The sequence below is a fragment of the Variovorax sp. CCNWLW235 genome, from assembly GCF_037204085.1.
Lineage (GTDB): Bacteria > Pseudomonadota > Gammaproteobacteria > Burkholderiales > Burkholderiaceae_C > Variovorax.
The window spans coordinates 1-56,845 of the sequence record NZ_JBBCBW010000023.1 but is presented as its reverse complement, the minus strand read 5'-3'; the positions used below and the strand labels follow the sequence as shown (position 1 = coordinate 56,845).

Genomic DNA, 56,845 nt, shown 5'->3' with positions numbered 1-56,845 from the left:
GGGAGAAACCATCCTCAACGCCGCCGGCCTGAAGATGACGCACGTGCCCTACAAGGGCAGCGCCCCGGCCATGACCGACCTGATGGGAGGCCAGGTTCCGTTCAGCATCGACACCGTGAGCGCCGCCATTCCCCAGCTCAAGAGCGGCAAGATCAAGGCGATTGCGGTGACCACCGCCAAGCGCTCCACCCTGTTGCCCGATGTGCCCACCATGGCCGAGAGCGGCTACCCCGACATCAACATGGACACGTGGCTGGTCGTATCTGCCCCCAAGGGCCTGCCCGCCGACGTGAAGGCCAAGCTCGAAAAGGCGCTTGCCGCCACCGTGGCCGACGCCGACACCCGCACCAAGCTGACCGCGCAGGGCCTGGAGCCGGCCTTCAGCAACGGCGCTGCCGTGAGCGAATTGATCAACAAGGAACTGCCGCTGATGCGCGCCGTCGCGGCCCGCGCCAATATCACCGCCGACTGATGGACACCCAATTGATCGAACAATCCGCCGTCGAACTGCGACGGCTCATCGGCAGCAAGGCGGTATCGCCGGTCGAGCTTATGGAAGCTTGCATTGCACAGATCGAGCGGGTGAACCCGTTCGTCAATGCCGTGACCGCCACCAGCTTCGACCGCGCGCGGTCCGAGGCCAGGGTTGCTGAAGCCGCCGTGATGCGCGGCGATGCGCTCGGCCTGCTGCATGGACTGCCGCTGGGCGTGAAAGACCTGGAGCCCACCGAAGGCCTGCTCACCACCTGGGGCTCCGCCATCTTCCGCGACCACGTGCCCGAGGAAGACATCGAGCTGGTGGCCCGCCTTCGAAGGGCCGGCGCCATCGTGGCCGGCAAGACCAACGTTCCGGAGATGGGCGCCGGCGCCAACTCGCGCAACGAGGTGTGGGGCGCCACCGGCAATCCGTTCAACCCCAACCTGAATGCCGGAGGCTCCTCCGGCGGCTCGGCGGCGGCTCTGGCGTGCGACATGCTGCCCGTGTGCACCGGCTCCGACACCGGCGGCTCGCTGCGCATTCCGGCCGCCAAGTGCGGCGTGGTGGGCTTCAGGCCTTCGCCCGGCATCGTGCCGAGCGTGCGAAAGCTGCTGGGCTGGACGCCGATTTCCGTCGTCGGGCCGATGGGCCGCACGGTGGCGGATGCCTGCCTGCAGATGGCCGCCTCCGCCGGCATGCACGCGGGCGACCCGTTGAGCTACCCGCTCGATCCGCTGTCTTTTCAGAAGCCGATGGACGTCGACCTGAGCAGGCTGCGCGTGGCGTGGACCGAGGACTTCGGCGTTTGCGCGGTGGACGACAACATTCGCGCCACCATGCGCCGGAAGATCGGCGCCATGCGGCACCTGTTCAAGTCTTGCGACGAAGTGACGCTCGACCTGGGCGAGGCGCACCGCTGCTTCGACGTGCTGCGCGCCGAAGCCTTCGTGGCCGGCATGCACGCGGCCTACCAGCGCGACCCTTCCAGCCTGGGACCCAACTCCCGCGCCAACTACGAGATGGGCGCGCAGATGAGCCTGCTCGACAGCGCCTGGGCGCAGGCCGAGCAGACGCGGCTCATCAAGCGCTTCCAGGCGACCTTTGCCGACTACGACCTGATCCTCTCGCCCACCACGCCGGTGTCGCCTTTCCCGTGGACGCAGTTGTATGCGGACACCATCAACGGCGAGAAGCAGGCCAACTACTACCGCTGGCTGGCGCTGACATACGTCGTCACGCTGACGACGCATCCCGCGCTTTCGCTGCCCTGCGGCCTCGATCACGCGGGCATGCCGTTCGGGCTGCAGATCGTGGGCGGCTTTCGCGCCGACCACCAGGTGCTGGGCGCCGCGCATGCCATGGAAATGGCATTCGCTGCCGATGCGGAACTGCGCCGTCCGCGTCCCGATCTTCCGGCTTTGCGCATGGCCGAACCTGCGCTCACATCGATCGTCACCGCACCGCCGGGCGCGCATGGGGGCGCCGCTACGGCTGCGGGCCACTCAGCGGTTTCCGCCGTCTGAGAAGACCTCGTCACAACTGAAAAAGCCCCCGGCTCTGCAAGGAACCGGGGGCTTTTTTTTTGGCTTGGCGTTCAGCGGCTGGCAGGGGCTGTGCGATTGGCCGTCAGCGACACCGACGGGAAACGGATCAGCGGACGCCCGTTGAGCTCCTGCAGCTTCCGGTTGTTGTGGGCATAGCGCGCGCGGAACTGCGCAATTTGCGCCGGAGACAGCGACACCGGCGCCTGCAGCACATACCACTCGACGTTTTCAGTCAGCGGCGGCGTGGTCAGCGAGCCCAGGTAGTGGTAGTAAGCCTTGTCCTTGGGCAGGAGAACGGAAATGTCGGCCTTGGACAGCTCGCCATGGCCTTCCTTCTCGAGCGCCGCCAGCACCTTGGCCGCCAGCGGATTGGCCTGGCCTTCGCGGTACATGACACCCACCACGGCCAGGCGGCCGTCCGCGGCGCGGAAGACGAAGTGCCCTTCGAGCGGGAAGTGCTTGCCGTCGACCGTGTGTTCGCTCTCGGCATGGAAGTGGAACTGCAGCAGCTTGAAATGCCGGCCGCGAATCATGGCGTCCGGGCCCTTCGCCTCGACCTCCACCGCATGGCCGTTGTCGACGACGTCGAGCGCCGCGCGGGCGTTGCTCAGGCGAATGTCTTGCGGCTCGAGCGCATCGCCGGCCTTGGCTTCGCCGGTGGGAATGTCGATCGGCGACTGGGCGCTGTCGTGAACCGCCTTCCAGTTTTCCTGATGGTCGTAGTCCAGCGCCTGGGCGTGGACCGTGGAAGCCGCGAGCAGCGCAACGCTCAGTAGACAGCGAGAAACTGGGGACATGGACAAGGATTCCAGAAGAAAAAAGTTTTAAGAGAGACGCAGCCGCTCCAGCGAAAGGCACGCAGAACAGGCTTGACCTTGCCACGATGTCAACCCTGAAACTGAACTCCGCTTGTTCAACAACCAAGGAGTTGCCATGCAAGAGTTCGCGATTCAGCCGATGACCTGCGGCCACTGCGCAAGCAGGCTATCCGCCGAAGCCGCCGGAGGCCGGCGCGATTGTCTGGACGCCTGCCTGACCGGAGGCTGACCCTCAAACCTCGCCTGCCTGCACCCCTCCGCGGCACAGGCGGCCCCATGGTTCCCGCTGGAGAATTCGAATGAACGACACGCGTTCCAACCCAGGACACGACCACCATCACCATCATCAGCACCATGATCACAGCGGCCACCCTGCGCCGGTGAATGCGGTCGAGCCCGGCGCGGCTGGCGGATCGCCCACGATCTACACCTGCCCCATGCATCCGGAAATACGGCAGGACCATCCAGGCAACTGCCCCAAGTGCGGCATGACGCTTGAGCCCGAAATGCCGAGCCTCGACGCGGACGAGAAGGAAGATCCCGAGCTGCGCGACTTCAAGCGGCGGTTTTTCTGGACGCTGCCGCTCACTGTCGCGGTCACCGTGCTGGCCATGGCGGGCCACAGGCTGCAGTGGTTCGAGATGGCCACGCAAAGCTGGATCGAATTGGTGCTTTCCGTGCCGATCGTGCTGTGGGCGGGATGGCCCTTCTTCGAGCGCGCGGTGCAGTCGGTTGCCAACCGCAGCCCGAACATGTGGACGCTCATCGGCCTGGGCACCGCTGCCGCCTTCGTCTACAGCGTGGTGGCCACCGTGGCGCCCCGCGCCTTTCCCGATTCGTTCATGTCGATGGGCCGCGTGGCGGTGTACTTCGAGGCTGCGGCGGTGATCATTTCACTCACCCTGCTGGGCCAGATTCTCGAACTCAAGGCGCGCTCGCAAACTTCCGCGGCCATCAAGTCGCTGCTGGGCCTTGCGCCCAAGACGGCTCGGCGCATCGGCGCCGACGGCACTGAAGAAGATGTTCCCATTGCGCATGTGCATGTCGGCGACAAGCTGCGCGTGCGGCCCGGAGAGAAGGTGCCGGTCGACGGCGTGGTGGTCGAAGGCGCAAGCGCGGTCGACGAGTCCATGCTCACGGGTGAGCCGCTGCCGGTGACCAAGCGCGTCGGCGACAAGCTCATCGGCGCCACGCTCAACACCAACGGAGCGCTGGTGATGCAGTCGGAAAAAGTCGGCTCGCAAACCGTGCTCGCAAGCATCGTGCAGATGGTGGCGCAGGCCCAGCGCTCCAGGGCGCCGATGCAGCGCATGGCCGACCAGGTGGCGGGCTACTTCGTCATGGTGGTCATCGGCATTGCGCTGCTGACCTTTCTTGCGTGGGGATTCTTCGGCCCGGCGCCAAGCTGGACCCACGGCCTCATCAACGCGGTGGCGGTGCTCATCATTGCCTGCCCTTGTGCGCTCGGCCTGGCCACGCCCATGTCGATCATGGTGGCCACCGGCAAGGCCGCCACGCAAGGCGTGCTGTTCCGCGACGCGGCGGCCATCGAGAACTTCCGCAAGGTCGACGCGCTCATCGTCGACAAGACCGGCACGCTGACCGAAGGCAAGCCGCGCTTCGAACGCGCGGCGGCCCTGCCGGGCTTCACGGAAGACGACGTGCTGCGCCTTGCCGCCAGTCTCGACCAGGGGAGCGAGCATCCGCTGGCACACGCCATCGTCGAGGCGGCCCGCGAGCGCGGCTTGGCGTTGGCCGCGGCAGACGAGTTCGAATCCAGCAGCGGCATCGGCGTGAGCGGCATCGTCGGCGGCCGCAAGCTGGCGCTTGGCAACACCGCACTGATGGACCAATTGCGCGTGCCGGTCGACGCACTCAAGCCGCAGGCCGAAGCCCTGCGCGCCGAAGGGGCCAGCGTCATGTTCCTTGCCGCCGACGGCCAGCCGATGGGTCTGCTCGCGGTGTCCGACCCCGTCAAGGCCACGACCATGGAGGCGCTGGCAGCGCTCAAGGCATCGGGCATGCGCGTGATCATGGCCACCGGAGACGGACTGACCACCGCGCGCGCCGTTGCAGCCAGGCTGGGCATCGACGAGGTGCACGGGGAAGTCAAGCCCGCCGACAAGCTGGCGCTGGTCGACAAACTGCAGCGCGAAGGCCGCATCGTCGCCATGGCCGGAGACGGCATCAACGATGCGCCCGCGCTCGCCAAGGCCGACGTGGGCGTGGCGATGGGCACCGGCACCGACGTTGCGATGAACAGCGCTCAGGTCACGCTGGTGAAGGGCGACCTGCGCGGCATTGCAGAGGCGCGCATCGTCTCTGAGAAGACCATTGCCAACATGAAGCAGAACCTGGGCTTCGCCTTCATCTACAACGCGCTGGGCGTGCCCCTGGCGGCCGGCGTGCTGTTTCCGTTCACCGGCTGGCTGCTGTCGCCGATGATCGCGGCGCTGGCGATGAGCCTGAGCTCGGCGTCGGTCATTAGCAATGCGCTGAGGCTTCGGGCGGCGAGCGACGGCAGGAAGTCCGCCTGAAGAGTTCAAATCGAAGGAGCATCCAAATCGGATGCAGGGCCCGCAGCATTCGAATTCGGCCTACAGACATTCGCCCCCGGTTTGTGCAAGTTGAAGCAATGACACAACCCATCGAACTCATCATCGAGGAGCCGGCCCTCGGCTCCTATGTCTGGCGCCTGCTTGAAACCGATACGGACGGAGCGAACCCCAAGGTGCTCCGCGACGCCTTCGATCCGGCGGACACCTACGAAGCCGCGCTGGCGGCGGGTCAGCGCGCATTGCAGAGCGAGATTCGCCGACGGGCCGCACCGGCCCACGCGCAGCACCACTAGCGTGTAGCAGGCCTCACGGCGCAGTGAGGCCTACCGCGCGCATCAGCCAGCGAAAAACCAGCGCCACCGCAAAGAGGGCGCCGACGCTGGCCAGCCAGATGGCGAGCAGCCATCCGAAACGGCGCAACCATTTGCTGCGGCCATCGGGGCCGGGGTCAGTGGTACCCATCGCCATGCCGCACCTTGCCGCGGAACACCCAGTAGCTCCATGCGGTGTACATCAGGATGACGGGAATGATCAGCAAGGCGCCGACCAGCGCAAAGCCCAGGCTCTGTGGCGGCCCTGCAGCCTGCCAGATGCTGATGTCCGGCGGAATGACGTTGGGCCACAGGCTGATGCCAAGCCCGGTGTAGCCCAGGAACAGCAGCACCAGCGTGAGCACGAAGGGCGACGCGTGCCGGTCGCCGCCCAGGTCGCGCAGCAGGCGCCATGTGACCAGGGCCACCAGCGTAGGCACCGGCGCAAACCACAGCAGATTGGGAAAGCTGAACCAGCGCCTGGCAATGGCCTCGTGCGCGAGCGGCGTCCAGATGCTGATGGCGATGATCACGGCCAGCATGAGCCAGGCCAGCGGCCTTGCCAGGCTGCGCATGCGCATCTGCAGGCGGCCTTCGGTCTTCATCACGAGCCACGTGGCGCCGAGCAGCGCATAGGCCGCCACCAGCGCCACGCCGGTGAAAAGCGAGAACGGCGAGATCCAGTCGAACGGCCCGCCGGCGTAGTTGCCATCGGCCACCGGCATGCCGTTGAGAAAGGCGCCGAGCGTCACACCCTGGAAGAAGGCCGCGGTGACAGACCCGCCGATGAAGGCATGGTCCCACCAGCGGCGCTTGCCCGCACGCGCCTTGAAGCGGAACTCGAAGGCAACGCCGCGGAACACCAGCCCCACGAGCATCAGGATCAGCGGCAAGTAGAACGCGCTGAGGATCACCGCATACGCCAACGGAAACGCCGCCAGCAGCCCGGCGCCGCCCAGCACCAGCCAAGTCTCGTTGCCGTCCCACACGGGTGCCACGGTGTTCATCAGCACATCGCGGTCTTCCTTGGCGGGCACGAACGGAAACAGGATGCCGATGCCCAGGTCGAAGCCGTCCATCACCACGTACATCATGATGCCGAACAGGATGATGACGGCCCAGATGAGGGGAAGATCAATGCCCATCGCGGTCGCCCTCCTTGGATCTTTCGGCACGGCTGCCGGCGTCATCGACCTGGTCGTCTTCGGGCGCGGCGGAGAGCGGGCGCATCGGCGTTCGCGTTTCACCCGGCCCGCCCCACGCGGGACGTTCGGCTTCGTCTCCCGCCGGCCCCTTGGCGATCAGGCGCAGCCCGTAGGCCGTGCCCGCGCCGAACACGACCAGGTACACGACGACGAACAGCGCCAGCGTGAAGCCCACTTGCGAAGTCGAATGCTGCGGCGACACCGCATCGGCCGTGCGCATGAGGCCATAGACGATCCACGGCTGGCGGCCGATCTCGGTGGTGTACCAGCCGGCCAGGATGGCCACCAGCCCCGCCGGAGACATTGCCACCGCAAAGCGCAGAAAGTTCTTCCGGGCGTAGAGGCGCCCTCCCCGGCGCAGCCACAAGCCCCAGAAGGCCAGCGCGATCATCAGCACGCCCAGGCCGACCATGGCGCGGAAGGTCCAGAACACGATGGTCGAGTTGGGCCTGTCTTCGGGCGCGAAATCTTTCAGCGCGGGGATCTGCCCGTCCCAGCTGTGGGCCAGCAGCAGGCTGCCGGCGCGCGGAATCTCCACCGCGTAGCGCGTGACTTCGGCCTTCATGTCGGGCCAGCCGAAGAGCTTCAGCGGAACGCCTTCGCCCTCGGGGGTGCGCTCCCAGTGGCCTTCGATGGCCGCGAGCTTGGCCGGCTGGTGCTCGAGCGTGTTCAGCCCGTGCTGGTCGCCGATGACCGCCTGCAGCGGCGCGGCGGCCAGCAGCATCCACAGCGCCATTGAAAGCATGGTGCGCACGCGCGTGTTGTCGCGGCCGCGCAGCAGGTGCCAGGCGGCCGCACCGCCGACCATCAACGCGGTGGCCAGGTAGGCGGCGGTGACGGTGTGCGCGAGCCGGTAGGGGAACGAGGGGTTGAAGATCACCATGAACCAGTCGACCGGCACCACGCGGCCATCGATGATCTCGTGGCCTTGCGGCGTTTGCATCCAGCTGTTGGACGCAAGAATCCAGGTGGCGGAGATCAGCGTTCCCACGGCCACCGCAATCGTCGAGACGAAGTGCAGCGCGGGGCCGACGCGTTCGCGCCCGAACAGCATCACACCGAGAAACCCTGCTTCAAGGAAGAACGCGGTCAGCACCTCGTAGGCCAGCAGCGGCCCGGTCACGCCGCCGGCAAAGCGGGAGAAGTTGCTCCAGTTGGTGCCGAACTGGTAGGCCATGACCAGGCCGGACACCACGCCCATGCCAAAGGCCACGGCAAACACCTTGATCCAGAACTGGTACAGGTCGAGGTACACCTTGCGGCCGGTGCGCAGCCACAAGCCTTCGAGCACGGCCAGGTAGCTTGCCAGCCCGATGGTGAGCGCCGGAAAGATGATGTGGAACGAAATCGTGAAGCCGAACTGGATTCGGGCGAGCAGCAGGGCGAGGGGTTCCATGTCGATGTCCATTCGACCGGGTTGCCACAGCGCTCGTGAGCCGAGTGCTGGGTGGAGCCGGTCAATCGTCTCTATTACACGGCCGTGCGGTGATTCAGGGAATTGGGCGTTTTGCCCTACCGTCGATGGACACCGGCATCCAGCGACAGGTATGCCGCGAGCGCTGGCATTTGAACGCAAATCCGCAATCAGCGCTACCCCGGACCCTCGGTTGCTGATACCGGACCCGAGCTTTGCCAGGTACCGCATCTACAGCAGCACGGTCGAGCAGCTTGGCACCGGCATGCGGTGGGCGGAAGGCTACCTGCTGCGCCGGCGCAGCAGGTACCAGGCCGCGGGCACCACCAGCATGCTCAGCAGCGGCGCGGTGACCATGCCGCCCACCATGGGCGCCGCGATGCGCGTCATCACCTCCGAGCCGGTGCCGCTGCCCCACAAGATGGGCAGTAGCCCGGCCATCACCACGGCAACCGTCATGGCCTTGGGCCGCACCCGCAGCACGGCGCCTTCGCGAATGGCCGCCAGCAGGGTCTCCTCGTTCATCGGTTCCCCGGCCGCGAGGCGGCGCGCAAGCGCGTTCTTCAGGTAGACCAGCATCACCACGCCAAATTCGGCCGCCACGCCCGCGAGCGCGATGAACCCCACCGCGGTGGCAACGGAAATCGAATGTCCCATGGCCCAGATGAGCCAGAAGCCACCGACGAGCGAGAACGGCACGGCCGCCATCACCAGGGCCGCGTCGCCGAACGACCTGAACAGCACATACAGCAGCACGAAGATGACGGCCAGCGTTGCGGGAACCACCAGCTTCAGGCGCTCGGTCGCACGCTCCAGGTATTCGAACTGGCCCGACCACGACACCGCATAGCCCGCCGGCATCTGCACGGCCCGGCCGACGGCGGCCTGCATTTCGGTAACGGCCGAGCGCAAGTCGCGGCCGCGCACGTCGACATAGACCCACCCCGACAGCCGTGCGTTCTCGCTGCGCAGCATCGGCGGGCCGTCTTCGACGGTGATCTTCGCGACATCGCCGAGCAGCAGCTGCGCGCCCCTGGCCGTCACGAATGGCAGTTGCCGCAGGCGTTCCAGCGAATCGCGGATCTCGCGCGGATAGCGCACGTTGATGGGGTAGCGCTCGCGGCCCTGGATGACCTCGCCCACGTTGTCGCCGCCGATGGCCGTGGACACCACCGCCTGCACGTCGGCCACCGAAAGTCCGTAGCGCGATGCGGCGAGCCGGTCGACGTCCACGTCGATGTAGCGCCCGCCGGTGAGCCGCTCGGCCAGTGCCGATGTCACTCCGGGCACGTTCTTGACCGCAGCCTCGATCTGCGTCGCGAGCGCATCGATGATGGCCAGGTCGGCCCCGGCCACCTTGATGCCGACGGGGCTCTTGATGCCCGTGGCCAGCATGTCGATGCGGTTGCGGATGGGCGGCACCCACACGTTGGTGAGGCCCGGCACCTTGACCGCGCGGTCCAGCTCTTCGATGAGCCTGTCGGGCGTCATGCCCGCGCGCCATTGCGCCCTGGGCTTGAACTGGATGGTGGTCTCGAACATCTCGAGCGGTGCCGGGTCGGTCGCCGTGTCTGCGCGGCCGGCCTTGCCGAACACGCGCTCGACTTCGGGCACGGCCTTGATCATCCGGTCGGTCTGCTGCAGCAGCTCGGAGGCCTTCGACACCGAAAGCCCGGGCAGCGCGGAAGGCATGTAGAGCAGGTCGCCCTCGTCCAGCGGCGGCATGAACTCGCCGCCGAGCCGCATCAGCGGCACCGCCGTGAGTGCCAGCAGCACCGCGGCAATGGCCAGTGTTCCCTTGGGAAAGCGCAGCACCAGCTCCAGCGCGGGCCGGTACGCCGCCATCAGCAGGCGGTTCACGGGATTGGCGCCTTCGTGCGGAATGCGCCCACGGATGAGATAGCCCATGAGCACCGGAATCAGCGTGACCGACAGGCCCGCCGCGGCCGCCATGGCGTAGGTCTTGGTAAAGGCCAACGGAGAGAACAGCCGCCCCTCTTGCGCCTCGAGCGAGAACACGGGCACGAAGGACAGCGTGATCACCAGCAGCGAGAAGAACAGCGCGGGCCCCACCTCGACCGATGCATCGGCCACCAGCCGCCACCGCTCGGCCACATCGGGTTGCCTGCCCTCGGCGGCTTCGAAAGCCTCGATGTGCTTGTGCACGTTTTCGACCATGACGATGGCGCCGTCCACCATGGCGCCGATGGCAATTGCGATGCCGCCCAGCGACATGATGTTGGCGTTGACCCCCTGCCAGTGCATGACGATGAACGCAGCCAGCACGCCGACGGGCAACGCCACCACCGCGACCAGCGCCGAGCGCAGGTGGAACAGGAACACCGCGCAGACCAGCGCCACCACGATGAACTCCTCGACGAGCTTGCCGCGCAGGTTCTCCACTGCGCGGTCGATCAGCAGCGAGCGGTCGTAGGTGGGCACGATCTCCACCCCCGGCGGCAGGCTTGGCTTGAGCGCCTCGAGCCTGGCCTTGACGGCCTCGATGGTCGAACGGGCGTTTTTGCCCGAGCGCATGACGACCACGCCGCCGGCCACTTCGCCTTCGCCGTCGAGCTCCGCGATGCCGCGGCGCATCTCGGGGCCGATCTGCACAGTGGCCACGTCGCGCAGCAGCACCGGTGTTGCGCCCGCCACCGCGAGCGGGATGCTCCGGAAATCGTCCAGCGAACGCAGGTAGCCGCGCGATCGCACCATGTACTCCGCCTCGGCAAACTCCACCACCGAGCCGCCCGAAGCCTGGTTGGCCTTCTGCAAGGCCTCCACGACCATCGATTGCGCGATGCCCAGCGCGCGCATGCGGTCGGGGTCGAGCACCACCTGGTATTGGCGCACCATGCCGCCGATGCTGGCCACCTCGGCCACGTCGGGCACCGTCTTGAGTTCGAACCTGAGGAACCAGTCGTTGAGCGCGCGCAGTTGCCCGATGTCGCGCGTGCCCGTGCGGTCGACCAGCGCGTATTCATAGATCCATCCCACGCCGGTGGCATCAGGGCCCAGCGAGGCGTTGGCGCCCGCGGGAAGCCGGCTTTGCACCTGGTTGAGATATTCCACGACGCGCGAGCGCGCCCAATACGGGTCGGTCTTGTCGTCGAACAGCACGTAGACGAACGAGTCGCCGAAGAACGAATAGCCGCGTACGGTCTTGGCGCCGGGCACGCTGAGCATGGTGGTGGTCAGCGGGTAGGTCACGAGGTCTTCGACCACCTGGGGCGCCTTGCCCGGAAAGGGCGTGCGGATGATGACCTGCGTGTCCGAAAGATCGGGCAAGGCATCGAGCGGCGTGCGCGCGACCGACCAAACGCCCGCAGCCACCAGGAACAGCGTCGCGATCAGCACCAGGAAACGGTTGCCGATGGAACAGCGGATGAGCGCGGCGATCATGGCTTGCGGGCCGGTTGCACGCGCTGCACCGAGACCAGCTCATAGCCCATGGGCCCGCCCTCCTTGAACTCGAAGCGCACGCTGTCGCCCGGCTTGATGTCGGCGAAGGCGCTCGGCGAGCCCTTGGAAAAGCCCATGGTCATCGAAGGCCACTGGAGTGCAGGAACGGGACCGTGCGAGATAGTGATGCCATCGGCCGCCACGCTCTCCACCCTGCCCTCTGCCTTGTGCAGCACCGCGGTCGGCGATGCAGCCTGCGATGCGGGTGCGGATGCAGGCGCCGCCATGTTGCCGAGCACCGAGCGCAGCCGCGCCTCCGAGTCGATCAGGAATTGGCCGCTCGCCACCACCTGCTCGCCCTCGGCAAGCCCCGAGACCACCTCGGTGTCGTCTCCCGAATCTGCGCCCAGCGACACATCGCGCGGCTCGAACGCGCCGTCGGCCCTGCGCACGATCACGACCGCGCGCTTGCCGGTGCGAATCACGGCTTCCGAAGGCACCACCAGCCGGCTGCTCGCGGGCCCCGCCACCTGCAGGCGCAGCAACATGCCGGGCGTGAGTTTTCCGCCCCTGTTGTCGACCTCGAAGCGGGCCTTCAAGGTGCGCGTGGCCGTGTTGATCTCGGGCAGGATTTCGTCGAGCGCGCCGTCGAACGATTGCGACGCGTCGGCTTGGAGCACGGCCCTGGCCTTCTGGCCGCGCGCGAGGCGCACCGCCTGCGCTTCCGGAATCTCGGCTACCGCCCACACCTTCTGCAGGCCCGCAATGCGGAACAGCGTCATGCCGGGCGTGACCGCAACGCCTTCGCGCACGCCCAGCTCGGCGACCACGCCGTCGACAGGCGCCGTGAGCACATAGCGCGCTTGCGCGGCGCCGACTTCCTCGCTGCGCCGGACGAGCTCGGCGGGGATCGACATGGCCCGCATGCGCTCGCGGGCCGCCGCGACGAGATCGGGCGAAGCGCCCGAGCGCCTGAGCGCGAGCCACTCGTTCTGCGGGCCCAGCCATTCGGGCGCGAAGATCGTCGCCAGGGCTTGGCCTTTGCGCACGCGCTCCATCGGCGCTCGAACCGACAGGCGCTCGACGTAGCCGGCCACGCGGGTCTGCACCGCGGCGTTGAGCCGCTCGTCGAATTGCACGGCTCCAATGGCATCGAACGACGAAGATGTTTCCACCCGCCGCACGCCGGCATACCGGATGCCGAGGTTCTGCTGCACGGCGGGGCTGATCTTCACGCCCCCTTCGTTCCCCGTGCCGGTTGCGCTGTCGGCATACATCGGCACCAGTTGCATGTCCATGAACGGCGACTTGCCGGGTTTGTCGAAACGCGGGCCCGGCACCATCGGGTCGTGCCAGTAGAGCACCGTTCGGCCCTCGGCTCCGGCGGCTGCGCCCATGGCAACGTCCGCATGGGGACCCGTCTTGCGGCCCAGGTAGAAGGCTCCGCCTGCGAGCAGCAAGGCGGCCAGCAGCAACACGCCGGCCGTGAGTTTTCGGTTCATGGTGCCACCTCGGCGTTGATCGGCCGGAAGGCCAGTTGAACTTGGGTCTTGGCGAGGTCGCGCTGCAGCACCAGCAGCTTGCGCTGCGCCTCGACTTCGGCATGCCGCGCCTGGAACAAGGCGGCCAAATCGCCCTGGTTGGACCGGTAGGCCGCCGTTGCGGCCGCGGCCCTTTGGCCGGCGGGAACGACCACGCCAGTGCGATAGCGGTCGATGCGCTGCTGCAGGCGCTGTGCATCGCCGATCAGCGATTTGTATTCGGCGGTGGCGGCGCGCATCGCTTCGGCCAGTTCTGCCTCGGCCTTGCCGGCCAGCGCCAGCTTGGCGGCGGTGTCGCGGTCCTGCCGGTCGCCAGGCGCCACCGGCAGCGGAATGCTCACACCCACCGACACCATGTCTGAATATCCGGTGCGCTGGCCGTAGGCAAGCTCCCAGGTCCAGTTGGGCTTGCGATTGGATGCGGTCACCGCCGCGGCTTGCGCGGCCACGTCCACGTCGCGCTGCATGGCGGCGACGGCCGGATGCGCGGCAACGTAGGCCTCTTCCGAAGGGAGCGCAACGATGGCCGGCGGCGGCGCCAGTTCATCGGGCTGCACGCCGGTCCAGCGCTGCAGCGCGACGCGCGCGGTGTTCTGCTGCTGCCGGATCTCCGCGGCGTCGTCTTCCGAGACGCCTTTGGCGCTCGCCAACGCGAGCACATCCTGGCTGCTGCCGGCGGCCGAAGACAGGCGCGCGCGCGAGGCCTCCAGTTCTTCATGGGCGTGTCGCTCCATGAGCGTGGCCAGCTTCAGCACCTCGCCGGCGTAGAAGGCTTCGACGTAGGCGAGCGCGGTCCGCAGACGGGTCTCGGCCAACGCCGCCTGCGCCTGCACCGTTTCGCGGCCGACCGACGCATCCGCGGCCGCCTGGCGCGCCGCGCGCTTGTCGGCGGACAGCCACTCCTGGCTGATGCCGATGCGCTTCATCGTCATCGGTTCACGCGCGGTGTGAAAGCGGTCCGGCCCGGTCGCGGGCAGGTTGTCGATGCCGACGCGCAGCGTGGGATCGGGAAGCTGCGCCGCCGCATGCGAGGCTTCCTTGGCGCTCGACAAACCGGCGCGTGCGGCGCGCGTGGTTTCGGACCGCTGGGCCGCAAGCTGGAGCGCGTTCTCGAGGGACAAGGGGGCGGCCGCAGCAAGGTACGGCAGCAGCGCTACGGCCGACAAGGCTGCGCGCAAGGAAAGAGGGGCCATGGCAACTCCGCGGACGAACGAGGCAATGGCCGGCAAGCGGACGAGCCGCGCCGGCACCGGTCAGTCGACGGAGAATTTCAGACGCGGAGTCTGCGGGTGGCGAGAAAAACGGGATCGGGCGGCGGATGCTGCCGCTCGGGCCGGGCCTGCGCCGGAAGCGCATGCCCTTGCGAAGCCAGCACCACGGGCAGGGCCAGTACCTGCACGATGGCGGGTAGCGAAGGCGTCGCGGCCTTCACGGGCTCGAACGACAGCGACATGTCGGCGGCATGCTGGTGGCACAGCACGGGCTGAGCGGTGTCCATGCCTTCGCAGGGTTCGCCCGTTGCAGCCATCATTTCGGCCATTGCCGCCGCATCTGCTGCGCCGGGGCAGACATAGCTTGCCAGCGCCAGCTGCGAGAACAGCAGCGAAAGGACCACGAAGAACGCGGCCATGTGGCGGTGGAGAAAGCGGCTGGGGACCATGTGTGAGCGGAGTGTAGCCCCGCGCGGCTCGCAAGAGAGCCCGCCCGGGCACCGCGTTGCTCAGGCCGCAGGCTCGTCGAGGTTCACCAGGTTCAGGATCGCCATCGGGCCGCCCGGAAACTGCACCAGGCGGCCTTCGTTCACGCCGCCCAGGTCGATGGGGGTGAAGCCCAGGCGGGCGATCAGTTCGCTCACGGTCTTCTTGGCATCGGCGTCCTTGCCCGAGAGGAACAGCACGCGGCGGCCGCCGGCGACCTTCGGGTCGGCTTCCAGCGCGGCAGCCGCCAGGTGGTTGAAGGCCTTGACCACGCGAGCGCCCGGCGCCAGTTCGGCCACCACTTCGTTGGAAGCGCGGCCGCCCACGTCGATCGGCTTCAGCGACGGCGCTTCGACGGCATTGTTGGCATCGACGAGGATGCGGCCATTCCACGGCCCGAGGTCTTTCAGCGCGGAGTGCAGGCGGTTCCAGTTGACCGCGACAAACACCAGGTCGGCCTGGGCCGCTTCCTTGAGCTCGACGGCCTTGATGCGGGGCCCCAGCTCGTCGACCAATGGCTGCAGCGTTTGCGGGCTGCGGCTGTTGGCAATGGCGGCGTCGATGCCGTTGCGTGCAAGTTGGCGAGCGATGGCGGAGCCGATTTCACCGGCGCCGATGATGGCGATTTTCATTTGGTTTTCCTTGGGTTGAAGTGCGCAAGTTCGTCTTGCTGGGTTCAACTCTAGGCATTCGCACCCCATAACAATAGTCATGACTGGCTTGAATTACTTTCAAGCATTTGTTGAAATGCCCCTGAAATGGAAACCCTCGCCAACCTTGAATCCTTCGTGCGGAGCGCGGAGACGGGCAGCTTTTCGTCGGCGGCACGCCGGCTTGCGCTCACACCCGCAGCAGTCAGCCGCAACGTCGCCCAGTTGGAGCGCAACCTCGGCGTGCGCCTGTTCCAGCGCAGCACGCGCGGCCTTACGCTGAGCGAGGCGGGCGAACGGTTCCTGCAGTCGGTGCAGGGCGGCCTCGACAGCATCCAGGGTGCGATTGCCGACATCACCGTGAATGCCGGGCAGCCGGCCGGGGTGCTCAGGCTGAGCGCGGCGCCCGGCTTCGGCATGGACTACCTGCTGCCGCTGATGCCGGGCTTCCTCGAAAAGTACCCGGCCGTCGTTCCGGACTGGTTCTTCGACAACCGTCCGCTGGACCTGATTGCCGGCGGTTTCGACGCGGCCGTGGGCGGCGGGTTCGAGCTGCCGCCCGGCATGGTGGCGCGCGAGTTGGGGCGCATCCACCTGATTGCGGTGGCATCGCCCGGCTTCCTGCGCGGCAAGCGCCGGCCGAAGGACCCGGGCGGCCTTGCGGACCTTGCAGGCGTGGCCCTGCGCTCGCCGCTGCACAGCCGGGTGCGCACGCCGGTCATGCGCAATGGCGCTGGACGCGAAATGGCAGCCACGCAGAAGCCGGTGATGGTGGTCAACGACCCCGATGCGCTCTGCCGCGCAACGCTGCTGGGCCTGGGCGTCGGCCTGGTCGCCGTGCCGCATGCGGCGCCACACCTGCACAGCGGCGCACTGGAGCGGCTGTTGCCCGACTGGCACTGCGACCTCGGCCCGCTCTCGCTGTACTTCGCGAGCCAGAAGCTGCTGCCGGGCAAGACGCGCGCCTTTGTCGATTTCGTCACCGCGGCGTTCCGCGAGCAGAAGCTGGCCCAGCGCCTGTCCGCCGGCAGCCGTACGCGGTAACACCGGCTGACTTGTTCAGCGGTGATGATGCGGCATACTCCCACCCCCCAAACTCGCCAGAAGCCCGCTGAATGGACAAGGAAGTCGACCCCCGCGTACTCGCCGTCATCGATGAGATGCGCCTGTCAGGACCGCGGCTCAGTCCGGTTGAAATCGTCGCCAAGATGGGCGTGTTCGACGCGCGCGACAAGCCCTTCGAGTACGCCTGGATGGCCACGGGCGACAACGTCATTGCCACCATCTGGGCGGAGTATGTGCACGTGGGTGCGAACGGGCGCTGGTTCTATCTCGAATCGCTCGACACGCAGCACCGCCCGGGCGGCGGCGCGCGAACGCCCAACCAGGTGCAGCGCGCGAAAGACCGCCTTGCATTGCTGAAGCGCACCTTCGACGCGGGCCAGGGCTTCCGCGCGGTCGTGCAGACCAACCGGGTTGCGATTGCAGAACTCGAAAGCAACAAGAGCGCGAAGGTGTCCACCCGCGTGCGCGACGACTCCGAATGGCACGTTGCAAGCTGGGAGCCCGAGCAGTTGCTGGCGGTGCTGGTGCGCGGCCCGCGCGGCTGGGTTCCGGATGAGGCCGATATGCAGGCCGCCAAGGCCCGAGGCGGCGTTCCTGCGGCGGTAGAAGCGGAGCCCGAGGCGATACAGCCGGCTTCGGCAGAAGAAGTCCAGGCCGCCGCCATGGCATATGTCATGGGCCACTTCAAGGGCTACGGCTACAACGCCGAGGACGTGACCGGCCAGAAGCCGGGCTACGACATCGAGGTGTCGAACGCAAAAGGCGCAACCCTTCTCAGGGTTGCCGTGAAGGGCACCTCCACGGCAACGCCGAACTTCCACCTCACGCCCGAAGAAAGCGCGTGCTCCGCGCGCGAGCCGCTCTGGCGCCTGCTGGTAGTGGCCGACGCCGGCGGCCCCACCGCGCAGCACAAGATCTACAAGCCTTCCGAGATGAGCCAGGCGCCCGGCTTCGAAGCCCGCGGCTAGAGCAGCGCCGCGATCTCCGCGGCGCCCAGCGCGCCCTGGTAGACCCGAAAGTCGTCCAGCTGCGCGCGCAGCGCCGGATCGTTCGGATACTGCGAGCGGCCGAGAAAGTTCTGCGTCGTCTCTCCCAGGTCGAAGGGGGCCAGCGTCATCTGCGCGTTGCTGCCGACTGCGGCGCCGTCGACATACAGCGTGCCGAGCGTGCCGGCCAAGGTCACGGCCACGTGCACCCAGCGCCCGGTCGGCAGCGGCGACGCGCCTTCGATCACCTGCTCGTTGTAGCCGTGAACCCTGGAAATCGCGTAGCGCACGGTGCCGGCGTTGCTGCGCGGCGTGAGCATCATCCAGCGGCGCGCGCCGGAGCCGAAGTCGAACACGCGCGACCACGTGGAGAGGCTGTCCACGTACACCCAGCATGCGATCGTGAAGTCGGCCGCATCCTTCAGCAGGCCCGTGGGCAGGTTGATGTAGGCGCCCGTGCCGCCCAGGGCGACGGCCCCCGAGTTGCGGCCCGCGGTCCAGGCCGCGCCACCGGCAAGCTCGCTGGCGGCAAAACGGCCTGTCGCATCGGCGGCGGAGTTCCCTTGCGCTTCGTCGAACGCGAGATGCATCAGCAGCTCGGGCTTGAGGGCGGCCCTGGCTTCGACGGAAGGTTCGCTCTCCCCGCCCGCGTTCACGGCAATCACGACGTAGTAGTACACCTCTCCCGCAACGCCTGTGGTGTCCGTGAAGGTGAGCGTGTCGGTAATGCCTGAAGCCACGGTGGTGCTGTACGGCCCGCCCGCGGTGGACGCGCGCCTGACCGAGTAGCTCAACGCGCCGGTGCTGCCCCACCACGACAACTCCACTTGCGAGGCGCGCACCCGCGCGGTGAGCCCGCTCGGCCGCACGAGCGCCGTGAGCGGATCGCGCGTGAAAGTCAGGGTTCCGAAGCCGAGCTGGTCGCCGTTGCCGCCGTCCGTTTCCGGGCGCATCTGCTCGGCCTGCAGCGCGGTGTAGGGCGTGGCAATGCCGAGCCGGTTTGCATAGTGGTTGTACACGCTCTCCCAGATGCCGCGCCGATGCCCCTGCCCGTCCGTCGCCAACATGGACTGCGTTCCCTGCTTGTTCACGTTGGTGACGAAAGGCACGGTGTAGAAGTCGCCCGCGCCGTCGCGAAGATTGGACTTGGCGACGTATTCGGCACCGGCCAGAAAGCGGTTGTTCTCATAGCCGTAGATGTCGTCGCCCTGGTTCCACGCCATTTCGCAGAAAGCGCCGGCCAGGCCGATGCCCAGGGTGCAGTGGCCCTGGTCGCGGCCGCTCTCCTGCCACTGGCCCAGATAGCCGGGATGCACGTGATAGACCGCCTGCAAGCCGGCGCCGTTGCCCGCGCCGTTCTTGTAGTAGTTCAGCGCCTCGTCGTAGATGTCGCGTCGGTCGCACAGCACCCCGATAGCCAGGATGGCGCCAATCGTGCACTGGTCCCAGTTGGCCCAGTAGTTGGTGATCTCGGAGCCGTTGTGGTTGACAAGAAAGCTGTGGTTGAGCGGATAGAACACCGTCAGCATCATGTTCTGGAAGCGCGCGAAGTCGCTGGCCGCCCAGCCCGGATAGGTGCGCATGATCTCGGCCGCATTCGCGAACTGCTGGCCGTAGATGCCTGCCGCAAGAAAGCGGTCGGAGTTGCCCTCGATCGCTGTCAGCGTGGACGACCACTCGTTGAGGAACCTGATCGCCAAGTCGGCATAGCGCGTGTCCTGCGAAACCTTCCAGCGCAGCGCCAGTTGGTAGGCGCGCGCAACGTCGATGTAGAACTGCGCGAAGTTCTGGCCCGGGACGTCCCCCCGAATCACCGTGGCCAGCGGCCTCGGCGTGGCGCCGAGCTGCGAGCGGCCATTGGATGTGAGCGCATTCCATCCGGCAAGCCAGGGCTGTGCGTTGGCCGCGACCTTGAGGCGCATGCGCTCGAAGTCGGCCTCGGTGTGCAGCAGGCCGGGGTGAACGAACGGCTTCGTTCGCGCGGGCGAGGGGGCTGGCGTCGGCACGTCTTCGGAGCCGGAACCCGTTGCGGGACCGGGTGCCGCACCAGCGGTGCCCTGCGTCGCACCGCCAAGCAGGCCGATGCTGCCCGCTCCGCTGCCGCCTCCTCCTCCGCCGCACGCGGCGGTTCCAAGGGCGGCGAGACTCATCGCGCCCATGCAGAACATGCGGCGGTCCAAGGAGTTGTCCAGGAAGTTGTCGAGGGTGTTGTCGGGGAGGTTGTTGTCTTCGCTGGCCGGTTGATGCATGTTGTATTGAGGTTTTGTTAAACCTTGCTACCGCAACATGCATGCCCAATTCGCAGATGAGCCCTTTTCTATTCGCCTCGCTTGCGGATCGCTGCGCAAAAAAGCCTCAGGGCCCGCAAAACCCTCTGCACATGACAATCAGTGTCACGCGCGCCGCGCGGTGCGCTCATAAATGTCACGCTTTGCGCCGCACCGCTAAAGCTGCAGGTTGACGTCGACCTTGGGCGTGCCGGGCGCCGATTGCGCGACCACGACGATGCGTTCTTCGAGCCGCTGAAAGTGCAGGTCGACACGCGCACTCCCCACCTGCAGCCCTTGCACGTGCAGCTGGTCGATGTCCGCGGGCAACTGCGGCTGCACGATCTTCACCTCGCGCCGGATGCCATCCACCTGCAGGCCCAGGCAGGCCTGCAGCAGCATGAACACCGAGCCTGCCGCCCACGCCTGCGGCAGACACGCCACAGGATACGCAACGGGTGACTGCCCAGGCTGGCGGTCGAAGCCGCAGAACAGTTCGGGCAAGCGCATGCCGAAGTGCGAAGCCGTCTCGAACAGGTTGTCGAGGATGCGCACCACGCCGTCGCGTTCGCCGTAGTGCGCGAGCCCGGCTGCGCACAGCGCCACGTCGTGCGGCCACACCGAGCCGTTGTGATACGACATCGGGTTGAAGCGCACCGCCTCCGTCGGCAAGGTGCGAATACCCCAGCCCGAAGCGAAGGCCGACGACAGCAACTGGTGGCCGACGGACAAGGCGCGCTCTTCGCCGGGCAGGCCCGTGAAGAGCAGATGCCCCGCGTTGGACGCACGCACGCGGCAGGGCTGGTTGGCACCGTCGATGGCAAGCGCGTAGAACTTCAGGTCGTCGAGCCAGAAGCGGCTTTCAACCGCTTCGCGCATGGCCTCGGCGCGCTGGCGCCAACGGGCGGCGCCCGAGTCGCCCTGCCACTCGGCCATGGACGACATCGCGAGAAAGGCCGCATAGACATAGCCTTGGACCTCCACAAGAGCAATCGGCCCTTCGGGCGTGCGGCCGTCGGCGTGGAAGATCGAGTCGTGGCTGTCCTTCCACCCCTGGTTGGCAAGGCCGCTCGCTTCACCGCGCTGGTAGGCTAGCAGGCCATCGGGGTGGCGCGCCATGTTGCGCTCCATCCATTCACAAGCGGCGCACAGCGCGGGCCAGATGTGCGCGATGGTGGCGCGGTCGGCCGTGCGCCGCGCATAGGCACCTGCCAAGGCCACGAAAAGCGGCGTGGTGTCGACCCCACCGTAGTACTGGCCGAAGGGCAGTTCGTCGACCGCGGCCATCTCGCCCTTGCGGGTCTCGTGCATGATTTTTCCGGGCTCGGCATCGCGAAAGCTCGAGGTCTGGTGCGCCTGCCGCGCCGCAAGAAATTCGAGCACGCCCTGCGCCAGCCTCGGGTCGATCCACAGCGTCTGGAATGCGGTGACGATGGCGTCGCGCCCGAACGGCGTGGAGAACCATGGAATGCCCGCATAGGGATACGGCCCCGTGGGCAGGTCGGACGTGAGCAGCGCAAGGTCGGCGCGCGAGCGGTCGAGCCAGGCCTGGAACAAGCGCCCCGAAGCCTGCAGGCGTGAACCGCGGCGCTGGCGTGCGCGCATGCGCCACCGCGCGAGCAAGCCTGCTTCGCGGAACCGCGCCGCGTTGGGTCGGCCGGGCTCCGTGCCCACCTCGATATAGAGGGTCCATTCGCCGTGCGCTGCGAGCGGCACGGTGAATACCGCAGTGCCCGCATCGAGGCGCTGCGGGACTTGCGAAAAGTCGATGCAGGCCAAGCGCGTGACTGTGTCCAGCCCCTGGTAGCGCAGCACCACGCCGTGCGTGCCCACCTCTGGCGCGCCGATGTCGCCGCGCCGCGCGCGCTGCTGGCCACGCACTTCGAACATGTCGCGAAAGTCGGCGCCGAACTGCAGCGTGAGCGGCGCCTGCGCGGGCTGGTCGCTGTAGTTGACGAGCCGGATGCGCTCGAACAGCCGCGCGCCCCACAGAAAGCGCTTGCGCTCCAGATGGATCACGCCCTGCGGCATCGATGTCGATCCGAGCACCGGCAGCGGACGATTGGTGAGATTGGCGGTGAAGAAGACGTTGTCCTGGCTCACCCCGCTGGACAAGAGCGACGGACGCGCGCCGTCGAGCCGCAGCACGAATGTCGACAGCATGCGCGTGTCGTCGTGAAAGAGCCCGTCCACCCCGCCGCCCACGTCGCCGTGGCCGTCCATCACAAAATAGGTATCGCCCTCCTTGAGCACGAACGCGTGCTGCACCGCGCGTTCGGTGGCCGGCTCGGCCTGATCGACAGCAGGCACTTCAACGCTCATCGCTCAGGCCGCCTCATGGTAGACATGGTCTTGCGGCGGAAGCACCCCGCCGCCGATCAGCCGCTTGTATTGCTCGACGTAGGCACTTGCCATCGCATGCGCGGAGAACCTGTTTTCGAACGCCTGGCGCACGCGGCGCCGGTCGAGTTGGCCGATGGCGCGCACCGCCTCCACTGCCTGCGACTCGTCTTCGACGATGAGCCCGCTCACGCCGGGCTCGATCACTTCGGGCACCGAGCCGCAGCGCCATCCGATCACCGGCGTGCCGCAAGCCATGGCCTCGATCATCACCAGGCCAAAGGGCTCGGGCCAGTCGATGGGGAAGAGCAGCGCGCGTGCACCGCCGAGAAATTTCGCCTTGTCGGCATCGCCGATCTCACCGATGAATTCGACCAGCGGGTGATCGAGCATCGGCTTGATCTTTTGCGCAAAGTAGCTCGCATCGGCCGCATCGACCTTGGCCGCGATCTTGAGTGGCAGGCCCGCGCGCTTGGCGATCTCGATGGCGCGGTCGGGCCGCTTCTCGGGAGAGATGCGGCCAAGAAAAGCCAGGTATCCGTCAGGCTTGGGCTCGAAGGCATAGGGCGTTTCGTCCAGCCCGTGGGGAATGGTCGCGAACCAGTTGGCAAAAGGCAGCGGCTTGCGTTGGTGGCGCGATATGGAGACCAGCGGATAGCGGCTCCAGCGCATGTAGGCACCGGGCAGGTCGGCAATGTCGAGCCGGCCATGGAGCGTGGTGAGCGTGCGGCCCGCCATGTCCTCGAAGAACGGAAAGTGCATCAGGTCGACATGGAAATGCAGCACGTCGAACTGGTGCGCTCGCCGCCGCACTTCGTGAAGCATGCTCAGGTGGCTGGCCAGGTCTGACTTCAGCGGCGCCGGGTCCAGGCGCAGGGCCTGCGCGCGCATGGGTGCCAGCTGGGCCCGGGTCTGCGTGTCCGCCGAAGCGAACAGCGTGACCTCGTGGCCCTGGTCGACCAGCGCGTTGGCCAGGTGGGCGACGACCCGTTCGGTGCCGCCGTAAAGCCGCGGCGGAACGGCTTCGTAGAGGGGTGCGATCTGCGCGATCTTCATCGTCAAGACAGTCTCCTCGGGAGGAAATGAATGAACAAGGAATGAGGGCGAAGAAACGGAGGCGCGGGGCTTCCGGACTGTAATTTTGATGCGGCTGTTTTTAATTTCAAGAGCATTCAAAGGCGCCCCTGCGGCGTTTGCCGCTTGCGGCCGGCGCCGGCTTGCTCTAGATTTTTTTGCGTTGCATTGGAGGTCTCTTGATGAACATTCTCGAAACCGTTGCCGACCAGTCCGACGCGATGCGGCTGCCGCTCTATGCGGTCACCGTGACCGCCGTGGCCCGCGAAGAAGCGCCTGCGTTGCTGTCCCTGCACTGGCACGGCTTCTTCCGGCAGACGCCTTTGCATCTGCCGGGCCTCGAACTACCTGCGCGGCCGGTGCCGCAGTCGATGGCGCAGTTCGACCTGCCCCAGGGCGTGCTCGATGCATTCGACGCACTCGAGCAATCGCTGCTCGAGGCGGCGTGGCAACTCGGCGCCTGGGACGTCGAGCGGCTGGAGCGGCCGGCATGGTGGCGGCTGGGCGCCCCCGCAACCGAAGTGAGCGACGGCCGACGCGCCTTTGGCTACTACGAAGACGACGACAGCGACGGCGGCCACGTCATGGCCGATGCGCCCGATCGCGAAGAGCTGATGCGGCTTGCCGCGCACCGCGGTTACCTGCGCTGGCTGTTCCGCCCGCGCAAGCGCGGCATCTGGGCCGAAGTGCAAGACGACGGCGACGACACGCTCGACGAGAGCGGCGGGCGCCCGCTGCCCTGCCCCGTGATGCCCCAGCCGCTGCATGGCGACGATGCGGCGCGCCGCACCGTCTACCGGCTGGGCCGCGCGGACCGCATCCTGCTTGGCGGCGGCTGAAAAAAAATCGTCACAAAAAAATCTGCGCCCCGGCCTCTTGAAGCGTCGGCGGCGCGCCCATAGCTCTCGCGCGCCGGCATTTCTCGGTGCCGGTTCAACTTTTTTGATGACCTGTATCGCTTAGGAGATTGAACATGAAACTTCATCCTCTGTACGACCGGGTGATCGTCAAGCGAATCGAACAGCAGCGCAAGACGGCTTCCGGCATCGTGATCCCCGACTCGGCCGCGGAGAAGCCCGAACAGGGCGAGGTGCTCTCGGTGGGCCAGGGCAAGCTGCTTGCGGACGGCACCCTGCGCCCCTTGCACCTGAAGGCGGGCGACCAGGTGCTCTTTGCCAAGTACGCGGGGCAGACGGTCAAGGTCGAAGACGAGGAACTGCTGGTGATGCGCGAGGACGACGTGCTCGCGGTTGTAGACACCAGCGAACGCGGCGGCCTGAAGCGCGTCGCCTGATGATGTCCAGAAACCCGTTGTGAAAGGAGTGATGAAAAAATGACTGCCAAGGACGTCAGGTTCCATGACAACGCCCGCCAGCGCATTGTTGCGGGCGTCAACATCCTTGCCGATGCGGTGAAGGTCACGCTCGGTCCGAAGGGCCGCAACGTGCTGCTCGAACGCAGCTTCGGCGCCCCCACTATCACCAAGGACGGCGTGTCGGTGGCCAAGGAGATCGAGCTTGCCGACAAGTTCGAGAACATGGGCGCGCAGATCGTGAAGCAGGTCGCCTCCAAGACGGCCGACGTGGCGGGCGACGGCACCACCACCGCCACCGTGCTCGCGCAAGCCATCGTTCAGGAAGGCATGAAGCACGTAGCCTCGGGCATGAACCCGATGGACCTGAAGCGCGGCATCGACAAGGCCACCGCCGCGGTGCTCGAAGAGCTGCGCAAGCTCTCCAAGCCCATCTCCACGGGCAAGGAGATCGCGCAGGTGGCGGCGCTGTCGGCCAACTCCGACGAAGCCATCGGCAAGATCATTGCCGACGCGATGGAGAAAGTCGGCAAGGAAGGCGTGATCACGGTGGAAGACGGCAAGTCGCTCGAGAACGAACTCGACGTGGTCGAGGGCATGCAGTTCGACCGCGGCTACCTGAGCCCCTATTTCATCAACGACCCCGAAAAGCAGGTGGCGCATCTCGATGATCCGCTGGTGCTGCTGCACGACAAGAAGATCTCGAACATCCGCGAACTGCTGCCGGTGCTCGAAGCCGCCGCAAAGGCCGGCAAGCCGCTCCTGATCGTGGCCGAAGAGGTCGAGGGCGAAGCGCTTGCCACGTTGGTGGTCAACTCCATGCGCGGCGTGCTGAAGGTTGCGGCCGTCAAGGCGCCGGGCTTCGGCGACCGCCGCAAGGCAATGCTCGAGGACATTGCCGTGCTCACGGGCGCGACGGTGATCTCCGAAGAAACCGGCAAGCAGCTCGACAAGGCAACGCTCGAAGACCTGGGCCGCGCCAAGCGCGTCGAGGTGCAGAAGGAGAACACCATCATCATCGACGGCGCGGGCGACCAGGCGCTCATCGATGCGCGCGTGAAGTCGATCCAGGCGCAGATCGAGCAGGCGACCAGCGACTACGACCGCGAGAAGCTGCAGGAGCGCGTGGCCAAGCTCGCGGGCGGCGTGGCCGTGATCCGCGTCGGTGCCGCCACCGAAGTGGAAATGAAGGAGAAGAAGGACCGCGTCGACGATGCGCTGCACGCCACGCGCGCGGCCGTCGAGGAAGGCATCGTGCCCGGCGGCGGCGTGGCGCTGCTGCGCGCGCGTGCGGCCGTCACCGAGCTGAAGGGCGCCAACGCCGACCAGGACGCGGGCATTCGCATTGCGCTGCGCGCGCTCGAGGCACCGCTGCGCGCCATTGTTGCCAATGCAGGCGTGGAACCTTCGGTGGTCGTTTCCAAGGTGCTCGAGGGCAAGGGCAACTACGGCTACGACGCCTCGACCGGCGAGTACGGCGACCTGGTGCAGATCGGCGTGGTCGATCCGACCAAGGTCACCCGCACCGCGCTGCAGAACGCGGCGTCGATCGCGGGCCTGATCCTCACGACGGATGCGACCGTGGCGGAACTGCCTAAGCCGGCCGACAAGGCTCCGGCCATGCCAGCCGGCGGCATGGACTATTGAGTCGGTTGCACGCTTTGTCCTGAAGCGCCGAGCGGCGTCCCTCGCGGGACGCCGCTTGTGCTTTTGTCTTGCCCCGGCGCTAGGTTCAAAGCGCCGGCGGCAGGCGGATCTCGATCGGGTGCGTGCGCTCGTAGCGCTCCTGGCATTCGACGCAGCGGGCGGAGGCCGGCATGGCGTTCAGCCTTTCGGCCGGAATCTGCACGCCGCAGTCCACGCAGGTACCGAATTCGCCGGTGCGCAGCCGCTCTCTGGCGGCCTCGATGTCGCGGAGTTCGGCAACGTCGCGGTCCATTTCCGCGCTTCGCAGCGCGCCGCGGAGCCGCTCCTCGGCGGCATCGACCGTGTCCGGCACTTGCACATGCGGGGTTCGGGTGGGCGCCTCGGCTTCATCGGCCTTGGCGGTCCTCAATTCGGACTCGAGCTCGGCCGCCCGCTCGTCGAGCTTGCGGTGCCACCGTTCAGTGTTCTTCGTCATGCCCAAATCGCCGGCAATCCGCATGCCTGCGGCGTGGCCTCTGCAGGCATGCGATGCTCCACCCGAACTTGCGGCAAAAGCCTGAACTGAATTGCAGCACCCCGACACCCTTCTTCCGGCCGCCCTGCGCGCCGCACCGCGCAGGTACCGCATGCCGTCCTTGCCAGGCGATGCGGGCGCGGCCGCGGCAAGCAGCACGGATGCGGCCCTGGCCTTTGCGATCGAGGCCGTTCGCATCGGGCAGGAGGAACTTGAGGTGCCGCCGCCGGCTTCCGTTCGTTCGCTTTTCACCGAGGCGCTGGCGCAGTTGATCCGCAAGGCGCTGGCGCCCGAAGGCGGGGACCCGGCTTTCCAGGCGCTGGTGATGCAGGCGCAGGATGCAGAGGTTCGTCAACATGCGCAGCTGTCCAGGCAGCGCGAGTCCGACCAGCGTGCCATCAGGGCCGCAACGAATGCCATCGCGCATCCGGGCAAGTTGCGTCAGATGCCGGCCGATGAAGTGCGGGACGCACTGGCGCGGTTGCACGCCTTGGCAGCGGCGGACTCGTGGGAAGAGCTTGCGCGCGCCATCGAGCATTTGCTCGGCCGGAATCTCTCCGCACAGCAAAACTTGCAACCCGCGTTGGAGGCCATTCTTTCCAACCCTGCGCTGAAACGCCTGGTGCGCGGCAGCCGCTTGCTGCACCTGGAGGCCGTGCAGCGCTACCGGGCGCTTTGCGAACGCCAGGGGCCGATGGCCGGCAGCCACGCCGCCCTCTCCAAGGGGCGCGCGGCGGCCCGTCGCGGTGAGGTTGCAGAGGAAGCCGGCGTGCAGGCGTTCCGCAAGATTGCGGATGCGCTGAATCAGCGTGAAAAAAGTGTTGCGAACTATCGCGTCGTGCAGAGCCTTCGGAACCCTCCCGCTTTTCCGGGCGAGGCGAACAAGGCCAAGGAAGAATGGGACGCCGCGATTGTGCGCAGCAGCACGGGTGACGTCGCCGAACTCGTTCTTCTTGCGGAGATCAAGGCCTCCCCTGCGGCTGCCACGGCGGACTTTTCGCGCCTGCTGCGCGGGTTGCGGCGGCTGGCGGAAGCCCGCCCCGAGGCGACCTATGCCTTTGCATCCGCCGATGGTGTCGCGCGCATCCAGGGCGCGTCGCTGCAACGGCTGCAGCCCGATGGCGACTCATTGCCGCCGCACGTGATCTATTGCTGCTCGGCACCGCCCGAAGCGTATCCACCGTTGTTGAGCGCGGCAAGCAAGGCCATGCTGCTTGGGGAGCCCGCGAGCCTCGCCTTCGCGCACCAGCTTCTTGCAGGCGAGCTGCCGTCGGCCGATTCTCTCGAGCCCGTTTGGAATGCGCTCACGACAGAGCCGCGGCTGCGGGCTGCGCTGCATCAATACGACACCGCGCGAAAGGCGCGCGCGGCCATGCTGCATCCGGCCGATCTGCTGGCGTCCGTCGCCCGATGCCTGGAGGCCCCGGGCGGCTAGTGCTGCTTTGCGGCGCGCTGCGCCCGAGGGGCTTCCTCGACGCGGTCATTCCGCTCTGCGGCTTCGGCGGGATTGCCGCCATCCGACATCACATACACGCCGCGCGTCGGAATGGCGAACTCGACGCCCAGCGCGTCGAACTCGCGCATCATCTGCAGGTTGAGACGCTGCTGTTCATCCATGTAGAGCCCGTAGTCCGGCGTGGTCACGAAATAGACCACTTCGAAGTCGAGCGAGCTTTCACCGAAAGCCTGAAAGTGCACGCGGTCCAACCGCAGCTTGGGCCGCGATTCGATCAGCCGCTTGACGATGCCGGGGATGGCCTCCAGCTTTTCGGGGTCGCTGCGGTAGCTCATGCCGAACTTGAACGCAATGCGGCGCTCTTCCATGCGGCGATAGTTCTTCACGATCTGCTTGAGCAGGTCGGTGTTGCTGATGACGATCTGCTCGCCGGTCAGGCTGCGTAGGCGCGTGGTCTTCAGGCCGATGTGCTGCACCGTGCCCGACAGGTCGCCAATGCCGATGGCGTCGCCCACCTCGAAGGGCTTGTCGACCGCAATCGAAAGCGATGCGAACAGGTCGCCAAGAATGTTCTGTACCGCCAGCGCAATCGCAATGCCGCCCACACCGAGGCTGGCCACAAACGCGGTGATGTTGACGCCCAGGTTCGACAGCACCGCCAACAGCACCACGGCCCACAGCAGCGTGCGCAGCGACCATGAAAGAAGCACCGCCGACGCACTGACCTGCGTCATGCCCGAAGAGCTATGGCGCGCCTCGTAGCGGCGCAACCCGAGGCTGATGGCCTTGGTGAACCACAGCCCGGTTTGCAACGCCAGCGCAATGAACCACAGCTGCCCGACGCGCTGGTTCCAGCGCTCGGTCAGGTCGAGCATGCCCACGCCGACGAGCACCGCGGCAAGCAGCAGGAACACGCGGTTGGTACTGCCGAGCACCTCCACCACCATGTCGTCGACATGATTGCTCGTGCGCTGCGCGAGTTGGCGCGTGCGGCCGATCACATAGCGCAGCACCAGCCGCATTGCAAGATAAGCCGCCAGGGCGGCTGCAACGGCCAGCGCCAGGTCGGGCACGGGCAGCCCCAGCAGGGTCGCGTCGGTGAGAGCGTCGAGCTTCTCGTTCATCCGCGAAAGGCCTTCGCCATGTCGGTTGCAAGAGGGGAAGAAGTCATGTCGTTCCTTGAAAGCTCATGTTCGAGCGTGCTCGCGAATATCGGTCGCGTGCGTTTGCATCCACTGCCCATGCGTCCCTTGCGGGATTGGGGAGATGAGGAAGGCGGCGGGGGTTTGTTGATATTCTGGGTCGTCGAGAAAACCTCGTCGTGCAATCGGACTCTCCCGGTCCTTCTTGCGACGCCTTCTCTTTCGGCCAGGCACCCGGCTTGCCCCGTGCCTCGGATGCCCAACCCGGCGGTCCCTCCGCCCGACCCAGGAACTGAAAAAAGATGACGGAAAGCAGAGCACGACCCGGTGACCATGGCGCGACGCGTGACGACGATCGCTCGCAACCGCAAGCACCGGGGTCGGAGGCCGGCGTTGCCCGCACCTACGACCGGCTCGCGCCGCTGTACGACACCTTGTTCGGCCAGGTGCTGGAGCCCGGGCGCAAGCGCATGGCGGAGGTCGTTCGCATGCTGCAGCCGGCATCGCTGCTCGAAGTGGGCGTGGGCACCGGATTGGCGCTGGCGGGCTATCCGCCCCAATGCAAGATCGTGGGCATCGATCTTTCGCATGACATGCTCGACCGCGCACGGGAACGCGCGGCCCACCTGCCGCAGCATGACATCAGCATCGAGCACATGAACGCCGAGCGCATGCGCTTTCCCGATGGCGCTTTCGACTGCGTGACCGTGCCATATGTGCTGTCGGTGACGCCGCGGCCGGCCGAACTCGTGCGCGAGATTCGCCGCGTGTGCAAGCCCGGCGGAACCATCGTGGTGCTCAACCACTTCAGCGGCAGCAAGCTGTGGTGGCTGCTGGAGCGCGCCGTTCGCTCGGCGGCCGAGCACGTGGGGTTTCGCTCCGACTTCAGGTACGACGAGCAGATACTTTCTCATGACTGGCAGGTGCTGAGCGTCGAGCCGGTCAACCTGTTCGGCCTGTCGAAGCTGGTGGTGCTGGACAACCACCGCTAGTGCAAAGCCGCGCGCATCGCCGCGCCTGGCTCGATGCGGCTGCGGGTTGTGCGGCAAAACTTGCCGCACACGCGTGGCCCCGCCGCCAGGAATCGAACCTGGATCTCGGCCTTCGGAGGGCCGCATTCTGTCCGTTGAACTACAGCGGGAGCGCTGTCCCATCGGCTCAGCTCTTCGGCCGGACATGGATCTCCGGATACTTGTCGTCGTAGAACGCCATGCGCTCTTTCAGCGCCTGGTGTTCGTCGTACGGATCCTCGTACGTCCACACGGCATCGTCGAGCTGCCGCTCGCCCAGGTTCAAGCCGTAGTAGCTCGCATGGCCCTTGAAGGGGCATTCGGTGGTGGTCTGCGAGCGCTTGAGCTTCTCCATGCGGACGTCGGCGCGCGGAAAGTAGTAGCGCACCGGCGACTTTTCTTCGACAACCTTGATGACGTTTTTCGAGCTGGCGACGATGGCTCCTTCGACTTCGACCTCCATCGATTGTTCAACCGGCTCTTCACGTACCTTGTGATCGGGCCACTTCTGATGCCCTGGTGACTTGCCGCTCATTTCGCCTTACTCCTTTGCGTTATGCCTGGGTTGGTTGAGATGGCTCTTGAACCAATCGCGAGCCAAGGTGGAAACGGCGCCGAGCGCGTCAGGCTCTTCGAACAGGTGCGTTGCACCCGGCACGATGGAAAGCCGCTTCTCGCAGCGCAGCCCCGCAATGGCCTGCCAGTTCATGTCGATCACCGGTCCGTCGTTGCCGCCGACGATCAACAACGTGGGTGCGCGCACGCGCTCCAATGACGCGCCGGCCAGGTCCGGCCGGCCGCCGCGCGACACCACCGCATCGACCGCGTCGGACCGCTGCGCCGCCGCCACCAGCGCGGCCCCTGCCCCGGTGCTCGCGCCGAAGTAGCCGATTCTCAAGCGGGCGGTCTGCTCATGGCTGCGCAGCCAATCGGTCAGGCCGACCAGCCGATCGGCCAGCATGGCGATGTCGAAGCGCAGCTCGCGCGTGCGTTCGTCCTCGGCTTCTTCGTCGGGCGTGAGCAGGTCGACGAGCAGCGTGGCCAGCTTTGCCGCATTGAGGCTTTCGGCCACCTGGCGGTTGCGCGGGCTGAAGCGGCTGCTGCCGCTGCCGTGCGCAAACAGCACAATGCCGCCGCATACGGCGGGCAGGCTCAGGTCCGCCTCCAGCGTGATGGAGGTAGAAGAAGAACGCAGCGGAACACGGAGCGCGCGCCGCTCCACGGGTCTGGATGCGGAGTCCAAGGCTACGCCCCTGCAGAAGAGATTTGCGAAGGGCGTGTTCCATGCGCGCCGGCAGCCGCTGGCATTCGGAACATCTCGACAGTCATTCGGTTTCCTTTGTGCGAGGGCTCGACGTCGTCAGCCGGCCCTGCAATCGGTCACCTTATTTTTTTGCCGCGGTTCTTCTGTAGGGTGATGCCCACATTCGCGTAGGCGCAGTGCAGCGTTGCATCTTGAAAGAAAAGAGTGACGCGTGGCGTCACTCAGCTGTACGCCGGGCCAGTTGCACCAGCCGCACGGGCTGCGCAAGAGGCCGCGCCTGCACAGGCGGAGCCAGGGCGGGTTTGCCGTCCTCGTCGTCGAGCTTGAAGGTGGCCACCACCTGCGACAGGCTGCCCGCCTGCTCCTGCAGCGATTGCGCAGCGGCCGCGGCCTCTTCGATGAGCGCGGCGTTCTGCTGCGTCACCTGGTCCATCTGCGCGACCGCCTGGTTGACCTGCTCGATGCCCTGGGCCTGCTCGTGGCTCGCCGCCGTGATCTCGCCGACGATGTCCGTCACGCGCTTCACGCTGCCCACGATCTCTTCCATCGTCTTGCCGGCTTCGCCCACCAGCGCGCTGCCCACGTCGACCTTGCTCACCGAGTCTTCGATGAGGCCCTTGATCTCCTTGGCCGCCGCAGACGAACGCTGCGCAAGGTTGCGCACCTCGGAAGCGACTACCGCAAAGCCCCTGCCCTGCTCGCCGGCACGCGCGGCTTCCACGGCCGCATTGAGCGCCAGGATGTTGGTCTGGAACGCGATGCCGTCGATCACGCCGATGATGTCGACGATCTTTTTCGACGAGGCATTGATCGAAGCCATGGTGTCGACCACCTGGTTGACCACGCCACCGCCCTTGACCGCAACCTCCGAGGCCGATAGCGCAAGTTGGTTGGCCTGTTTTGCGTTGTCGGCGTTCTGCTTGACGGTAGAGGTGAGCTCTTCCATCGAGGCGGCCGTCTCTTCGAGCGAGCTGGCCTGCTGCTCGGTGCGCGAAGACAGGTCATGGTTGCCCGCGGTGATTTGCCCGGAGGCCACGACGATCGAGTCGGTCGATGCCTTGATGCGCGTCACCACGTCGGTCAGCGTGTCTTCCATCTCGCCCATGCCGCGCAGCAGCCTGCCGAAATCGCCACCGCGCTCGGTCTCGAATTCCTTGCTGAGGTCGCCCGAGGCCACGGTCTCCGCGATGAAGATCGCTTCAGCGAGCGGTTGCATGATGCTGCGCGACAGCCAGATGCTGCCGCCGATGCCAACCGCCACCGCGGCAAAGCCGAAGCCCAGCATGAAGCTTCGTGTCGATTCGATACGGCCTGCGAGCTCCGGGGCAATGCCGCTGCCGGCAGCAATGTCGTGAAGACATGCAATGCCAATGGCCAGCCCCGTCGCCATCAACAGCAACACGATCCCGAATGCCATGCCCAGCTGGGCACCGATCTTCCAATTGCGCATGTGCTTTTCCGTGACGGCCGCCGGTGCGGAGGCCAGGTATCCAGGGATATCGGCAGGCGGGCGCGGAAAGTTGAGGGGTGAGATGTAGGGGTAAACCCGCGATGCGTGGCTATCGCCGGAGAAGGGTATGCACCAGTCGAAAGGTGCGGCGCTTGAAGTCAATAATGTTGACGTGATACAGCCAAGGCGCTCAGGTCGCTTAAGGCGGTTCGTAACTCAGTTCTCTCAGGACTCCACGCATGCAAGCACTTCTTTATGCAGCTCCTGGTCAGTTGAAGTGGGCAGACACGGACGAACCTTCGATTCGTTCGCCCCGGGAAGCGATCGTGAGGCCCATCGCATCCGCTTTCTGCGACCTCGACCGGCGCATCCGCGCGGGGAGCACTCCTTTCAAGCCGGGGTTCGCGATCGGGCATGAGGCCGTCGGAGAAGTCGTCGAGGTGGGGTCCGAGGTCACGACAGTGCGGCGCGGCGATGTTGTTTCCATTCCCTGGAAGATCGCCTGCGGTCATTGCGCGCAGTGCCTTTACGGCCGCAGCAGCGCTTGCACCTCGGTGCCCAAGCACGCCTGTTATGGCGTGCCGACCGGCGGGAATTGGGGCGGCCTTTTCTCGGAACTCGTCAACGTGCCCTTTGCCGATGCGATGCTGGTCCCTTTGCCCGCGGGGCTGGACCCGGCTGCGGTGGCCGCCGCGAGCGACAACCTGACCGACGCATGGGTTGCAGCAAGCCGCCCTCTTGCCGGCAGAAAGGACGCCCGCGTGCTCGTCGTCGGCGGCACCGAAAGCATCGGCATTCTCGCGACTCAGTTCGCCAGGGCAGCTGGTGCCGCCGAAGTCACGTACTTTGACTCCGACGACGCGCGCAAGGCGCTTGCCGAGCGCTCAGGTGCGCGCATTTTCGACGGACCGCCCGAGGCGCTTCATGAAAGATTCGACGTGACCATTGCGGCGACACGCGACCACGAGATGCTCCGGTCGGGCTTGCTGGCGTTGGCACCCGGCGGCCACTGCTCTTGCATCGGCATCATCTTCGACGATCCGAAGATTCCGCTTTTCCAGATGTACATGCGGGACGTGACGCTCTCGGTGGGTCTGTGCAGCGTTCGCCCGCATATACCGAAGGTCATGGATCTTGTGGCCGCGGGCCAGTGCGATCCGCTGTCGCTGACCACAGTGGTGTCATGCGACGAAGCCCCCGACGCGCTCGCGGTACATTCCGCGAAGGTGGTCATGGTGCGCCCGCGAATCACCGAGAGTGATGCATCGTGAAGAGAGATGACCTCTTGGCTGTGGTCAAGAACTGCTATGCGGCCTTTGCAGCCCGCGATGTCCAGCGGATGTGCACGCTGTCAGCGCCGGACTGCATCTACGAGGCCCCCGGCGTTGCTGAGTTCATGCCTTGGGCGCACCGGCACGAGGGTCACGAAGGCATTGCGAAGTTTGTCGCCGCGCTGGACGAGCACCTGCTGTTCGACCATTTCCGGCCAAGCACATTCGTGGCCGACGAAAGCCAGGACATGGTCGTGGTGCTTGGGCGCGCGGAATGCCGCGCTCGCGCGACGAGCAGAAGCTATGTGAATAACTGGGCGCACATGTTCCAGATTCGCGACGGCAAGGTCGCGGTTTTCAGAGAGTATCCGGACACGGCGGCGCAACTGCTGGCCGTGCACCAGCTCCGCCCATAGCCGCAGGCGGTTTCACACGGCCTGCGGGCCGGCGATGATGCATGTTCCAGTCGCGTGCGCGCAAAGCCTGTCGTCCTTGTCCAGAAGCCTGGCTTCCGCCGAAGCGACCGTGCGCCCGCTGTGGATGACGGTTGCCTCTGCCCTGACCGGCCCCGAACTTTCCGTCAGCGGCCGCAAGTAAGTGATCTTGAGGTCGAGGGTGCTGTAGCGAGTGTCGGCGGCCAGCGTGCTGTAGACGGCCAGCGCAATCGCTCCGTCGAGCATCGTGGCCACATAGCCCCCGTGGACCGCGCCGGCCGGGTTGTAGTGGTCGGGCGTCGGGTGCCCCTGCAGGGTCACTTTTCCGAAAGCTACGTCCGTACCCACAAGCCCCAGCGTCCGCCCGATGCCTCGCCCAAAGCCGCCTTGTGCGAAGGTCTCGCGCAGGGTCTCGAGTCCTGATGTGCTCATTGTTTCTCCAGAAGATGCGCAAGGATACTTGCCAGCTCGCTTTAAGGTCAACTTTGTTGACCTTGAGAACTACAATGAGCTGTTCGCCCTTCCGCCCTGCAATAAACATGAGCCCGACATCGCTTTCCCTCGCCGTGGACGTTGTGCTGGTGCTGAACATTCTGTGGTTTGGCGCAGGCGCGATGTACTTCGGCTTGAAGTCGACCTCGGCCACCAAGCTCCTGGTTTCACGAGAAGCCAGGCAGTCACCTCTTTTCTCGACCGTGGCTGCAGCAGTGCGCTTTCTGGGAGGAATGAACCTTGCCTTTGCCGTTCTCGCAGGCATGCTTCTTTTCAATCGCACGCTGTTTCCCGAAGCGATGCAAGTGGCCGTGTTCACCGCAGTGTTTGCGCTGGCTCACGGCACTCAATTTGCGGCGAATGTGCCGGTGGCTCTCTCGCGAAATAGCGTCGGTGAACCCCTTTGGCCGGTTCTGAGCGGCCTGATGCTGCTCATCTTTGTCGTGGACTTTGCGCTGATGGTCGCGAATGCCGCGCTGGCAGCGCTGCTGGCCTTCAGTTGACCATGCGAGCCAGCGCAATCATCACTTTTCGCCACGCCTTCTGCTCGGTGGCCGAAACACCTGCGAGCGCGGACTTCATTGCGGCTGCTTCATGCTTCGACGCGAGGCGCTCGATCTCTTTTCCCTTCGCAGTCAAGCTCAGGATCTTCACTCGATGCTGGACCGCATCACGCTGCGCGACGACATAGCCGGCGTCCTGGAGGTGCTTCAGAGGTCTGTGCAGCGCCTGCTTTGAAACCCCGAGCAGCTCGATCAGCCCGCCGATCGAGAGCCGCTCCGAGCGAGCGATGGCATAGAGCATCCGGTGATGAACACGGGTGAGTTCATGGCCAGCAAGAAAGACGTCGGCCTTGGCAACCAGCCCGCGGAAGGCAAAGTGCATGAGCAGCAGCGCGCTGTCTTCAGGCTGTAGCTCGCGCATGCCGGCCTTTGCGACGGAAGGCAGATCAAGAATGGGGTTGCTTTTGTTCATTGGTGATGATGGTGGCTGGAGCTCTACCGCTAGATCGCTGCTGCGCTACTCAGAAGCGCTCGCTCCCGCTGCGTGCGAATACCGTTGGCAATACTCGGCCAGGAGTTCGGTCAGGACCCGGATCTTCCCCGCAGGGTGCTGGCCCGGCGGCCGGATGACATAGGCACCCGCCGTCGGTGGGGGATACCTCGTCATGATCGGCACGAGCGCTCCGGAGGCTACGTGTTCAGCCGTGAGCCAATCGGGGAGGTAGGCGATGCCGAGCCCCGCTGTCGCAGCAGAAACCAGGGCGGGGCCGTTGTCGGCCTTGAAGCGCCCCTGCGGTCGTACCGTGATGATCTTGTCGCCGTCCTGGAACTGCCAGGATTCGACACCCTGCATGAGTGCCTGGTGGGCGACGAGCTCTTCGGGCGTCTCAGGCGACCCATGCGCCTTGATGTAGTCCGGACTCGCAACGAGCTTTCCATTGATCGCGCCAATGCGCCTTGCAACCAGGTTGGAGTCTTGAAGATAGCCCACCCGTATCGCGCAATCGTAGCCCTCTGCAATGAGATCGACGAAGCGATCGCTGTAGGAAGTCTGGATATGCAGCTTGGGGTGACGTCGCGCCATTTCCGCGAGCGCGGGGGCAAAGTGGGTCGGGCCGAAAGTAAGCGGCGCGGCAATCCGCAAGCGGCCTCTGAGGTCGCCGGCGGGCAGGATCGTTTCCCTCGCGATGTCTATCTCTGCGCACACCCTGGCCGCATAGTCTCGAAAAGTGGCGCCGGCTTCGGTGAGCGCAGCCCCGCGGGTGGACCGGGCGAGCAGTTGGACGCCGAGTTCTGCTTCAAGGCGAGCGAGCCGGCGACTGACGATCGACTTGGACACGCCGAGCCGAATTGCCGCAGGCGAAACACCCCCTGCATCAGCGACCTCGACGAATGTCTGCAGCTCCTCGATGTCCACTTTGGCGTTCCTCTTTTTGCGACACAGCTCGCCCGCGGATGGTACTACCGCATCGAGTGCAGGAACAACAGACTACGGCTTCCGAGCAACGGCGCGCCCCGGCGAACCCTGCCCGGAAGAACCCAACTCAATGCCAAACAAAGGATGTATCAATGACTTTTCGCAACGGCCTTGCTTCGCTTCTTCGCCCCGAAGACTCCGTGCTCGTTCTGATCGACCACCAGCCCTACCAGCTTGCCAACCTCAACAGCCATGAACCGCAGATGGTGGTCAACAATGCCGCGGGCCTGGCAAAAGCCGCAAAGGCTTTCGGCGTTCCCACCATCCTGACCAGCGTGATCGCCGGGCGCGGCGGCCTCCTCTTTCCGCAGATCACAGAAGTTTTTCCCGGCCAGGAAGTGATCGATCGGACCCTCATCAACACCTGGGAAGATAAGAAAGTGGTCGACGCAGTGAAGGCCACGGGCCGCAAGCAGCTGATCATCGCGGGCCTGTGGACAGAGGTATGCGTCGCGATGCCGGTGATTCAGGCCCTGGGCGAAGGGTGGGATGTGACGGTGATCACCGACGCATCGGGCGCCGTCTCCGTCGAGGCACATGAGGTTGCCATCCAGCGCATGATTGCCGCGGGCGCCAACATGATGACGTGGTTGGCGTTGGCAGCCGAATGGCAACGCGACTGGGCCCGCGCCGAAACAGCGGTCAAGCTGACAGAGGTGATCAAGCAGCATGCCGGCGGCAGCGGCATTGCGTACTTGTGGGAGCAGCAGTTGCTCAACACGCCGGTGCCGGCCACGGCGGGTTGATCTGAGTGGGGGTGAAGAGACAGCAGGGCCACGCGTTGCGGAACGTTGGTTGCTCGTTGCGACTTTTCGTCCCTGCATGATGGCGGCGAGGGCCGTGGCGCAAGGAAGGAGCAATAGACCGAAGCTGGGACCGAGCGAGGACTGCTGCGATCAAACCGGAAAACTGCAGACTGCTCTGAAATGAAAAAAGCCCTAAGTCGTTGATGTACTTAGGGCTTTTTTGACTTTGACCGCCGTCTGATGGACGACCTCAAAATGATGAATGGTGGCCTGGGGCGGAATCGAACCACCGACACGCGGATTTTCAATCCGCTGCTCTACCAACTGAGCTACCGGGCCTTGGTGTGCAGCCTTAAATTATACAGCGCTTCTGCGGCCTCTCGAAAGATCGACGCCAAGTTGTTTGAGCTTGCGATAAAGATGGGTGCGTTCCAGCCCGGTCTTCTCGGCGACGCGGGTCATGGAGCCGTTCTCCATGGCGAGATGGAATTCGAAGTAGGCCTTCTCGAAACCATCGCGTGCATCGCGCAGCGGGCGGTCCAGGTCGAAGCTCTGGGTCGACTGCGGGCCGGCGTCGGGCACGGGCACTGAAGCCAGCGAGGCGAGCAGCAGGCTGTCGCCAGTGGTGGTGATGGCCGCCGCCGGATTGACGCCCGTGGCCGGCGGCACAACGCCAGCGGCCGCGCGCCTGGCGCTTTCGCGGGCAAGGCCCTGCTCCACGGCCTTGAGCAGCTTCTGCAGGGTGATGGGCTTTTCGAGGAACGCGAAGGCGCCGATGCGGGTGGCGTCCACTGCGGTGTCGATGGTGGCGTGGCCGCTCATCATGATGACGGGCATGCTCAGCAGGCCGGCGGTGGACCATTCCTTGAGCAGCGTGACGCCGTCGGTGTCGGGCATCCAGATGTCGAGCAGCACGAGATCGGGCCGTGCACGTTGCCGGGCTGCGCGTGCTTCGGCGGCGTTTTCCGCGAGCTCCACGTTGTGGCCTTCGTCATTGAGAATTTCGAAGAGCAGGTCCCTAATGCCCAGCTCGTCATCGACCACGAGAATGTTTGCCATGAGTGCTGCTTGTTGTATGCGCCGGTGTCTGCAATGGTGTGTATGGTCCGCCAGCCGATCCATCGACTGAGCGCAATGGATTTCTTTCGCGCTCAGGCGGCGGAAGACTTCGAATCTTCGGTGTGAGCGACCGCTGTTTGCGACTCGCCTGCCAGCGCGAATGATAGCGAGACTTGCGCCCCCGCTACAGCCCCATCGACAACGCGGTTGGAAAGCTCGATGCGGGCGCCGTGCTCGTCCGCGATCTTCTTGACCACGGCCAGCCCCAAACCGGTACCTTTTGTTTTCGTGGTGACGTAGGGCTCGAAGGCGCGCTTGAGAATGTTCTCGGCAAAACCGGGCCCGCTGTCTTGTACGGTCAGGCGCACGCGCTGGCCCGAATCGCCCAGGCGGGTGCGAATGACCACCTCGCCCGCCCTGCCGGTGGTGCTGGCGGCGGCCTCGGCAGCGTCCTGCGCGTTTTGCAGCAGGTTGTGAATGACCTGGCGGATCTGCTGCGCATCGCCGCGAATGGGCGGGCAGCGCTCGTCCAGCTCAGAGCGCAGCGCGATGGGCGCGTTCTCGGCGCTGTAGAGCTGGAGCACGTCGGCCAGCAAGGCATTGAGGTCGACGGGCTTGAGGTCGGCCGCGGGCAGGCGGGCGTAGTCGCGGAATTCGTTGACCAGCCGCTTCATGGCGTCGACCTGGTCGACGATGGTCTTGACCGACTTGACGAGCACGGCCTGCTCGGGCGGAGCGACCTTGCCGGAGAGCTTCATCTCGAGCCGCTCGGCGGAGAGCTGGATGGGCGTGAGCGGGTTCTTGATCTCGTGGGCCAGGCGGCGTGCGACCTCGCCCCAGGCCTGTGCACGTTGGGCCGAGACGATTTCGGAGATGTCGTCGAACACCAGAAGCCGCGCAGCGCCGGGCAGCTCCGCTCCGCGGGCGACGATGTTGATGGCACTGCCCTGCTGCGGCAGGTCGGTGCCGGTGGCGTGCAGCTCGAAGGCATGCTGCCAGTGGTCGAGGCCGTGCTGCATACGCTCGACCTGGAATTCGTCGAACTGCTGTTGCACGCTGTTGCCAAAATCGGCCAGGCCGGGCACCTGCGACAGGGGCTGCCCTTCGTAGGCGGCCAGCGGCGCGCGCAGCACGCGGGTGGCGCCGGGGTTGGTCGAAAGAATGGTGCCCTTGGCGTCGAGCACGATCACGCCGGAGGTCAGGTTGTCCAGAATGGTCTGCAGGTTGGCACGGGCGGCATCGAGCTGGCCCATGGTCTTTTCGACAGCGCCGCGGGCATCGGCCAGCTGCTGCGTCATGACGGCGAAGGAGCGGGTCAGGCCGCCGAGTTCGTCCTTGCCTTGCAGCACGGCGGTGGGCCGCAAGTCGCCGGCGGCCACCTGGCGAACGCCTTCCGCCAGCACAAGCAGCGGCCGCGCCAGTTGGTTGCCGAACAGCACCGCCAGCAGCACGGCGCCGAACACGGCCAGGAACAGGCTCAGCGTGAGGGTACCGATGTACATGCGCCGCAAGCCCTCGCGGGCCAGGGCGCGCTCCTGGTATTCGCGGTTGGCCTCTTGCACGGCAAGCGCATTGGCCACCACGGCCGGCGGCAGCGGCTGCGTAACTTGCAGAAAGCGCGGCGCAGTATCGAAGTCGAACCCGGGGCGTTGCACCATGGCGATGGCGCGCACGGTGGCGGGCGGCAGGCTGGCACCGGGCGCCGCGGTTTCGTCCAGGCCTTCGATGTGGGCGATGGCGCGGTCCGCGCGCACCTGCCGCAGCTGCTGGATGGTCGGCCGCTCGGGGTTCAGCTGAAAGCGCGAGGTGCCTGCCCCGGCAATAAGTTGCCCGGTGCCCGTCCAGAGCACGACATCGCTGGCCTGCAGCTGGTCGCGAATGCGCTCGAGCGCGAGGCCCGCGCTCGCATCGGGCACTTGCGCAAGCTGGGCACTGGCCGCACGGGTCTTGGCGGCCAGGTCGTCGGAGAGCGAATCAAGCGTGGCTCGGCCGAGATTGAGGCCGGCATCGAGCGCACCCTCGACCTTGACGTCGAACCAGCTTTCGATCGACCGCGCGACGAACTGATAAGACACCACATAGACCAGCGCACCCGGCACCACGCCCACCAGCGCGAAGATGGCGGCCAGCTTGATGAGCAGGCGGCTGCCGAACTTGCCTTGGCGCAGCCGCCGCAGCAGGCGAAAGGCGACCCAGCCAATGACCAGCACCAGCAGCACCGCGACCACCACGTTGATGCCGAAGAGCCGCACGTAATAGCGTTCATACAGCGCGCGGTTGTTGGTGGCCTGGGCCAGCAGAAACATCAGCACCAGGCCAATGGCGGTGACCAGCGCGGCGCCGACGCCCACGGCCCAGCGGACCGCGCGCGAGCGGCGAGCGGCGGGTGTGGCCGCTGCGCCGCTGCGCGGTTTGGTGCTCACCGCTGCTTCTCCAACGGCAGCTTGGCGCTGCGCTCGGCGACGATGTTCCAGTCCGCCTGCCCGACCACGCCGATCTGGAACGGGCGCGGCAACTGCGAGGTGTCGAGGCGGAAGCGGAACACGACCTGGTGCTGCGCTTCATCGCCGATGTCGGACACATCGCCCAGCCGCAGCCGGCCGACGCGCTTGACGGCGTCCATGGCGTCGGAAAGGCTGTCGAAGTTCTGGTTCAGCGAAACGCCGAACCCGGCCGTGCCGGTGATGGGCACCGGCGACACGTTGAGCCGCCAGCGGCGCGTGAGCGGCTGGTAGGCAAGCCGCATGTGGCGCGTGACCTGGGCGACCTTGCGGTCGGTCCAGTACCAGCGCTCCTGAAAGACCTCGGCCTCGGCCACGAAGTAGATCGCAATGCCCTTGTCGAGCACCTCTTCGACCAGCGAGGGCAGCTCGAACTGCACGGCCGCCGTGAGGTAGACGCCGTCGTCCGCTTGCTCCAGGCGCATCTGGGTGACCGAAGGGCCGCTGCGCCCTTGCGCCGCGGCGGTCAGGGGCAGCCAGCCCAGCAGCGTGACCATCACCACCGCCAGCAGCAGCGCCGCCATCTGCGCCAAGCCGCGCCGACCCCAAGTTTTAACCGGGACGTTTTTCAAGCAGGGCGTAGAAGAAGCCGTCGTGATCACCTGAGGGATTGTCCGGGACGGCGCGGGCATTCGCCCCGCTTTGGGGGAGCAAATGGCCCGGCGATGCCTTCAATCGGGCGTTGGTGTTGTGCGCAAGAAACGCATCGATTTGTTGCGAGCCCTCTTCGCGGAACACCGAGCAGGTGCAATAGAGCAGCCGGCCGCCGGGCCGGACCAAGGGCCAGAGCGCGGCCAGCAGCGCGGCCTGCTGCACCGCCAACTGGCCCGTGTCGCTCTCGCGGCGCAGCCATCGCACGTCGGGGTGGCGCCGGACAATGCCCGAGGCCGTGCAGGGCGCATCGAGCAGGATGGCATCGAAGGGCGTGCCGTCCCACCACGCAGAAGGACGCGCGGCATCGGCCACTACTACTTTAGCGGTCAGTCCAAGCCGGCTCAGGGTCTCATCGATGCGGCGGCTGCGAACAGGGTCGACTTCAAGGGCCGTGACCTCGATGGCATTCGGGCCGCCCAGCTCCAGCAGGTGGGCCGTCTTGCCACCGGGAGCGGCGCAGGCATCGAGCACGCGCAGCGGCGCAGCGCCGGCGGCGGGCAGCAGGCCTTCAAGCAGCAACGGCGCCGCCATTTGCGCGGCGGCATCCTGCACCGAGCAATCGCCGTCGGCAAAGCCGGGCAGTTGCTGCACCGGCCGGGCACGCGCCAACTGCAGGCCGGACGCACCCACGCGAACGGATTCGAGGCCGGTCGCTTCGAGCGCCAGCTGATAGGCGGGAACGGTGGTCTTCTGCACGTTCACGCGCAGGGTCATCGGTGCGTGTGCGTTGTCGGCGGTGAGCACGCGCTGCCAGTCGCGCGGATGGTCGCGCTTGAGGCGCTCGATCCACCAGCGCGGATGGTTCCACTGCGCCACCGGCTCATGGTCGGTCGCGGCCACGAGCTCGTCGCGCTCCCGCAGGAAGCGGCGCAGGCAGGCGTTGATGAAACTCGCCTGCGCGCGCGTGGCCGGGTTGCGTTTGGCGGCCTCCACGGCCTGATCGACCAGGGTGAAGGGTTCGTACGGCGCATGCTGCGCATCCCAGGCCAGTGCCAGCGCGGTGCACAGCAATGCATCGGGCAGCGGCGGCGGCGTGCGCTTGGCGAGGTGGCGGCGCAGGGCTTCGGCGCGGCCAAGCCAGCGCAGCACCTGAAAGCCGAGCGCCTGCACGCCGGGACGCATGGCAGGCTCCACGGATTCGAAGGCGACGGTGCCCGAGCTGCCGGCGCGAATCGACGCGAGCGCCACCGCTGTCAATTGCAGTTGGCGCCACAACGGCGGTTGCAGCAGCGGTGCGCTGCCGCCTGGATGATCGGAAGATAGTTCTGGCAAGTTGGGGCGATGGTAACGGGCCCGCGTGACGCACAGCGCCGCACAGGCTTTAAGAAAAAAATACGACTTCGCGCGACCGGCCTCAGAGCAGAGGCGCGGCAGGACGCAAACGCACCAACCATGCCACCAGCAAGGCCGGGAACTGGACGATAGCGGCGTTGTACTGGCCTACCGCCGCATTGAACTGGCTGCGCGCAATTTCCGCCGAGGCCGAGGGCTCGGGCCATGCCACGGGCTCGACCGCACCGGGCAGCGCAACCTCTGTGCCGGCGCCGATTCCGGCCGACAGCAGCGGCGCGGGCCGCGAGAGCGTGCCGTCCGCATCGAACACAGTGACCGCCGCGTCCGGATGCTGGCGCTGCCATGCGTTGATCAGCACCTGCAGCGCCGTGGCCAACGCGGCCATGGCACCCGGATCGAGCGGACGCAGCCGGGTTGCGCCGAGCACCGAGGCAAGCTGGGTGGTGGCGGCCTGCAGCGGCGCCACGGACGAAGACAGGCTGTCCGGCGGTGCATCCTTCGGCGCGGTGGCCGTGATGCTGGCCTGAACGAAGTCGAGCTGCTTTCGCAGAGCCGCGTCGAGCGTGGCATAGGCCTGGAGCACGGCCGCGCGCAGGCGCACCAGCCGGTTGTAGGCGCCCACGAACCAGAACAACAGCACCGCGGTAACGAGCCAGCCGGCCAGCGAGTCGGGCAATACGCTCATCGACAAAAACGTCTCATGGAAAGCTCAAAGAAAAACGCCCCCCAACCGGAAGCGGTCGGGGGGCGTCGGATACCGGTCATGACCGGTGATGCTAGCCGTTTATTCGGACGCGGCGCCTTCGCTGGCGTCGGCCGTGCTGTCGACATCGCTGGTCGAACCGGCCAGCTCTGCAGCTTCCGATTCGGCGATGGCGCGGCGCTCGGCCTCGTCCATCTGGTCCTTGACCTTGCGGGCTTGGTGGTAAGCCATGCCGGTGCCCGCGGGAATCAGGCGGCCGACGATGACGTTTTCCTTCAAGCCGCGCAGTTCGTCGCGCTTGCCCATGATCGCGGCTTCGGTCAGCACGCGTGTCGTTTCCTGGAACGAAGCAGCCGAGATGAACGAGTCGGTCGAGAGCGATGCCTTCGTGATACCCAGCAGCAGGTTGGTGAACGTCGCGGGGATCTTGCCTTCGGCGCGCAGGGCGTCGTTGGTGTTGAGCATTTCGCTGCGTTCGACCTGTTCGCCGGAGATGTAGCTCGTGTCGCCGATGTTGTCGACCACGACGCGGCGCAGCATCTGGCGAACGATCACCTCGATGTGCTTGTCGTTGATCTTCACGCCTTGCAAACGGTACACGTCCTGCACTTCGTCCACGATGTAGCGCGCGAGTTCTTCCGAACCCAGCAGGCGCAGGATGTCCTGCGGGTCCGCCGGACCGTCGACCACGCTTTCGCCCTTATTCACCACCTGGCCTTCGTGCACCAGGATGTTCTTTTCCTTCGGCACGAGGTCTTCCCAGACCGTGCCTTCCGGATCGGTGATCTGCAGGCGGATCTTGCCCTTGGTCTCCTTGCCGAACGACACGGTACCAGTCATTTCGGCCAGCATGCCCTTGTCCTTCGGCGAGCGGGCTTCGAAGAGCTCGGCAACACGCGGCAGACCGCCGGTAATGTCGCGCGTCTTCTGGCCTTCGACCGGAATACGCGCCAGCACTTCGCCGGGGCCCACGTCCTGGCCGTCACGCACCTGCACCAGGGCGCCGATCGGGAAGCCGATCGTCACCGAGTGGTCGGTACCCGGGATCTTCACTTCGGCGCCGGAGGCGTCGATGAGCTTCACCTGCGGGCGCACGACCTTGGCAGCGCCGCGGCGCTTCGGGTCGATCACGACCAAGGTCGACAGACCGGTCACTTCGTCCACCTGCTTGGCGACCGTGAGGCCTTCCTCGACGTTCTCGAACTGCGTCTTGCCGGCGAACTCGGTGATGATCGGGCGCGTCAGCGGATCCCAGTTGGCAAGCACGTGGCCGGCCTTGATCTGCTGGTCGGCCTTGACGGCCAGGGTCGCACCGTACGGCACCTTGTGGCGCTCGCGCTCGCGGCCGTGTTCGTCATGAATGACGATCTCGCCCGAACGTGCAATCACCACCAGCTCGTTCTTGCTGTTGGTCACGTAGCGCATCGTGGCGTTGAAGCCGATCGTGCCGTTGGACTTGGCTTCGACGCTCGAGGCCACTGCCGCACGCGATGCCGCACCACCGATGTGGAACGTACGCATCGTGAGCTGCGTGCCGGGTTCGCCGATCGACTGCGCCGCGATCACACCGACGGCTTCGCCGATGTTGATCAGGCCGCCGCGGCCCAGGTCGCGGCCGTAGCACGTCGCGCAGATGCCGAAGCGGGTTTCGCAGGTCAGTGCCGTGCGGACCTTGACTTCGTCGACGCCCTCGGCTTCGAGGAGTTCGATGTTGTCTTCGTCGAACATCTCGCCGGCCTTGAGCAGCACCGAACGGTTTTCCGGATGCAGCACGTCGTCCGCAGCCGAGCGGCCGAGGATGCGGTCGCGCAGCGATTCGATGACTTCACCGCCTTCGACGATGGCGCGCATCAGGTAGCCGCCGTGCGTGCCGCAGTCCTGCTCTGTCACCACCAGGTCTTGCGTCACGTCGACCAGACGACGGGTCAGGTAACCCGAATTCGCGGTCTTCAGTGCCGTGTCGGCCAGACCCTTACGGGCACCGTGGGTGGAGATGAAGTACTCCAGCACGTTCAGGCCTTCGCGGAAGTTCGCGGTAATGGGCGTCTCGATGATCGAGCCGTCCGGCTTGGCCATCAGGCCACGCATACCGGCCACCTGGCGAATCTGCGCTGCGGAACCGCGGGCGCCGGAGTCGGCCATCATGTAGATGGAGTTGAAGGACTCCTGCTCCACTTCCTTGCCGTGGCGGTCGATGACCTTCTGCTTGGACAGCTTGGACATCATGACCTTCGACACTTCGTCGCCAGCCTTGCCCCAGATGTCCACCACCTTGTTGTAGCGCTCGCCGGAGGTCACCAGACCCGAGACGTACTGCTGCTCGATCTCTTTCACTTCCTTGGCGGAACGCTCGATGATGCCGTGCTTTTCAGCAGGCACCAGCATGTCGTCGATCGCAATCGAGATACCGGCCTTGGTTGCCAGACGGAAGCCGTTTTGCAGCAGCTTGTCGGCGAACACGACGGTCTCTTTCAGGCCGCACTTGCGGAACGAGACGTTGATGAGCTTGGAGATTTCCTTCTTCTTCAGCGCCTTGTTGATGTTCGAGAACGGCAGGCCCTTCGGCAGGATCTCGGACAGCAGCGCGCGGCCCACGGTGGTGTCCACCAGCGACGTGGACGGCGTGAATTCACCCGTTTCCTTGTCCTTGGTGTACTCCGTGATGCGCACGGCGACCTTGGCGGTCAGTTCGACTTCGTTGGCGTCGAGCGCGCGCTGCACTTCACCGATGTCGGAGAAGATCAGGCCCTCGCCCTTGCCGTTGATGCGGTCGCGGGTCGTGTAGTACAGACCCAGCACCACGTCCTGCGAAGGAACGATCGACGGTTCGCCCGAAGCCGGGAACAGCACGTTGTTGGAGGCCAGCATCAGCGTGCGGGCTTCCATTTGCGCTTCCACCGACAACGGCACGTGAACGGCCATCTGGTCGCCGTCGAAGTCGGCGTTGAACGCCGCGCAAACCAGCGGATGCAGCTGGATCGCCTTGCCTTCGATCAGGATCGGCTCGAACGCCTGGATGCCCAAACGGTGCAGCGTAGGCGCACGGTTCAGCATGACCGGGTGTTCCTTGATCACTTCTTCCAGGATGTCCCAGACCACCGGCGTGCCGGATTCGACTTCCTTCTTGGCAGCCTTGATCGTGGTCGCGATGCCCATGGCTTCGAGGCGCGAGAAGATGAACGGCTTGAACAGCTCGAGCGCCATCAGCTTGGGCAGGCCGCACTGGTGCAGCTTGAGCGTCGGGCCCACCACGATGACCGAACGGCCCGAGTAGTCGACGCGCTTGCCCAGCAGATTCTGGCGGAAGCGACCGCTCTTGCCCTTGATCATGTCGGCGAGCGACTTGAGCGCGCGCTTGTTGGCGCCCGTCATGGCCTTGCCGCGGCGGCCGTTGTCCAGCAGCGAGTCGACCGCTTCTTGCAGCATCCGCTTTTCGTTGCGCGCGATGATTTCCGGGGCCTTGAGCTCCAGCAGGCGGCGCAGGCGCGAATTGCGGTTGATGACGCGGCGGTACAGGTCGTTCAGGTCGGAGGTCGCAAAGCGGCCGCCGTCCAGCGGCACCAGCGGACGCAGGTCCGGCGGCAGCACGGGCAGCACGTCGAGCACCATCCACTCGGGCTTGATGCCCGACTTGCGGAAGGCCTCGAGCACCTTCAGGCGCTTGGAGTTCTTCTTGACCTTGACTTCGGAGCCGGTCAGATCGCCGCGCAGGCGTTCGATCTCGCTGTCGAGTTCGATGCCTTCGAGCAGGTCCTTGATGCCTTCTGCGCCCATCTTGGCGACGAACTCGTCGCCGTATTCCTTGCGCTTCGCGTCATAGTCGTCCTCGGACATGATGCCGAACTTCTTCAGCGGGGTCATGCCGGGGTCGGTGATCACGTAGGCTTCGAAGTACAGCACGCGTTCGATGTCACGCAGGGTCATGTCGAGCACGAGGCCCAGACGCGACGGCAGCGACTTCAGGAACCAGATGTGCGCGCAGGGCGCGGCCAGGTCGATGTGGCCCATGCGCTCGCGGCGAACCTTGGTCTGCGTGACTTCAACGCCGCACTTCTCGCAGATCACGCCGCGGTGCTTCAGGCGCTTGTACTTGCCGCACAGGCACTCGTAGTCCTTGATGGGGCCGAAGATCTTTGCGCAGAAGAGACCGTCGCGCTCGGGCTTGAACGTGCGGTAGTTGATCGTCTCTGGCTTCTTCACCTCGCCGAAAGACCACGAACGGATCTTCTCGGGCGAAGCCATGCCGATCTTGATGGCATCGAAATGCTCATCGGGTGTGAACTGCTTGAACAGGTCGAGTAGCGATTTCATGTGACTCTTTCCTCTTCTGATTACGAACGCTCGAGCTCGATGTCGAGACCCAGCGAACGGATTTCCTTGACCAGCACGTTGAACGATTCCGGCATGCCGGCTTCGATCGTGTGTTCGCCCTTGACGATGCTTTCGTACACCTTGGTACGGCCTTGCACGTCGTCGGACTTCACGGTCAGCATTTCCTGCAGGACGTAGGCGGCGCCGTAAGCTTCCAGCGCCCACACTTCCATTTCACCGAAACGCTGGCCGCCGAATTGCGCCTTGCCGCCCAGCGGTTGCTGCGTGACGAGCGAGTACGGGCCGGTCGAACGGGCGTGCATCTTGTCGTCCACCAGGTGATGCAGCTTCAGGAAGTGCATGTAGCCGACGGTGACGGGACGCTCGAACTGGTCGCCGGTGCGGCCGTCGAACAGATACGCCTGGGTACGGGTGTCGGTCAGGCCCTTGAGCTTGGCGATGTCGTCCGGGTAGGCGAGCTTCAGCATGCCGCGGATTTCTTCTTCCGAGGCGCCGTCGAACACCGGCGTGGCGAAGGTCGCGCCGCTCTGCAGGTTGGCGGCCATTTCGAGCACGTCGGTGTCGCTCAGCTTGCTGAGGTCTTCCTTGCGGCCCGAGCCGTTGTACAGCTGCTCCATGAACTTGCGCAGCTCGGCCACCTTGGCCTCTTGCTGCAGCAGGTCGCCGATGCGCTGGCCGATGCCCTTGCCGGCCCAGCCCAGGTGCACTTCGAGCACCTGGCCCACGTTCATCCGCGAAGGCACGCCCAGCGGATTCAGGCAGATGTCGCACGGCGTGCCGTCGGCCATGTGAGGCATGTCTTCGACCGGAACGATCTTCGACACCACACCCTTGTTACCGTGGCGGCCGGCCATCTTGTCGCCGGGTTGCAGGCGGCGCTTGACGGCCAGGTAGACCTTGACCATCTTGAGCACGCCCGCAGGCAGTTCGTCGCCCTGCGTGAGCTTCTTGCGCTTTTCTTCGAACGCGAGGTCGAAGCTGTGGCGCGTTTGCTCCAGCGAGTTCTTGATCGACTCGAGCTGCGTTGCCACTTCGTCGTCCGCCGGGCGGATGTCGAACCAGTGGAACTTCTCGACCGACGACAGGTAGGCCTTGTCGAGCTTGGTGCCCTTGGCCAGCTTGTTCGGGCCGCCGTTGGCAACCTTGCCGGTCAGGAGCTTCTCGATACGGTCGAACGCGTCGGCTTCGACGATGCGAAGCTGGTCGTTCAGGTCGAGGCGGAAGCGCTTGAGCTCGTCGTCGATGATCTGCTGGGCGCGCTTGTCGCGCGTGATGCCTTCGCGGGTGAACACCTGCACGTCGATCACGGTGCCTTGCGAGCCCTGATCCACGCGCAGCGAGGTGTCCTTCACGTCGGAAGCCTTCTCGCCGAAGATGGCGCGAAGCAGCTTCTCTTCAGGCGTGAGCGTGGTCTCGCCCTTCGGCGTGACCTTGCCCACCAGCGTGTCACCCGGCTGCACTTCGGCGCCGACATAGATGATGCCGGATTCGTCGAGGCGGTTGAGCTGTTGCTCTGCCAGGTTCGGAATGTCGCGCGTGATTTCTTCGGCACCCAGCTTGGTGTCGCGAGCCATCACCACCAGTTCCTCGATGTGGATCGAGGTGTAGCGGTCTTCCGCGACGACGCGTTCCGAGATCAGGATCGAGTCTTCGAAGTTGTAGCCGTTCCAGGGCATGAACGCGATCAGCATGTTCTGGCCGAGAGCCAGTTCGCCGAGGTCGGTCGATGCACCGTCGGCCACCACGTCGCCCTTGGCGATCTTGTCGCCGCGCTTGACGATCGGACGCTGGTGGATGTTGGTGTTCTGGTTCGAACGCTGATACTTGATCAGGTTGTAGATGTCCACACCGACTTCACCTGCAGCCGCTTCGGCGTCGTTCACGCGCACCACGATGCGGGTCGCGTCGACGTAATCGACGATACCGCCGCGGGTGGCCGTGACCACGGTGCCCGAGTCGACCGCGGAAACGCGCTCGATACCGGTACCGACGATCGGCTTTTCAGGACGCAGCACGGGCACGGCCTGGCGCTGCATGTTGGCGCCCATCAGCGCGCGGTTCGCGTCGTCGTGCTCGAGGAACGGCACGAGCGAGGCGGCCACCGACACGATCTGCGCGGGCGACACGTCCATGTACTGGACGCGCTCTGCCCCCACCAGGATCGATTCGCCGGCTTCACGCGCGGAGACCAGGTCGCCAATCAGCTTGCCGTCCTTGTCCAGCACCGCATTGGCCTGGGCGATGACGTACTTGCCTTCTTCGATGGCCGACAGGTAGTCGATGTCCATCGTGACCTTGCCATCCACCACCCGGCGGTACGGCGTCTCGATGAAGCCGTATTCGTTCAGGCGGGCGTACAGGGCCAGCGAGTTGATCAGGCCGATGTTCGGGCCTTCAGGCGTTTCGATCGGGCACACGCGGCCGTAATGGGTCACGTGCACGTCGCGCACTTCAAAGCCTGCACGTTCGCGCGTCAGACCACCCGGGCCAAGGGCCGACACGCGGCGCTTGTGGGTGATTTCGGACAGCGGGTTCGTCTGGTCCATGAACTGCGACAGCTGCGAGGCGCCGAAGAATTCCTTCAGCGCGGCCGAGATCGGCTTGCTGTTGATCAGGTCGTGCGGCATCAGCGGCTCTTGCTCGGCCTGGCCCAGACGTTCCTTCACGGCCTTCTCGATACGGGCGAGGCCGGTGCGGTACTGGTTTTCGGCCAGTTCGCCGACGCAACGCACGCGGCGGTTGCCCAGGTGGTCGATGTCGTCGACTTCGCCGTTGCCGTTGCGCAAGTCAACGAGGATCTTGACCACGGCCAGGATGTCTTCGTTGGTCAGCACCATCGGGCCGGTCGACTCGTCGCGACCGACCTTGGCGTTGAACTTCATGCGGCCGACGCGCGACAGGTCGTACGTGTCCGGGTTGTAGAACAGGCGCTGGAACAGGGCCTGCACGGCGTCTTCCGTCGGCGGCTCGCCGGGGCGCATCATGCGGTAGATGGCCACGCGGGCGGCAAACTCGTCCACCGTTTCGTCGATGCGCAGGGTTTGCGAGATGTACGCGCCCTGGTCGAGTTCGTTGGTGTAGATCACCTGGATGTCTTGCACGCCGGCCGTGCGCAGCTTCTTCAGCAGCGCTTCGGTCAGCTCGTCGTTGGCCTTGGCCAGGATTTCGCCGGAATCGGCGTCGACGATGTTGCGCGCGATGACGCGGCCGACCAGGAAATCTTCCGGCACGCTGATGTGCGTGGTGCCCGACTGCTCGAGTTCACGCGTGTGGCGCGCGGTCACGCGCTTGTCCTTGGCGACCACGACCTTGCCCGACTTGTCGGTGATGTCGAAGCGCGCGACTTCGCCGCGCAGGCGCTCGGGAACGAATTCCATCTGCGCACCGCTGTCCATCAGGCGGAAGTTGTCGTTCACGAAGAAGTTCGCGAGGATCGATTCCGGGTTCAGGCCGATGGCCTTCAGCAGGATCGTCACGGGCATCTTGCGGCGACGGTCGACGCGGAAGTACAGCATGTCCTTCGGGTCGAACTCGAAGTCGAGCCACGAGCCGCGGTAGGGAATCACGCGGGCCGAGAACAGGAGCTTGCCCGAGCTGTGCGTCTTGCCCTTGTCGTGTTCGAAGAACACGCCGGGCGAACGGTGCAGCTGCGAGACGATCACGCGCTCGGTGCCGTTGATGATGAACGAACCCTTTTCGGTCATGAGCGGCACTTCGCCCATGTAGACCTCTTGTTCCTTCACTTCCTTGACCACCTTCGACTGCGACGTCGACGACTCGCGGTCATAGATGATGAGCTGCACCTTGGCGCGCACGGCCGAGGCGAAGGTCAGACCGCGAGTCTGGCATTCGCGCACGTCGAAAGCCGGCTTCGCGAGGTTGTACTCGAGGAACTTCATCTCGACAAAACCATTGTGCGAGACGATCGGGAAGGCTGCGTCGAACGCGGCCTGCAGGCCTTCGACGGTGCGTTGTTTGGGCGGAATGCCGGCTTGCAGGAACGCGGTGTACGCGTCTTTCTGCATCTGCAGCAGGTAGGGGATTTCGACGACGCTGTCGCGATTACCGAAACTTTTTCGGATGCGCTTGCGTTCGGTGTAACTGTACGCGGACGATTGGGCCATGAGAGCTCCGGAGCTTGAGATCTTCAGCGACTTGTCAGCAATGCCGAGGCACTACTGCTTGGCGGCTGGCCACTACCAGCCGTTGGCGGACAGCGATGCGTTGCACATCGCCCGAACCAAGGGGTCTTCTGCAGTCGGGGTCAGAAGACACTCAAAAAACGTCTTGGCTTTTGCTTTTCCGTCGACCTGAAGGTCTCCGGGAAAGCCGGCGCCAAGCCGGCTTTTGGGTGCGCTCTGAAAGCGGCAAAGGCTGGAGGGCCTTTTTCAGGCACCTCCAGCCCTCTAGGGGGTCTGAATTACTTCAGTTCCACCTTGGCGCCAGCTTCTTCCAGCTTCTTCTTGGCGGCTTCAGCGTCAGCCTTCGACAGGCCTTCCTTGACTGCCTTGGGAGCGGCTTCCACCAGGTCCTTGGCTTCCTTGAGGCCCAGGCCGGTGATTTCGCGCACAGCCTTAATGGCCGAAACCTTGTTCGCGCCTGCATCCATCAGCATGACGTTGAACTCGGTCTGCTCTTCGGCAGCAGCGGCGGTAGCACCACCACCAGCGCCGGCGGGGGCAGCCATTGCAGCGGCGCTCACGCCGAACTTCTCTTCGATGGCTTTCACCAGGTCGTTGAGTTCCAGGACCGTCATGCTGTCGAGCGCGGTCAGAAATGCGTCTTTATCGAATGCCATTTTTGTTTCCTAACAATTGGGTTGAATATTTCAAACGCAAGGCTCAAGCGGCCTGCGCTTCTGCCGGTGCATCGGCGGGTGCAGCTTCGCCACCACCGCGCTTCTCGGCCAGCGCCGCGAGCACGCGGGCGGTACGAGAGATCGGGGATTGCATCAAGCCCAGCAATTGCGACAACAGCACTTCCTTGGATGGGATGTTGGCCAGTTGCTTCACGCCCTCGACGTCCAGGACCTTGCCGCCAAACGCGCCACCGCGAATCACCAACTTGTCGTTGGTCTTCGCGAAGTCGGCCACCACCTTGGCGGCGGCCACTGCGTCTTCGGAAAAGCCGTAGATCAGCGGACCGGTCATCTGGTCACCGACGACTTCGAATGCGCTACCAGCAACAGCACGGCGTGCCAGCGTGTTCTTCAACACGCTGAGAGTCACACCCTTGCTGCGAGCTTCGGTGCGCAGTTTGGTCATATCGGCAACCGTGATGCCACGGTATTCCGCCATCACGAGCGTTTGAGCTTTAGCGGCGAGGCTGGTCACATCACTGATGACCGCTTCTTTCTCACTGCGATTCAGACTCAAGGTCTACTCCTTTTAATGCGACCTTCGGCCGGGGCCTCGGATCGCGCTTCATGCAGCGACCAACTGTTTCGGAACAAAAATCAAATTCCTTGCAGTGGGGTCGCCATCTGCGCTGGATACCGGAAGGATCGATCCGGCGATTAAGTGCAGCGCCCTGCACACCAGCGGTCTTGGATGGCCCGCGGCAACCGGAGCTGCCGCGACCCACCACATCTGCCCTCCCCCTTGCGGGATCGGGCAAATCTCTTTAGCTCGCCGAGATAGTTTGCGTGTCCACGCGGACACCCAGACCCATGGTCGACGAAACAGCCACCTTGCGCAGGTACACGCCCTTGCTGGTCGCCGGCTTGGCCTTGACCAGAGCGTCGATCAGCGCGGCGAGGTTGCCTTGCAGCTTGTCGGTGTCGAACGAACGGCGGCCGATCGTGCCGTGCACGATACCGGCCTTGTCGACGCGGAACTGAACCTGGCCAGCCTTGGCGTTCTTCACGGCCGTGGCGACGTCCGGGGTCACCGTGCCAACCTTCGGGTTGGGCATCAGGCCGCGCGGGCCGAGGATCTGGCCGAGCGTACCGACCACGCGCATCGCGTCAGGGGCGGCAATCACGACGTCGAAAGGCATGTCGCCAGCCTTGACCATTGCAGCGAGGTCGTCCATGCCGACGATGTCGGCGCCGGCGGCCTTGGCTTCGTCAGCCTTGGCGCCTTGGGCGAACACGGCCACGCGCTTGGTCTTGCCGGTGCCGTTGGGCAGCACGACGGCGCCACGCACGACCTGGTCAGACTTCTTCGCGTCGATGCCGAGCTGCACGGCCACGTCGATCGATTCGTCGAACTTGGCAGTGGCGGCTTCCTTCACGAGGCCGATGGCGTCAGCCAGCGGGTACAGCTTGTTGCTGTCGACCTTGCCTGCGAGCGCTTTTTGCTTCTTGGTGATCTTGGACATTTACACGCCCTCCACATTCACGCCCATCGAACGGGCAGTACCGGCGATGGTGCGAACTGCGGCGTCCATATCGGCGGCCGTCAGGTCCTTCATCTTGGTCTTGGCGATTTCTTCGAGCTGAGCGCGCGTGATCTTGCCGACCTTGTCGGTGTGCGGACGGGCCGAGCCCTTGTCCAGCTTGATCGCCTTCTTGATCAGCACGCCAGCCGGGGGCGACTTGATGATGAAGGTGAAGCTCTTGTCGGCGAACGCGGTGATGACCACCGGCAGCGCCAGGCCCGGCTCGTAGCTCTGCGTTTGCGCGTTGAACGCCTTGCAGAACTCCATGATGTTCAAACCACGCTGGCCCAGTGCGGGACCGATGGGTGGTGATGGGTTGGCCTTACCAGCTGGCACTTGCAGCTTGACGAAGCCGACGATTTTTTTCGCCATGTTTTGCTCCTTGCGGGTGATATCGCCTTGGCTCTCGCCGCGGCTCCCCGGGGTTAAACGACTCTTCGATCAAGGCCGCGCGCCGAGTCGGACAACGCGCAGCCGGAAATGGTTCCGGTCCGAAGACCGGGGACTCAGGTCTTTTCGACCTGACCGAATTCGAGCTCCACAGGCGTTGCGCGGCCAAAAATCATGACCGACACGCTGACCTTGCTCTTTTCGTAGTTCACATCTTCAACAGTGCCGTTGAAGTCGGTGAACGGGCCTTCCTTCACGCGCACGAATTCGCCCACGGTGAACTCGACCTTGTGGCGCGGCTTCTCGGTGCCCTGCTGCATCTGGCTGACGATGTCCTCGACCTCTTTCTGCGAGATCGGGGCGGGGCGGTTCTTGGCGCCGCCAACGAAACCCGTCACCTTGTTGGTGTGCTTCACCAAGTGCCAGCTTTCGTCGTCCATGATCATTTCGACCAGCACGTAGCCCGGGAAGAAGCGGCGCTCGGTGGTGCGCTTCTGGCCGTTCTTGATTTCGACCACCTCTTCGGTCGGAACCAGGATGCGGCCGAACTTGTCCTGCATGCCGGCGCGGTTGATGCGCTCGGTAATGTTGCGTTCGACGGCCTTTTCCATGCCCGAATAGGCATGCACCACGTACCAACGCAAATCAGGGTTGGCGGCGGGAGCCAGCACGGAGGTGTTTTCCTCTTCCGGGCTGCTCGGCGTGGTTTCAACAGCGTCGTCAGTCATTTATTTTCTCCAGCCCAGAATGAGGTCGAAAAACACCCATTCGAGCGTCTTGTCGGTGAGCCAGAGGAAAACGGACATGATTGCCACGAAGGCAAACACGTAAGCCGTCATCTGCATTGCTTCTTTGCGGGCCGGCCAGACGACCTTCTTGACCTCGCGCCACGAGTCGCGGCCAAAGGCCCACAACTGGCGGCCATTCTCCGAACTGCCGAACGCGCCCACAGCCGCGGCCAGGCCGACCAGCAGCGCAGCCCATTGCACCAGCGAGCCCTGGCGCGCGAGCAGATAGAACGCCACGATGGCGCCCACTGCCAGCAGCACCGACACAGCCAATTTGGCCTTGTCGGCACCCGTGCTCACGGTTTCGATTTGAGAAGTGGCCATGTTTGGCTGATTTCCTGCGGCCTTCCGGCCTTCAATTCAATGCGTCTTCTTGAGACGCCGAAGCCCATCGGGTCACGATGGGCTTTTTTAGCCTCCCATCGGGTCAACGATGGGCTTTCCGGGGTGCCACCTAAGTGGCAGGGGCAGTAGGAATCGAACCTACAACCTTCGGTTTTGGAGACCGACGCTCTGCCAATTGAGCTATACCCCTCCGGTACTCTTTACGCTCGGCTTAGATGTCGAGGATCTTTGCCACGACGCCCGAACCCACGGTGCGGCCGCCTTCACGGATGGCGAAGCGCAGGCCTTCTTCCATCGCGATCGGGTTGATCAGCTTCACGGTGATGCTGAC

The 56,845-nt window shown here is 65.4% G+C and carries 49 protein-coding genes, 3 tRNA genes and 1 pseudogene (1 of these 53 cut by a window edge); 15 read left to right on the top strand and 38 right to left on the bottom strand.

From position 1 onward, the window contains the following. Window positions 1–472: the 3' end of a Bug family tripartite tricarboxylate transporter substrate binding protein gene (locus V9L21_RS21630; RefSeq protein WP_337314944.1), read on the top strand. It extends 512 nt beyond the left edge of the window; the window shows 472 of its 984 coding nt (coding positions 513–984); its start codon lies beyond the left edge, outside the window; it ends in the stop codon at window positions 470–472. Further along, complete coding sequence (locus tag V9L21_RS21625) at window positions 472–2,001, top strand: amidase (protein ID WP_337314943.1); 1,530 nt, start codon at window positions 472–474, stop codon at window positions 1,999–2,001. Before V9L21_RS21630 ends, V9L21_RS21625 begins: the two co-directional genes overlap by 1 nt. A gap of 71 nt (window positions 2,002–2,072) precedes the next feature. Here V9L21_RS21625 and V9L21_RS21620 read toward each other — a convergent pair whose 3' ends face one another. Continuing rightward, entirely contained in the window at window positions 2,073–2,819 is a 747-nt protein-coding gene (locus tag V9L21_RS21620; protein WP_337314942.1) for a carbonic anhydrase, read from the bottom strand. A 320-nt stretch (window positions 2,820–3,139) separates the two neighbouring features. On the opposite strand from V9L21_RS21620, the gene V9L21_RS21615 reads away from it, so the two are divergent. Both V9L21_RS21615 and V9L21_RS21610 read left to right on the top strand, forming a co-directional pair. Further along, the gene (locus tag V9L21_RS21615; protein ID WP_337314941.1) at window positions 3,140–5,377 is read left to right on the top strand and encodes a copper-transporting P-type ATPase; all 2,238 of its coding nucleotides are present in this window, start codon (window positions 3,140–3,142) and stop codon (window positions 5,375–5,377) included. Window positions 5,378–5,475: 98 nt separating this feature from the next. Beyond that, window positions 5,476–5,691: a hypothetical protein gene (locus tag V9L21_RS21610; RefSeq protein ID WP_309953693.1), complete on the top strand. Its 216-nt coding sequence runs from the start codon at window positions 5,476–5,478 to the stop codon at window positions 5,689–5,691. Between the two features lie 13 nt (window positions 5,692–5,704). Here V9L21_RS21610 and V9L21_RS21605 read toward each other — a convergent pair whose 3' ends face one another. The 8 genes from V9L21_RS21605 to V9L21_RS21570 all read right to left on the bottom strand — a co-directional run bounded on the left by V9L21_RS21605 (window position 5,705) and on the right by V9L21_RS21570 (window position 15,600). After that, window positions 5,705–5,860, bottom strand: coding sequence for a DUF2474 domain-containing protein (locus V9L21_RS21605; protein WP_337314940.1), 156 nt, complete (start codon window positions 5,858–5,860; stop codon window positions 5,705–5,707). Next, window positions 5,847–6,854 carry a cytochrome d ubiquinol oxidase subunit II gene (gene cydB / locus V9L21_RS21600; protein WP_337314939.1) on the bottom strand — a complete coding sequence of 336 codons (1,008 nt, stop codon included), beginning with the start codon at window positions 6,852–6,854 and terminating at the stop codon, window positions 5,847–5,849. Before cydB ends, V9L21_RS21605 begins: the two co-directional genes overlap by 14 nt. Next, window positions 6,844–8,310, bottom strand: coding sequence for a cytochrome ubiquinol oxidase subunit I (locus tag V9L21_RS21595; RefSeq protein WP_337314938.1), 1,467 nt, complete (start codon window positions 8,308–8,310; stop codon window positions 6,844–6,846). Before V9L21_RS21595 ends, cydB begins: the two co-directional genes overlap by 11 nt. 300 nt (window positions 8,311–8,610) lie before the next feature. Beyond that, on the bottom strand, window positions 8,611–11,730 hold the full coding sequence (locus V9L21_RS21590) for an efflux RND transporter permease subunit (protein WP_337314937.1): 3,120 nt from the start codon (window positions 11,728–11,730) through the stop codon (window positions 8,611–8,613). Continuing rightward, a complete protein-coding gene (locus V9L21_RS21585; RefSeq protein ID WP_337314936.1) occupies window positions 11,727–13,232 on the bottom strand; it encodes an efflux RND transporter periplasmic adaptor subunit in 1,506 nt (501 codons plus the stop codon). The genes V9L21_RS21590 and V9L21_RS21585 overlap by 4 nt, the downstream gene beginning before the upstream one ends. Continuing rightward, a complete protein-coding gene (locus tag V9L21_RS21580; RefSeq protein ID WP_337314935.1) occupies window positions 13,229–14,464 on the bottom strand; it encodes a TolC family protein in 1,236 nt (411 codons plus the stop codon). The genes V9L21_RS21585 and V9L21_RS21580 overlap by 4 nt, the downstream gene beginning before the upstream one ends. Window positions 14,465–14,541: 77 nt before the next feature. Then, window positions 14,542–14,901 (bottom strand): hypothetical protein, encoded by a 360-nt coding sequence (locus tag V9L21_RS21575; protein ID WP_337314934.1) that lies wholly within the window; start codon window positions 14,899–14,901, stop codon window positions 14,542–14,544. 90 nt (window positions 14,902–14,991) lie between these two features. Further along, window positions 14,992–15,600 carry an NADPH-dependent F420 reductase gene (locus V9L21_RS21570; protein ID WP_337314933.1) on the bottom strand — a complete coding sequence of 203 codons (609 nt, stop codon included), beginning with the start codon at window positions 15,598–15,600 and terminating at the stop codon, window positions 14,992–14,994. A 126-nt stretch (window positions 15,601–15,726) separates the two neighbouring features. Between V9L21_RS21570 and V9L21_RS21565 the strand changes: the two genes are divergently transcribed. Further along, the gene (locus V9L21_RS21565; protein WP_337314932.1) at window positions 15,727–16,662 is read left to right on the top strand and encodes a LysR family transcriptional regulator; all 936 of its coding nucleotides are present in this window, start codon (window positions 15,727–15,729) and stop codon (window positions 16,660–16,662) included. A gap of 71 nt (window positions 16,663–16,733) precedes the next feature. Next, window positions 16,734–17,651: a protein NO VEIN domain-containing protein gene (locus tag V9L21_RS21560; RefSeq protein ID WP_337314931.1), complete on the top strand. Its 918-nt coding sequence runs from the start codon at window positions 16,734–16,736 to the stop codon at window positions 17,649–17,651. Here the strand turns inward: V9L21_RS21560 and V9L21_RS21555 are convergent. From V9L21_RS21555 to V9L21_RS21545, 3 genes are all read right to left on the bottom strand, one after another. Then, entirely contained in the window at window positions 17,648–19,918 is a 2,271-nt protein-coding gene (locus tag V9L21_RS21555; RefSeq protein ID WP_337314930.1) for a LamG-like jellyroll fold domain-containing protein, read from the bottom strand. The genes V9L21_RS21560 and V9L21_RS21555 overlap by 4 nt on opposite strands. A 195-nt stretch (window positions 19,919–20,113) precedes the next feature. Then, window positions 20,114–22,258, bottom strand: a complete 2,145-nt coding sequence (locus V9L21_RS21550; protein ID WP_337314929.1) for an amylo-alpha-1,6-glucosidase — start codon at window positions 22,256–22,258, stop codon at window positions 20,114–20,116. Between the two features lie 3 nt (window positions 22,259–22,261). Beyond that, window positions 22,262–23,332, bottom strand: a complete 1,071-nt coding sequence (locus V9L21_RS21545) for a glycosyltransferase family 4 protein (protein WP_337314968.1) — start codon at window positions 23,330–23,332, stop codon at window positions 22,262–22,264. 200 nt (window positions 23,333–23,532) lie between these two features. Here V9L21_RS21545 and V9L21_RS21540 point away from each other — a divergent pair, with 200 nt between their 5' ends. From V9L21_RS21540 to groL, 3 genes are all read left to right on the top strand, one after another. Then, window positions 23,533–24,189 (top strand): diguanylate cyclase, encoded by a 657-nt coding sequence (locus V9L21_RS21540; protein WP_337314928.1) that lies wholly within the window; start codon window positions 23,533–23,535, stop codon window positions 24,187–24,189. A 134-nt stretch (window positions 24,190–24,323) separates the two neighbouring features. After that, entirely contained in the window at window positions 24,324–24,644 is a 321-nt protein-coding gene (locus V9L21_RS21535; RefSeq protein WP_258503849.1) for a co-chaperone GroES, read from the top strand. A gap of 39 nt (window positions 24,645–24,683) precedes the next feature. Next, a complete protein-coding gene (groL, locus tag V9L21_RS21530; RefSeq protein WP_337314927.1) occupies window positions 24,684–26,309 on the top strand; it encodes a chaperonin GroEL in 1,626 nt (541 codons plus the stop codon). 85 nt (window positions 26,310–26,394) lie between these two features. Here groL and V9L21_RS21525 read toward each other — a convergent pair whose 3' ends face one another. Both V9L21_RS21525 and V9L21_RS21520 read right to left on the bottom strand, forming a co-directional pair. Next, window positions 26,395–26,784: a TraR/DksA family transcriptional regulator gene (locus tag V9L21_RS21525; RefSeq protein WP_337314926.1), complete on the bottom strand. Its 390-nt coding sequence runs from the start codon at window positions 26,782–26,784 to the stop codon at window positions 26,395–26,397. After that, a complete protein-coding gene (locus tag V9L21_RS21520) occupies window positions 26,768–27,181 on the bottom strand; it encodes a hypothetical protein (RefSeq protein WP_337314925.1) in 414 nt (137 codons plus the stop codon). The genes V9L21_RS21525 and V9L21_RS21520 overlap by 17 nt, the downstream gene beginning before the upstream one ends. On the opposite strand from V9L21_RS21520, the gene V9L21_RS21515 reads away from it, so the two are divergent. Next, the gene (locus V9L21_RS21515) at window positions 27,149–28,258 is read left to right on the top strand and encodes a hypothetical protein (RefSeq protein ID WP_337314924.1); all 1,110 of its coding nucleotides are present in this window, start codon (window positions 27,149–27,151) and stop codon (window positions 28,256–28,258) included. The genes V9L21_RS21520 and V9L21_RS21515 overlap by 33 nt on opposite strands. On the opposite strand, the gene V9L21_RS21510 is transcribed toward V9L21_RS21515, so the two are convergent. Beyond that, window positions 28,255–29,403 (bottom strand): mechanosensitive ion channel family protein, encoded by a 1,149-nt coding sequence (locus tag V9L21_RS21510; protein ID WP_337314923.1) that lies wholly within the window; start codon window positions 29,401–29,403, stop codon window positions 28,255–28,257. The genes V9L21_RS21515 and V9L21_RS21510 overlap by 4 nt on opposite strands. Before the next feature lie 320 nt (window positions 29,404–29,723). On the opposite strand from V9L21_RS21510, the gene V9L21_RS21505 reads away from it, so the two are divergent. Next, complete coding sequence (locus V9L21_RS21505) at window positions 29,724–30,413, top strand: class I SAM-dependent methyltransferase (RefSeq protein WP_337314922.1); 690 nt, start codon at window positions 29,724–29,726, stop codon at window positions 30,411–30,413. Between the two features lie 74 nt (window positions 30,414–30,487). Here the strand turns inward: V9L21_RS21505 and V9L21_RS21500 are convergent. The 4 genes from V9L21_RS21500 to V9L21_RS21485 form a co-directional block, all read right to left on the bottom strand. After that, window positions 30,488–30,562, bottom strand: a tRNA-Arg gene (locus tag V9L21_RS21500). Between the two features lie 17 nt (window positions 30,563–30,579). Then, window positions 30,580–30,966 (bottom strand): DUF427 domain-containing protein, encoded by a 387-nt coding sequence (locus V9L21_RS21495; protein WP_337314921.1) that lies wholly within the window; start codon window positions 30,964–30,966, stop codon window positions 30,580–30,582. A gap of 6 nt (window positions 30,967–30,972) precedes the next feature. Continuing rightward, entirely contained in the window at window positions 30,973–31,653 is a 681-nt protein-coding gene (locus V9L21_RS21490) for a dienelactone hydrolase family protein (RefSeq protein ID WP_443305369.1), read from the bottom strand. 259 nt (window positions 31,654–31,912) lie between these two features. After that, window positions 31,913–33,145 carry a methyl-accepting chemotaxis protein gene (locus V9L21_RS21485; protein WP_337314919.1) on the bottom strand — a complete coding sequence of 411 codons (1,233 nt, stop codon included), beginning with the start codon at window positions 33,143–33,145 and terminating at the stop codon, window positions 31,913–31,915. Between the two features lie 239 nt (window positions 33,146–33,384). On the opposite strand from V9L21_RS21485, the gene V9L21_RS21480 reads away from it, so the two are divergent. Both V9L21_RS21480 and V9L21_RS21475 read left to right on the top strand, forming a co-directional pair. Beyond that, entirely contained in the window at window positions 33,385–34,416 is a 1,032-nt protein-coding gene (locus tag V9L21_RS21480; protein WP_337314918.1) for a zinc-dependent alcohol dehydrogenase, read from the top strand. Between the two features lie 20 nt (window positions 34,417–34,436). Next, window positions 34,437–34,832: a nuclear transport factor 2 family protein gene (locus V9L21_RS21475; protein WP_337314967.1), complete on the top strand. Its 396-nt coding sequence runs from the start codon at window positions 34,437–34,439 to the stop codon at window positions 34,830–34,832. 12 nt (window positions 34,833–34,844) lie between these two features. On the opposite strand, the gene V9L21_RS21470 is transcribed toward V9L21_RS21475, so the two are convergent. Next, window positions 34,845–35,282: a PaaI family thioesterase gene (locus V9L21_RS21470; RefSeq protein WP_337314917.1), complete on the bottom strand. Its 438-nt coding sequence runs from the start codon at window positions 35,280–35,282 to the stop codon at window positions 34,845–34,847. Window positions 35,283–35,389: 107 nt separating this feature from the next. On the opposite strand from V9L21_RS21470, the gene V9L21_RS21465 reads away from it, so the two are divergent. Next, a complete protein-coding gene (locus V9L21_RS21465) occupies window positions 35,390–35,845 on the top strand; it encodes a hypothetical protein (protein ID WP_337314916.1) in 456 nt (151 codons plus the stop codon). Here the strand turns inward: V9L21_RS21465 and V9L21_RS21460 are convergent. Continuing rightward, complete coding sequence (locus V9L21_RS21460; protein WP_337314915.1) at window positions 35,838–36,317, bottom strand: MarR family winged helix-turn-helix transcriptional regulator; 480 nt, start codon at window positions 36,315–36,317, stop codon at window positions 35,838–35,840. The two genes, V9L21_RS21465 and V9L21_RS21460, sit on opposite strands and share 8 nt — an antisense overlap. Before the next feature lie 45 nt (window positions 36,318–36,362). Further along, entirely contained in the window at window positions 36,363–37,262 is a 900-nt protein-coding gene (locus tag V9L21_RS21455) for a LysR family transcriptional regulator (protein ID WP_337314914.1), read from the bottom strand. Window positions 37,263–37,414: 152 nt separating this feature from the next. Between V9L21_RS21455 and V9L21_RS21450 the strand changes: the two genes are divergently transcribed. After that, complete coding sequence (locus tag V9L21_RS21450; protein WP_337314913.1) at window positions 37,415–38,068, top strand: hydrolase; 654 nt, start codon at window positions 37,415–37,417, stop codon at window positions 38,066–38,068. A 263-nt stretch (window positions 38,069–38,331) separates the two neighbouring features. Here the strand turns inward: V9L21_RS21450 and V9L21_RS21445 are convergent. The 16 genes and pseudogenes from V9L21_RS21445 to V9L21_RS21370 all read right to left on the bottom strand — a co-directional run. After that, a tRNA-Phe gene (locus tag V9L21_RS21445) sits at window positions 38,332–38,407 on the bottom strand. Between the two features lie 18 nt (window positions 38,408–38,425). Then, the gene (locus tag V9L21_RS21440) at window positions 38,426–39,127 is read right to left on the bottom strand and encodes a response regulator (RefSeq protein WP_157611832.1); all 702 of its coding nucleotides are present in this window, start codon (window positions 39,125–39,127) and stop codon (window positions 38,426–38,428) included. 92 nt (window positions 39,128–39,219) lie between these two features. Beyond that, complete coding sequence (locus tag V9L21_RS21435; protein ID WP_337314912.1) at window positions 39,220–41,550, bottom strand: sensor histidine kinase; 2,331 nt, start codon at window positions 41,548–41,550, stop codon at window positions 39,220–39,222. Beyond that, window positions 41,547–42,152, bottom strand: a complete 606-nt coding sequence (locus V9L21_RS21430) for a DUF4390 domain-containing protein (RefSeq protein ID WP_258503830.1) — start codon at window positions 42,150–42,152, stop codon at window positions 41,547–41,549. The genes V9L21_RS21435 and V9L21_RS21430 overlap by 4 nt, the downstream gene beginning before the upstream one ends. A 28-nt stretch (window positions 42,153–42,180) precedes the next feature. Then, complete coding sequence (rsmB, locus tag V9L21_RS21425) at window positions 42,181–43,509, bottom strand: 16S rRNA (cytosine(967)-C(5))-methyltransferase RsmB (RefSeq protein WP_337314966.1); 1,329 nt, start codon at window positions 43,507–43,509, stop codon at window positions 42,181–42,183. 127 nt (window positions 43,510–43,636) lie between these two features. After that, a complete protein-coding gene (locus V9L21_RS21420; RefSeq protein WP_337314911.1) occupies window positions 43,637–44,260 on the bottom strand; it encodes a lema family protein in 624 nt (207 codons plus the stop codon). A 99-nt stretch (window positions 44,261–44,359) separates the two neighbouring features. Further along, window positions 44,360–48,589: a DNA-directed RNA polymerase subunit beta' gene (gene rpoC / locus V9L21_RS21415; protein WP_258503827.1), complete on the bottom strand. Its 4,230-nt coding sequence runs from the start codon at window positions 48,587–48,589 to the stop codon at window positions 44,360–44,362. Between the two features lie 20 nt (window positions 48,590–48,609). Next, window positions 48,610–52,734, bottom strand: a complete 4,125-nt coding sequence (rpoB, locus tag V9L21_RS21410; RefSeq protein WP_126749938.1) for a DNA-directed RNA polymerase subunit beta — start codon at window positions 52,732–52,734, stop codon at window positions 48,610–48,612. Between the two features lie 296 nt (window positions 52,735–53,030). Next, window positions 53,031–53,408 carry a 50S ribosomal protein L7/L12 gene (gene rplL / locus V9L21_RS21405; RefSeq protein WP_258503826.1) on the bottom strand — a complete coding sequence of 126 codons (378 nt, stop codon included), beginning with the start codon at window positions 53,406–53,408 and terminating at the stop codon, window positions 53,031–53,033. A 43-nt stretch (window positions 53,409–53,451) separates the two neighbouring features. Then, window positions 53,452–53,985 (bottom strand): 50S ribosomal protein L10, encoded by a 534-nt coding sequence (rplJ, locus tag V9L21_RS21400; RefSeq protein WP_126749936.1) that lies wholly within the window; start codon window positions 53,983–53,985, stop codon window positions 53,452–53,454. A 247-nt stretch (window positions 53,986–54,232) separates the two neighbouring features. Beyond that, entirely contained in the window at window positions 54,233–54,931 is a 699-nt protein-coding gene (gene rplA, locus V9L21_RS21395; protein ID WP_126749935.1) for a 50S ribosomal protein L1, read from the bottom strand. Continuing rightward, window positions 54,932–55,363, bottom strand: a complete 432-nt coding sequence (rplK, locus tag V9L21_RS21390) for a 50S ribosomal protein L11 (RefSeq protein ID WP_028258525.1) — start codon at window positions 55,361–55,363, stop codon at window positions 54,932–54,934. 134 nt (window positions 55,364–55,497) lie between these two features. Further along, on the bottom strand, window positions 55,498–56,109 hold the full coding sequence (gene nusG / locus V9L21_RS21385) for a transcription termination/antitermination protein NusG (protein WP_126749934.1): 612 nt from the start codon (window positions 56,107–56,109) through the stop codon (window positions 55,498–55,500). Further along, entirely contained in the window at window positions 56,110–56,493 is a 384-nt protein-coding gene (gene secE / locus V9L21_RS21380) for a preprotein translocase subunit SecE (RefSeq protein ID WP_157611826.1), read from the bottom strand. A gap of 135 nt (window positions 56,494–56,628) precedes the next feature. Beyond that, window positions 56,629–56,704, bottom strand: a tRNA-Trp gene (locus V9L21_RS21375). Window positions 56,705–56,725: 21 nt separating this feature from the next. Next, window positions 56,726–56,845: pseudogene (locus V9L21_RS21370) on the bottom strand (elongation factor Tu); the annotation flags it as partial.

Excerpts from the sequence above, each read along its gene's own strand:
- V9L21_RS21495 (WP_337314921.1), bottom strand. The coding sequence starts at position 30,966 with ATGAGCGGCAAGTCACCAGGGCATCAGAAGTGGCCCGATCACAAGGTA.
- V9L21_RS21610 (WP_309953693.1), top strand. The coding sequence starts at position 5,476 with ATGACACAACCCATCGAACTCATCATCGAGGAGCCGGCCCTCGGCTCC.
- V9L21_RS21520 (WP_337314925.1), bottom strand. The coding sequence starts at position 27,181 with ATGTTGACGAACCTCTGCATCCTGCGCCTGCATCACCAGCGCCTGGAA.
- V9L21_RS21545 (WP_337314968.1), bottom strand. The coding sequence starts at position 23,332 with ATGAAGATCGCGCAGATCGCACCCCTCTACGAAGCCGTTCCGCCGCGG.
- V9L21_RS21430 (WP_258503830.1), bottom strand. The coding sequence starts at position 42,152 with ATGGCGGCGCTGCTGCTGGCGGTGGTGATGGTCACGCTGCTGGGCTGG.
- V9L21_RS21570 (WP_337314933.1), bottom strand. The coding sequence starts at position 15,600 with ATGAAAATCGCCATCATCGGCGCCGGTGAAATCGGCTCCGCCATCGCT.
- rplL (WP_258503826.1), bottom strand. The coding sequence starts at position 53,408 with ATGGCATTCGATAAAGACGCATTTCTGACCGCGCTCGACAGCATGACG.
- groL (WP_337314927.1), top strand. The coding sequence starts at position 24,684 with ATGACTGCCAAGGACGTCAGGTTCCATGACAACGCCCGCCAGCGCATT.
- V9L21_RS21485 (WP_337314919.1), bottom strand. The coding sequence starts at position 33,145 with ATGCGCAATTGGAAGATCGGTGCCCAGCTGGGCATGGCATTCGGGATC.
- V9L21_RS21590 (WP_337314937.1), bottom strand. The coding sequence starts at position 11,730 with ATGATCGCCGCGCTCATCCGCTGTTCCATCGGCAACCGTTTCCTGGTG.
- V9L21_RS21540 (WP_337314928.1), top strand. The coding sequence starts at position 23,533 with ATGAACATTCTCGAAACCGTTGCCGACCAGTCCGACGCGATGCGGCTG.
- V9L21_RS21560 (WP_337314931.1), top strand. The coding sequence starts at position 16,734 with ATGGACAAGGAAGTCGACCCCCGCGTACTCGCCGTCATCGATGAGATG.
- V9L21_RS21535 (WP_258503849.1), top strand. The coding sequence starts at position 24,324 with ATGAAACTTCATCCTCTGTACGACCGGGTGATCGTCAAGCGAATCGAA.
- V9L21_RS21480 (WP_337314918.1), top strand. The coding sequence starts at position 33,385 with ATGCAAGCACTTCTTTATGCAGCTCCTGGTCAGTTGAAGTGGGCAGAC.
- secE (WP_157611826.1), bottom strand. The coding sequence starts at position 56,493 with ATGGCCACTTCTCAAATCGAAACCGTGAGCACGGGTGCCGACAAGGCC.
- V9L21_RS21580 (WP_337314935.1), bottom strand. The coding sequence starts at position 14,464 with ATGGCCCCTCTTTCCTTGCGCGCAGCCTTGTCGGCCGTAGCGCTGCTG.
- V9L21_RS21465 (WP_337314916.1), top strand. The coding sequence starts at position 35,390 with ATGAGCCCGACATCGCTTTCCCTCGCCGTGGACGTTGTGCTGGTGCTG.
- rplK (WP_028258525.1), bottom strand. The coding sequence starts at position 55,363 with ATGGCGAAAAAAATCGTCGGCTTCGTCAAGCTGCAAGTGCCAGCTGGT.
- rpoB (WP_126749938.1), bottom strand. The coding sequence starts at position 52,734 with ATGGCCCAATCGTCCGCGTACAGTTACACCGAACGCAAGCGCATCCGA.
- V9L21_RS21585 (WP_337314936.1), bottom strand. The coding sequence starts at position 13,232 with ATGAACCGAAAACTCACGGCCGGCGTGTTGCTGCTGGCCGCCTTGCTG.
- V9L21_RS21555 (WP_337314930.1), bottom strand. The coding sequence starts at position 19,918 with ATGCATCAACCGGCCAGCGAAGACAACAACCTCCCCGACAACACCCTC.
- V9L21_RS21565 (WP_337314932.1), top strand. The coding sequence starts at position 15,727 with ATGGAAACCCTCGCCAACCTTGAATCCTTCGTGCGGAGCGCGGAGACG.
- rpoC (WP_258503827.1), bottom strand. The coding sequence starts at position 48,589 with ATGAAATCGCTACTCGACCTGTTCAAGCAGTTCACACCCGATGAGCAT.
- V9L21_RS21525 (WP_337314926.1), bottom strand. The coding sequence starts at position 26,784 with ATGACGAAGAACACTGAACGGTGGCACCGCAAGCTCGACGAGCGGGCG.
- V9L21_RS21505 (WP_337314922.1), top strand. The coding sequence starts at position 29,724 with ATGACGGAAAGCAGAGCACGACCCGGTGACCATGGCGCGACGCGTGAC.
- V9L21_RS21625 (WP_337314943.1), top strand. The coding sequence starts at position 472 with ATGGACACCCAATTGATCGAACAATCCGCCGTCGAACTGCGACGGCTC.
- V9L21_RS21515 (WP_337314924.1), top strand. The coding sequence starts at position 27,149 with ATGCAGGCGCAGGATGCAGAGGTTCGTCAACATGCGCAGCTGTCCAGG.
- V9L21_RS21620 (WP_337314942.1), bottom strand. The coding sequence starts at position 2,819 with ATGTCCCCAGTTTCTCGCTGTCTACTGAGCGTTGCGCTGCTCGCGGCT.
- V9L21_RS21615 (WP_337314941.1), top strand. The coding sequence starts at position 3,140 with ATGAACGACACGCGTTCCAACCCAGGACACGACCACCATCACCATCAT.
- V9L21_RS21420 (WP_337314911.1), bottom strand. The coding sequence starts at position 44,260 with ATGAGCGTATTGCCCGACTCGCTGGCCGGCTGGCTCGTTACCGCGGTG.
- V9L21_RS21470 (WP_337314917.1), bottom strand. The coding sequence starts at position 35,282 with ATGAGCACATCAGGACTCGAGACCCTGCGCGAGACCTTCGCACAAGGC.
- V9L21_RS21460 (WP_337314915.1), bottom strand. The coding sequence starts at position 36,317 with ATGAACAAAAGCAACCCCATTCTTGATCTGCCTTCCGTCGCAAAGGCC.
- V9L21_RS21440 (WP_157611832.1), bottom strand. The coding sequence starts at position 39,127 with ATGGCAAACATTCTCGTGGTCGATGACGAGCTGGGCATTAGGGACCTG.
- V9L21_RS21450 (WP_337314913.1), top strand. The coding sequence starts at position 37,415 with ATGACTTTTCGCAACGGCCTTGCTTCGCTTCTTCGCCCCGAAGACTCC.
- V9L21_RS21510 (WP_337314923.1), bottom strand. The coding sequence starts at position 29,403 with ATGAACGAGAAGCTCGACGCTCTCACCGACGCGACCCTGCTGGGGCTG.
- V9L21_RS21595 (WP_337314938.1), bottom strand. The coding sequence starts at position 8,310 with ATGGAACCCCTCGCCCTGCTGCTCGCCCGAATCCAGTTCGGCTTCACG.
- V9L21_RS21575 (WP_337314934.1), bottom strand. The coding sequence starts at position 14,901 with ATGGCCGCGTTCTTCGTGGTCCTTTCGCTGCTGTTCTCGCAGCTGGCG.
- V9L21_RS21550 (WP_337314929.1), bottom strand. The coding sequence starts at position 22,258 with ATGAGCGTTGAAGTGCCTGCTGTCGATCAGGCCGAGCCGGCCACCGAA.
- nusG (WP_126749934.1), bottom strand. The coding sequence starts at position 56,109 with ATGACTGACGACGCTGTTGAAACCACGCCGAGCAGCCCGGAAGAGGAA.
- cydB (WP_337314939.1), bottom strand. The coding sequence starts at position 6,854 with ATGGGCATTGATCTTCCCCTCATCTGGGCCGTCATCATCCTGTTCGGC.
- rplA (WP_126749935.1), bottom strand. The coding sequence starts at position 54,931 with ATGTCCAAGATCACCAAGAAGCAAAAAGCGCTCGCAGGCAAGGTCGAC.
- V9L21_RS21605 (WP_337314940.1), bottom strand. The coding sequence starts at position 5,860 with ATGGGTACCACTGACCCCGGCCCCGATGGCCGCAGCAAATGGTTGCGC.